Genomic DNA, 56,878 nt, shown 5'->3' with positions numbered 1-56,878 from the left:
GTACCGATCGAATGGAACGGAGGATGCCGATGAAAGCGGTAGTGATCGAGACGTTCGGAGGTCCCGAGGGGCTCGCGGTGGCCGACGTGCCCGACCTCGGCCCGGCGGCCGGAGAGCTACTGATCGACACCGAAGCGATCGGGGTCGGCGGCGTCGACACCGTGATTCGCAGCGGTTCGCTGGGGGACTACGGGTTCGCTCGCGGACATGTGCCCGGCAACGAGGTGGCCGGAACGGTGGTGGCGGTCGGCGCGGGAGTGAGCACCGAGTGGATCGGACGTCGGGTGTGGGCGTTCACCGGCGAAGGCGGTGGGTACGCCGAATTGGCTTCGGCTCAGGAGGTTTCGGTGGTGGCACTACCTGCGGGGCTGTCGCCCGCGCAGGCGGTGACCCTCGGCACGTCCGGCATGGTCGCGCAGCACGCGCTGCGCCACGCGCATTTCGCTGCGGGGGAGTCGGTGCTGGTGCGCGGCGCGGCGGGTGGCATCGGAGTGATGGCGGTGCAGCTGGCCGCGCGTGGTGGTGCCGGCGCGCTCGCGGTCACGACCTCCTCGGCGGCACGAGGTGAACGACTGCGTGAGCTCGGCGCGACCCATGTACTGGACCGAGCGGGAACCGGTGGCACCGATGCGCCGGCCGGATACGACGTGATCATCGATATCGTCGCCGGTGCCGAACTGCCGTCGTTCCTCGGCAGGCTCGAACCGAACGGCCGGATGGTCACCCTCGGTGTCATGGGCGGGTGGCCACCGGCGGACTTCGGGACGGCACTGATCGCGGCCTTCAAGAAGTCCGTGTCGTTCGCGACCTTCAGCGCCGATACCGTGCCGATGTCGCAACGGAGCGCCGCAGTCGCGCAAGTGTTCGACGCCGCTGTCCGGGGCGAAGTGAAAGCTGTTGTGCACCAGACTCTTTCGCTGGACGATGCGGTGGAGGCACATCGGATGATGCAGTCCGGCGCCGTGTTCGGCCGGATCGTACTCACTCCGTAAGGGGCCGGATCGTTCCTCGCTCGAACCGACCGCCGAGCGAAGGATACGTCGGGGCTCAGCCGTGATCTCCCGGACCACACCCATACCGAGGTGTGGCGCTCCCGGTGCGAGTTGCGGCCGTGATCGCGGAGGCGGGCGTCTACCGCCCCCGTTGCACCTGGTTGAACGGCACATCGCGGTCCGCGGCGTATTCGCGGGGCATACCCAGGACGCGTTCGCTGATGATGTTGCGGGCCATTTCGGTGCTGCCACCGGCGAGGCTCCAGGCCTGGCGGAACAGGTAGTCCTGACCGGCTCGGCCGAGGCCGGGATCGTCGCCGGGGTCGCCGGTGGCGGCTGCGGCACCGGCGATGTGCAGTGCGGCATCGGATTGGAACCAGGAGTTGCGGGCGCTGAACAGCCGCACGACCGAGCCGGCCGCCGGGGGCAGGTCGCCGGCGGCGATGCGGGCGCCGACGTGCGCGATGAGCTGGTCGTGGACCATATTCATGGCGTGGGCCGCGCCGATCTCCTCCCGGACCCGTGGGTCGTCGAGTTGTCCGGTGCGCCGGGCGATCTCGATCAGACCACGCACATCGCGGCCACTGTGCTGCTCCGCACCGCTGGCATACGGCGATCCGCCGCCGACGGCGCTGCGTTCGTGCTGCAGCAGCCGGCTCGCGACGGCCCAGCCGTCGTTCACCTCCCCGACGACGGCGTCGGCGGGGATCTCCACATCGTCGAAGAACTCCTGGCAGAACTCCGTGGAGCCGTCGACCTGGGTGATCCGGCGGATGGTGAGTCCGGGTGAGTCGATGGGAAGCAGGAACATGGTGAGCCCGGCGTGCTTGGGCACCTCCCAGTCGGTGCGGGCCAGGCACAGGGCGTAGTCGGCGGCGTAGGCACCCGAACTCCAGATCTTGGAGCCGTTGAGGATCCACCGGTCGCCGCGACGGTCGGCGCGGGTGGTGAGCCCGGCGAGGTCGGAGCCACCGCGTGGCTCGGACAGGAACTGCACCATCGCCTCCTGCCCGCGCAACACCGCGGGCAGGTGGGTACGTTTCTGTTCCTCACTGCCCATATCGAGAAGTGTTGCCGCACAGATGGTCAGCGTCGGGACGTTGAGCGCCAGTGGCATCTCGTAGCCGCGCGACTCGGCGGTGAACGCGCGCTGGTGTGCGGCACTCAGGCCCAGTCCGCCGTATTCGGTGGGGAAGCAGATCCCGGCGAAGCCACCGTCGTAGAGGATGCGCTGCAGTTCGCGGGCCCGCTTCCAGACTTCGGGCGATTTCTGTTCCCCGGAGGTGATGGGGGGCGCGGGCGGCAGTGTGTCGGCCAGCCAGCGGCGGGCGCGGTCGCGGAAGCTGTCCACCGATTCCGTTGCGGCGCTGCCTCTCGATGCCGTGGTGGCGGTGCTGGTTTCGGTGGGAGTGGTGCTCATGCGGGAATCGCCTCCAGCAGATCGGTGAGCCGGCGCCGGTGTTCGGCGGGAGTGCCGTAGAGGGCGCGCCCGAGGGTCACTCGGCGCAGGAACAGGTGCAGATCGTGTTCCCAGGTGACGCCGAGACCACCGTGGATCTGCACGCACTCCTGCAGGACCTCACCGGTGGTCGCGCCGACGAACGATTTCGCGACGGCCACGGCCTCGGTGGCGCGGTGTGGATCGTCGCCGAAACTGCGGGCGGCGGCCCAGGAGGTCGCCCGGCAGGCGTCGAGTGTGGTCGCGGCGTCGGCGGCGCGGTGTTTGAGTGCTTGATACGAGGCCAGCGGGCGGCCGAAGGTGTAGCGGTCGGTCATCCACTGCAGGGTGGCGTCGAAGGCGTGCTGGGCGGCGCCGGTCATCTCCGCGGCGCTCAGCGCCGCGGCCACCAGCAGTTGGGCCTCGGTGGAGGCGCGCGCGGCACCGGGATCACGGTGGACGACGGCGTGGGCCGGCACGGCCACGTCGTCGAGAACGACGGTGGCCGTGCGGCGCACCACATCCAGCGTCCAGGTGGGTGTGCGGGTGATACCGGGGGCATCGGCCGGCACCAGAAGCTGTACCGGGCCGTCCGGGCCCGCCGCGTCGACCAGCAGCAGCTCGGCCTGGGCGCCGAATTCCACCCGATCCTTCGTGCCGGAGAGGCGGAAGCCGTCACCGTCGGGAGTAGCGACGGTGGTGAACCGCGCGGGGCATACACCGGTGCCGGGCTCGTAGTGAGCCCAGGACGCGATTGTCGCACCGGACACGATCGCGCCGATCGTGGCGCCGAAATCGGCCGCGCTGCCCAGCAATCCGGTCAGCGTCGCGTTCACGGTGATCAGTGGCCCGGGCGCGCATGCCCGGCCGAACTCTTCCGCGATCAGTGCGAGGTCGGCCATCGGGTCGCCGGAGACCGCGCCGCCGCCGAACTGTTCGGGAACCAGCGGTGCGGTCCAGCCGAGTTCGGCGCCGCGCCGCCACCAGTCGCGCTCGAAACCGGCAGCGTCCGCGGAGAGCCGGCGTACGGTCTCGAGCGGCGCCGAGGCGGCGAGAAAATCGCGCGTCGTCGTCTGGAACAGGCGTTGATCGGCGGTCGGGTCGGCGGGCATGCGGCATCCTCCACGGGGCCTGCGTCACTGTCCCGCGGCAGACCGGTGTGCCGACGGCTGCCGCGGGAACGGGGAAGTGGTGGCCGGTCGCCACCCCGGGGTGGCGACCGGAGCTCTACATCGGCTCCCAGAAGGTGACCTGGGTGGCCTTGGGATCGAGGGCGGGGCTCAGCGTGGAGCGGCCCGACGTCGAGTTCTCGCGCATCTGCTGGAACACCGTCGCGGGATCGCCGTCGATTTCGTAGACGGCCAGGTAGCGGTGCGCGGCGCCCTGTCCGTCCATGGCCGGTGCCCGGTAGCGCGTGCACGATGTCAGCCCGTCGATCTGCAGCAGTTCGGGAATGTGCACCTCGGTGTACCAGGTGTTGTATTCGTCGTCCATGCCCTCGCGCGGGGTGGAGAAGACCAGCATCTGCATGGTGGATACCTAACGATAGTGGTGGTGCGGCAGTCGGTGCCGAGTGTCGGAGGTTGTCGGAGGTCAGGCGCGCTGGGCGTAGAGCTCGGCCCATTCCTTGCGCGGACGCACGGTGAGATCGACGTCGGTGGCCTGGCCACGCAAGGCGCCCACCGTGGCCTGCTCGCGCGGGATGTGGGCGAAGGGGTCCCAGTTCAGGAACCGGCACGCGTTCTGCCAGGTGATCTTGTCGATATCGGAATCGTCCGCGTCGACGGCTTCCAGCTCCCGGTGGACGAACTCGGGGGCGTCGGGCCACAGGGAATCCGAATGGGGGTAGTCGCATTCCCAGGCGATGATGTCGATCCCGATCTCGTGCCGCAGTTTCAGTGAGGTCGGATCGGTGACGTAGCAGGCCATCACGTGCTCGCGGAACACATCCGAGGGCATCTTGCCGCCGAAGTCGCGGCGCAGCCACTTCTGGTTCGTGTAGTGCCGGTCGGAGCGATCGAGAAAGTACGGAATCCAGCCGACGCCGCCCTCGGACAGGGCGATCTTCAACCCGGGGTATCCGCGCATCGCCGGTCCCCACAGCAGGTCCTGGATTGCGATCTGGGACACGCTGGGTGCCAGCACCATCAGATTGTCGATCGGCGCGTCCGGGGCCATGTTCAAGGCGCGGAAGCCGGGGCCGATGTGCAGATTCATCACCAGGCCGGTGTCGGCGAGCGCGGCGAAGACCGGGCCCCAGTACTCGATGTCGTGATAGGACGGGTGCCCCTCGACGTGCGGGATCTCCGACATGGTCACGCCGTGGAAACCCTTGGCGGCCACCCGGTGGATCTCTGCCACTGCCAGCTGCGGATCCCACAGCGGCAGAATGGCATTGGGAATGAACCGGCCCGGATAGGTGGCACACCACTCGTCGATATGCCAGTTGTTGTAGGCCTGGATCATCGCCACGGTGATCTCGTCGGTGAACTGGCTGAGGTGGCCGGCGCTGAATCCGGCGAAGGTCGGGAAGCACATGGACGCGAAGACGCCGTTGGCGTTCATATCGCGCACCCGGTCGTGGATGTCGTAGACGCCCGGTCGCATCTCGGCATACCGGGTGGGGTTCTTGTCCCACTCCTCCTTGGGCCAGCCCACCACGGCGTTGAGGCCTGTCACCCCGACCGGCCGGCCGCGGTAGGTCCACTGGTCGATGCCCTGATCGTTGGTGAGTAGCCGGGGCACGTACTCGGCGTACTTCTTCGGCGTGTGCCGGTCGAACATGTCGGCCGGCTCGACCACGTGGTCGTCGATGCTGACCAGGATCATGTCATCGATATTCATGAGCTACCTCGGTGCTGGTGTGAACGGCGGCGGCCGGGACGACCCGGCGGGGAGATTGGCAATCTCTATTCGAGAGAATCATACTCTCCTAATGTGTTGTGACGATACACCCAATGTGTGTTCGGTAGTGCGGACTCGCCGTCACGACGACCGGTAGACCACCTCACCGGCCACGACGGTCGCCGCCACAGCGGACGCGTCGAGTACGTTGCCGAGGTCCGCGGGCGGAATGTGCAGCAGCGTCATATCCGCGATGTGGCCGGGAGCCAGGGTGCGTGGGATGTGTGGCCGGGTGGCGGTGCCGAAGAACAGAGACAGGGCGGTCGTGGGGGACAGGGCCTCGGCGGCGGGGCGACACGGGGCGCGCTCGACCGCGGCGCGCACCGCCGCCCACGGGTCGGGATCCCCGCAGGGGGCATCCGTACCTGCGGCTACTCCCACGCCCGCGGCGAGCAGTGACCCCAGTCGCCACAGGTCCGGCCGGTCCTCGGGTGGGAGGTTCCGGGCGATGTCGGTGCCGTGCCGGAGCCGCAGATGCGGATGTGTGATCACCGGAATGTCGTTGCGGCGCAGCCAGGTCAGCGCCTCCGTCGGGATCACCGCGCCGTGTTCGATCCGGTCGCCGGTCATGGTGCCCGTCAGATCGAGGGCCGACATCACGAGTATCAGCTGCAGCCTGGTCGAGCAGTGCACGGCAACAGGGCGTCCGGCGGTGTGCAGCCGACGCAGCCGGAACACGAAATCGTCGAGTTCGGGCAATGTGGTGTCGTCCAGCTCGACTGTGGTGGGCCCCAGCCGGAATCGGTCCACCTTCGGATCCTCGATATCGGGTTCGGCCATGCAGTGCACGCGTTGCACGATCCGGCCGTCGAGGACCGCGGCGGCCAAGGTGCCGACTTCGGGTCTGGTGAGATCGGGCGTCGCATCGGTGAAGCCGGTGACGCCGCAGGCTGCGGCCGCCGCCGAGATCCGGGCGGGGTCCGGGACCAGAGCGCCGATCCGATCGCCGAGCCAGGTATCCATCCGCCACAACCGGCCGGTGCTCCGGCCCAGATGGTCGCGTTCCACGCCGGGGAGATGACAGTTGTCGACGTCGAGCAGGGCGCACGCACGGGAATCGAGGATCCACAGCGTGCCGCAGCGATGCCGGACCCGCACCGGCCTGCCCACCTCCATCCGGTCCAGCGTCCAGCGGTCGAGGGCGCCGGCGACGTCGTCGTGGTAGTCGACCGCGCACAACCAGGTGTGATCGGTATCGGGCAGGGCCGCCGCGCGGAGACGAGATGTCAGTCCGGCCGTGCCCCGAATGCGGTCCGGCCCCACCGGTATCACGTCGCTGCGCGCGGCCAGCGACCGCAGGTGCAGGTGATGATCGTGCAGGCCGGGCACCAGCCATCCGCCGTGGGCGTCGATATCGTCCTCGCCGGGAAGCGGGCGCAGACCGTCACCGCAGTCGGTGATGGTGCCTCGCTCACAGCGGATGTCGGTCCGGTCGCTGCCGAAGACGACGGCATTGCGGATCAGCATGGGGTACCACCTCCGGCGAACGATTGCGCGACGCGATCCGGCTGTCGGTCGACCTCGGCGAGAGACAGCGGCGGAAACAGTTACCGCAGCCGGTCTTTGAGCACCTTCCCGGTGGCGCCGAGTGGGAGTTCGTCGAGGAAGACGACCGACCGGGGCACCTTGTACCCCGCCATGTGCTCGCGGCTCCAATCGATGATTTCGGCTTCGGTCAGGGCGGTGCCGGCAACGATGTAGGCCTTGCCGACCTGCCCCATGCGATCGTCGGGAACCCCGACGACCGCGGCTTGGCGCACCTGCGGATGCTGCAGTAGATATCCTTCGATCTCCGCGGGATAGGCGTTGAAGCCGCCGACGATGAACATGTCCTTCTTCCGGCCGACGATCCGCAGCCGGCCGTCACCGTCGAGGGTGCCGAGATCGCCGGTGTGCAACCAGCCGTCGGGATCGATCGCCGCCGCGGTGGCGTCGGGATCGTCGAGATAGCCCTGCATCACGGTGTAGCCGCGGATCAGGACCTCCCCGTCGTCGGCGATGCGCAATTCCACGCCGTCGCAGGCGGTTCCGGCGGTGGTTGCGATCTGTTCGAAGGTGTCGCCGGGGCGGGAGGCGGTGGCGGTGCCTGCTTCGGTCAGGCCGTATCCGGTCATGATCGTCCGGAACGGCAGTTCGGTCTGTACCCGGCGGATCAGCTCCACCGGGATGTCGGCGGCCCCCGTGACCGCGGCCCGCAGCGACGACAGGTCGTGGTCGTTGCCGGCGTCCAGTAACGAGTGGTAGAGCGTGGGTGGCCCGGGCAACATCGTGATCCGCTCGCGGGCGACGAGTTCGCAGACCCGCTCCACGTCGAAGACCGCGACAGGCAGGATGGTCGCACCCCGGATGAACGACGCCAGCACGCCCGCTTTGTAACCGAAGGTGTGGAAGAACGGGTTGACCGCGAGGTAGCGATCGCCCTCGCGTAGGTCGGCCAGGTCGCACCATTCGCTGTAGAGCCGCAGATTCTGCCGATGGTTCATCATCACCCCTTTGGGGCGACCGGTGGTCCCGGAGGTGTAGATGACGTCGGAGATGTCGGTGCCTGCCACCTCGCGGTGGAAAGGCGCACCGCTGCTGAGAAAGTCCGAACCCAGATCGATCAGCGGCACGCCGTCGGGTGCGGTGTGCTCACGGCCCAGGAAGCCCTGCTGTACGAGGAGCAATTTCGCTCCGCTGCGGTGGATGACGTCGGTTGCCTCGGCCGCCTGGAACCGGGTGTTGACCGGCACCAGCACCCCACCGGCGGTGAGCAGCCCGAGCGCGGCCACGATCCAGTGCGCCGAGTTGGGCGCCCAGATCGCGACCCGGTCACCCCGGTCGATACCGGCCTGCGCGAAGGCGCCCGCCGCCCGGCGGACCCGATCGACGAGTTCGGTATAGCTCCACCGCAGTTCGCCGTCGACGACCGCTTCGGCGTCACCGAAGCGGTCGGCCGTCGAGGCGACCATCTGCGGGATGGTGTCCCAGCTCATGCAGCTATACCTTCAGCAACCTCGCGAGGTTGCCGCCCATGATCTTCTGCTGATCGGGCAGCGCCATGTCCTTGATCTCGTTGATGTAGCGCGCCGGTTCGGCCAATCCCTCCGGATGCGGGTAGTCCGAGCCGAACAGTACGTTCTCCACGCCGATCAGGTCGGCGATGGCCTGCAGGTCCTCTTCCCAGAACGGGCTGACGTGAATGCTGCGCGTGACCGCCTCGACCGGATCCTGGAAGCCGAAGCCCTCGGGCGCCTTCTTGTAGGTGTCGGCCAGGTTCTCGAGCAGTGGGCCGAGCCAGGAGGCACCGTTCTCGATGACGGCGACCTTCAGTTCGGGGTGGCGGAACAGCGCGCCGTGGCACACCCAGGAGGCGACGGCGTCCTGGATGGGCCGCCATTCGGTGGTCATCCGGAAGGTGTTGGTCTGGAACGGCAGCATCTCCAGATTGGAGCCCTCCCATTCCGCGTTGAAGCGCGAGTAGCCGCTGTCGGAGGAGTGCATGGTGACCAGGACGTCGTGTTCGACCACGCGCTTCCAGAACGGATCGAATTCCGGCAGCGCGAACGAGCGCGGGCCGCGCAGGCCGGGCACCGGAGCCGGGCGCACCAGGATCGCCTTGGCGCCGTTCTCGACGCACCAGTCCAGTTCTTCGATGGCCTTGTCCACCATCGGCAGGCTCACCACCGGGACGGTGAAGATGCGGTCCTTGTAATTGAAGCCCCACTCCTCGAGCAGCCACCGGTTCAGCGAATGCACCACGGCGTGAATGAGATCCGGATGGTGGCGCATGCGTTCCTCGATGAGGCTGGCCAGGGTGGGGAACATCAGGGTGCGGTCGAGCTGGAGTTCGTTCATCAGCTCGAGGCGGGGTCCGGGCTGGTGGAAGGCGGGGATCGAGCGCATCGCCTTGCCGAAGATCTCGCGGCGGCTCTTCCCCTCGGGGTTGCCGTTCTTGAAGTATTCCTCCATCGCGCCCGGACGTGCGACCACCTCGAAGGTGGGGTTGGGGATGTACTCGCTGATCTGGCCGAGCACCGCGATCTTGGTGCGGCCGTTCAATTCCACGTACTGGATGGCGCCCTCGAACTCCTTCGGCAGGTACCGGGTGAGGGCTTCTTTGGTCTCGTAGAGGTGGTTGTCGGCGTCGAACAGCTGATACGGCAGCTCGAGCTTCGTCATAAGAGTCTCCTTTGTTCGTTATGAGAATCATATTCTCACAGCGTGCGCGTGGCAATGTCCTACCCGGACGTGGCGGCGCCCCGTTCGGTGACCTCGGCCCGGACGCGGTACTTCTGCACCTTCCCGCTGGGGGTGCGCGGGAAGTCGTCGACGATGTGCAGTTCCTCCGGCCACTTCTGTTTCGCGAGGCCGACTTCGGTGAGATGTGCCTGAACTTCTGTGAGGGTCGGCGCGGGGGTTCCCTCGCGCAGCCGCACCACCGCGGCGGCATGTTCGATCAGCCGCGGGTCCGGCGCCGCGACCACGACGGCCTCGGCGATCGCGGGCATACGGTGCAGCATGTCCTCCACTTCGACGGCGCTGATGTTCTCGCCGCCTCGGATGATCAGATCGGTGGTGCGGTCGGTGATGGTGAGGTAACCGTCGTCGTCGAGACGGCCGACATCGCCGGTGCGGTACCAGCCCTCGTCGTCGAAGGCCGTGGCGGTGAGCGTGTGGTCGGTGTAGCCGAGGCACAGATCCGGTCCGCGGCTGAAGATCTCACCGTCGGCGGACAGTCGGATCTCCACACCCGGTAGCGGGCACCCGTCGGTGTAGAGGCGTTTGTGCTGCGCGTCGGTGCAGTCGGAGCCGGTGATGGAGGGATGCTCGGTACTGCCGTAGGCGCGATAGACGACGATGCCGAGGTCGGTGAGCCGGCCGGTGACCGCCGTCGGCACCGAACTCCCGCCCAGTCCGGCGTATTTCATCAGGCGCAGATGTTCGTCGGTGAACCGGGGATGGTCGAGCAGGCTGGTCAGGTAGTAGGGCACCCCACCGGCGACGGTGACACCGAACTCCGACATCAGCTCCAGGACTCGCTCCGGATTCCAGACATCGAGCAGATTGATCGCCGCCCCGTCGAGTACCGGAATGAGCAGGGCATTCAGCATGCCGATGAAATGACCGACCGGTGCCGCGGTGAGCTGGGCACCGAGGTCCGGCGGAAAATGGTCGCTGAGCTGGCGGGTTTCGAAACCCAAGGTGCGGTGGCTGTGGATCACGCCCTTCGGGTCGCGGGTGGTGCCGGAGGTGAACGCGATCAGGGCCGGTGCGTCCGGATCGACGGCGACGACGCCGGACATCGGTTCCGTGGCGAGCAGTTCGTCGAAGTCACGGCCCACCACGCCGACGATCGGTACTTCCGCGCACAGATCGGGCTGGAAGGTCATGGTGCCGAACCGCTCCGCGGTGACGAACGCCTTCGGCCGCACGGCCTCGAGGATGTAGCCGAGCTCTTTGCGGCCGTAGAAGTGCACGATCGGGACCATGGTCGCGCCGAGGAACGAGGCCGCCCAGAAGGTTGCCGCGGCCTCCATCCAGTTGGGCAGCTGAAAGGCCACCACATCGCCCGGGCCGACGCCACGCTCGCGCAGGCCGGCCGCGAGGCGGCGGGCCGTGTGCTCGACCTCGCGCACCGTGCCCGACCACGGTCGCACCTCCGAATGCACCTGGAACCGCACCTCCGGCGCGGCGGCGAGGCCGCGTGCCAGGACATCTCCCATGGTGTCGCGTGTCCACCAGCCCTGCTCCTCGTATTGATCGACCAAGTGCTGTGGGATCTTTCGCATGTTCGAGCTCCAATGCGCGACGGGTGGGGCGACGCCGGTGGCGCGCTCGGGCTGTGCTGCCACGGGGGTCTGCCGCAGAAAAGGTCCTTCGTGGAAATGATATTCTCAGATCTGCAGTAGCAACATATCCAGAATGGAGAATCGGATGGTCGACCTCGAGGTGGACGACGGTGTCGCGGTACTGACCATCAACCGGCCGCAGGCGCGCAACGCCATCGCGCCCGAGACGATGGAGCAGCTCGACGAGGCGATCGATGCCGCCGCCGGCGCCCGGGTACTGGTGGTGCGCGGTGCGGGGGAGAAGGCCTTCGTCTCGGGGGGTGATCTCAAACAGCTGGCCGCGATCCGCACCGAAGCGGGTGCCGCCCGGATGGCGTGGCGAATGCGAGGCATCTGCGATCGGCTGGCGGCATTTCCGGGGCCGGTGATCGCGGCACTCAACGGCCACGCACTGGGCGGGGGCGCAGAGTTCGCGGTCGCGGCCGACATCCGCATCGCGGCCGACGACATCACCATCGGTTTCAATCAGGTGAAACTGGCCATCATGCCGGCCTGGGGCGGCGCCGAACGGCTGGCGCGACTGGTCGGACGTAGCCGCGCCCTGCTACTGGCCGGCTCGGGCACCGTGCTGACCGCGGCCGAGGCAGAACGGGCCGGACTGGTCGACCGGGTGGTGCCGCGGGCCGATTTCGAGCAGCAGTGGCGGGCGGCGGCGGCCGCGCTGGCACATCCCGCGGCGGCGCCGATCAAACAGGTCGTCTCCGGGGCCACACCGGCCGAGGCGGTGGAAGCGTTTGCGCAGCTGTGGGTTTCGGATGCGCACTGGGAGGCTGCCGACAAGGTGCTCGATCGTCGCGCAGCACCGGCGGCGCCCGCCGGTGCCACCCGCGGTTAGGACACCCTGAGAGTTCGACGTTTTCCGGCCTCCCGATCGGTCAACCCCTGTCAGCGGCCCGGGTAAGTGCCGGGCCGCCGACAGGACCGAGTGCGTCACTCGGTGCAAGCACGCCGGACAGGCGTAGAGGGAGGACACGTGCGCATCATCACGACCGGAATCGCGGCCGCCGCGGTGGCCGCGGCCACCGTTGTGGGAGCGGGCGCGGCATCGGCCGCCGACGATCCGGGGCTCCAGGCGCCCGACGAGATCATCACCATCGATATCAACCTGCTGGGATGCTCATTGGGTGCGGGACTCGGTGCGGAACTCATTCCGACATTGAGTTCCGAGGGTAACGGTTCGAATATCGGACTCAACTCCGGGTTCGCGTCGCGCTTGCGCGCTGCCGGCTGCCTGCCGGGACGCTGATACCGCCGCCGAGGCGCCGTCCACGGGCGGCGCCTCGGCCCCGAGTGGTGCGGCCCCGAGTGGTGCGGCCCCGAGTGGTGCGGCCCCGAGTGGTGCGGCCCCGAGTGGTGCGGCCCCGAGTGGTGCGGCCCCGAGTGGTGCGGCCCCGAGTGGTCCCGAGTGGTGCGGCCCCGAGTGGTGGGGTCTGGCTGGGGTCGAGCAGCGGCGCGCGGATACGGTGCCGCTGTAGGAGTGAGTTACTCCGCGTCATCGGCGATTTCGCTGATCGCGTGTACCGGGCAGTCGAGCAGCGCGCGCCGAACTCCGTCGCGGTCGGCCGGCGGCACGGACCCGTCCCCTTCCAGTCCGGCATAGCCCCAGTCGTCGAGGGTGAAGTAGGTCGGCGCGTGTTTCGCGCAGGTGCCGAAGCCGTCGCACCGGGTGCGGTCGAGTCGAATTCTCATATCGCGGTCATCGCTTCCACTTCGAAGGGGCGCAAGGCGGTGAACGGTGTGGCCGCGCAGACCGCGCAGCTACCGTCGCGGTGGCGTGCCACTGCCTCCGGGAACTCGTCGAGCAGCGTGCGGGCGGTATTCGTGGCAGCGTCGAGGGTGCCACAGGCGCCACGACCGCGCAGTACCATCGACCATCGGCGCAGACGCGCCAGATCCGCCTCGTCGGCCACACCGTCGCGCAGTGCCGAAGCGACCGCGCTCATGGCCGCGGTGCCGTTGAAACAGGACCCGCACTGTCCGGCATTCTCGCGGTCGAAATACGCCAGTACCGAGGCCGCCACCGCGACGGGACACTCCTGCTCGCCGATCAGCGCGATCGCACCGCAGCCGAGCCCGGTCCCCATCGCCCGCAACCTCTCGTGATCGAGGTGGCCGTCGAGGATGCGCCGACCGGTGAGACCGTTGAAATATCCGCCGAGCAGTGCGCCCCGGATCCGCTCCGGCGCGACACCGTGCAGTGCGAGCAGCTCGCGCATCGAGAAGCCGTGCGGCAGTTCGTAGATCGCGGCACCGCGATCGGCGCCGGTGACTGTGGCCAGGAAGGTGCCGGGGGAGTCCGCAGTACCTACCGCTCGGAAGGCCTCGGCGCCGTGGCGATGGATCCACGCCAGATGGGCGAGTGTTTCCACATTGCTGATCAGGGTGGGTCTGCCGCCGACGCCGGCCGCATAGGGGCGTGGGGGCTTGTCGGTGGGTGTGGCGGGCCCGCCGTCGATGGCACGCACGGCGGCGGTTTCCTCGCCGGCCACATATCCCGCGGCGACGACGACGATCTCGACCGGCGCCGGTGCCGCCGGTGCGCCGGCCGACTCGGCCAGGGCGGTGGCGACAGCAGCGGCCGCCCGAGAATCGGAGACGTACACGATCGTGCGATCCGCATCGAGAACCGCTGCGGCCAACCGTAATCCGTCCAGAACCAGATGCGGGCGCCGGCGCAGCAGCCACCGGTCCTTCGCGGATGCCGGCTCACCCTCCTCACCGTTGGCCACCACGACAGGCCGTGTTCCGGGCCGGGTGCGGCGATGTACCGAGTGCAGCTTGGCACCCAGGGGGAAGCCGGCACCGCCGCGTCCGCGCAGTCCCGATTCGGTGACCTGCGCCAGCAGTCGCGCCGGATCGGTGAGCGGTGTGTATCCGCCGCCGGCCAGGTAGGCGGCCAGCGATTCGGTACCGCCTCCGGTGGTGAGCAGCCGGGGTGTCGTCTCGGGTGGTGCGGCGAGCACCGTATTCGCGATCGCATCCATCGAATCGTCCTTCGGAAATATCGTCCGGCCCGAAAACTGTCGGGCCGAGAAAATGGTGTGCCTACAATCGGCGGCATGCGTACCGCAGTGATCCGGGTCGATGTCGATCCCGCGGGGGAACTCTCCCGAGATGTATTCGCCGCCAAGATTTCCGACCTCACGATTCGCGCGGTGAAATCGGGAATCACACTGCCCGCCCCGGACATCGAATCCTTGCCGCCGCGGCGCCGGGAAATTCACCTGCTGATCGACGGCGACGACCCCCAGCAGCTGTCACAGACGGTGCTCGCGATGTGTGCCGAGGTGTTCGGCGCCGGTGTGCGACCGGGTCCGGTGACCTTCGTCAGTCGCGGCACCGACGACGACGCTCGCGGTGTCCTCGCCGGCTTCGGCATTACCGGCGAGATCGACCGCAGCTCCGGCGAGGCCGGTTTCGACATCCTCACGGTGCGGGTGCCGCGGATCGACCTCGAACGGGTCCCGGAGAGCCGGATTCAGACCGCGCTCGAGGCTGCCACCAACTCGGAGGTGGTGATCGTCGCCTGTTAGGTCCGGGCGAAGTCCAGGATCGCCGGTGCGGCCTGCACCCAGCAGTCGAACGGATGTCCTTCCCCGCGGGCGCGGGCCTTCTGCCCCTGCTGCCACGCGTCCTCCGGCCACGGCGGATCGATCAGGACCGAGCCTTCGATCAGGCAGTGCACCTCCATCGACGTCCGCTTCGGATGGTCGATGTCGTGCTCGCCGCCACGAATGATCAGAGTCGGAATCCGTATCTTCGAGAACTCGTGATCGGTGACGCCGGGAATGGTCTGACCCGGTTTCGGAACATAGGCGTCCAGCCAGCGCAACATCTGTTCCTGGAATGTCTCGGCCTCCAGTGCCAGCATCCGAGACTTGTTCTTCGGATTGTCCTGGATACGTTCCTGCCATTCCGGTAGTTCGATCAGTCCCTCGATTCCCTTGATCTTCGCCGCGGTGATATTGGGAATGATGTAGTGCGAACCCAGTGCCAGACATCCGTAGTTTCCGCCGACGATATTCCACAGAATCAGTTTCGTCGCGATCTCCGGATGCAGGATCGTCGTCAGGATCGAATCGCGTGCACCCCCGGAACCGCCGGCGATGATCACCGGCCCGGTGTCCAGGTGTACGAGCAGATCGTGCAGCACCTCGGCGCGCATATGCGATTCCGTGGGCCCCCAGAAGGCGACTTCGCTGCGCCCGCAGTTGGGCCGGTCCCACAGCAGGACCCGGTGTCCGCCGGCGACCAGTGCCTCGGCGAGCGGACGCAATCCGGGAATCTCGGTGCTGAACCGGCCGCCCGGGGTCAGCACTATCAGTGGTCCGGAATCGCCGAGTATCTCGTAATAGACTTCGCCGCCGCGTATTTCGGCTGTTGGCATGGACAGACCTCCTCAGGCGGTGACCAGTACGTTGTTGTCGACCACCCGGACCGGATAGGTGCGGATGCTCCACTCCGGCTTGACCGCGGTCGTGCCGGTGGCCAGTTCGAATCCCCACTGGTGCCACGGGCAGAAGATGTATTCGCCCGGGCGCACACTGACCGCATCGCCCGGAACGGATTCGTCGACCTTCGTCAGCCCGCGGGCGCGGCCCGCACACAGTGGGCCGCCCTCGTGCGGACAGTAGTTGGCGATGGCATAGAAGGTGCCACCGACGTTGTACACGCCCACGCCGTGCCGCCCGATGGGAACGAGTTTGTGTGCGCCGGGCGGAATCTCGTCGATGGTGGCGACGGCGTGTTCACGTCCTTGTGGCAGCCGCGGCGTCGCGGCGGTCTCGTCGGTCATCAGAACACCCGCACCTGACCGGGGAGCACCGGCACGGTCGCGGGCAGGGTGGCATAGGTCGCCAGGCCGTTGCCGAACATGATCGGCTCGCGAGTGTGCTCGGGTAGGTGCTTGACCAACCACCGCGGATCGTCGAAGGTCCAGTGCGGATAATCGGAGGAGAACAGCAGGATCTTCTCGGCCTCCATCCACTCCAGTGCCCGCGTCAACTCGGTCTTGTCGTCGGGATAGTCCAGCGGCTGGGTGCTGAACCGGATGTGTTCCTTGACGTACTCCGAGGGCTTGCGCTTGATTTCGACCCAGGGTCTGCGTGCCTCGTAGATGGCGTCCATCCGCCACATCAGCGGCAGAATCCAGGAGAACGCGTGTTCCACCAGGATGATGCGCAACGCCGGGAAACGGTCGAAGACACCGTCGAAGATCAGGCTCATCACCTGGTTCATCGCCAGCAGCGAGTAGGTGACCATGAAATCGTGGTTGTAGCTGGGGAATCCGACCGGAGGCATCGGCATCGTCTCGTAGTTGCCGCGCGAGAGATGGCAGGCGACCGGCAAGTTGTGCTTCACCGCCGCTGCCCATACCGGGTCGTACATGGGGTCTCCCCACGCCGGGCGTGGTTCCGCACGGATGAGGATCTGTGCCATGTAGGGGTGTCCGGCCCACTTCTCGATCTCGCGGACCGCACCGGCCGGATCCTCGGCCGCCGCGCTGATCGAGCCGCGGAACCGTTCGTGCCAGTTGTTGTGGCCGTCGAGCCAGTCCTGGTCCAGCCAGGTGTTGGTGGCGGCGGCGGCCGCCGAGGTCGCCTCCGGGAGCCGGGCCTGCCGCAGGCCGGGTTCCAGGATCGCGATATCGGACCCGGCCCCGATGATCAACTGCTCGAACAGGGTGTCGGGATCGCTCCCGGGGAAGCCGCCGTCGGGGGTGAAGGCGTCCACCCGCATCGCGTAGGCGTACGCGAAGTCGGGGGCGTCGTAGAACAGGGTGCCGCCGACGGGATGGTTGAGAAAGTACTTGCTGCGGAACGGTTCCGGATACAGCTCGGCGAGCCGGCCCGGGCGGGGTACCGGGTGCACGTCGGAGTCGACCACGCGCACCGCGACCCGATCGGCGCTCGGAATACGTTCGCGTACCTCGGTATTCGCCTGAGTCATGATGTCCCTTTCGATGTCCGATGCCGGTTACCGCGTCGTCGCCGCGGCGGGGATGTCGATGCCGTACAGCTCGGCGGCGTTGCGCCACAGCAGCTTGTCGCGCTGGGCGGGGCTCAGTGCGGACGGCAGGCGTGCCGGATCGTGTAGTTGCCAGTCCGGATAGCTGGAACCGAACATGATCATGTCGTCCTTGCCGGTGAAACCGAGCCATTCCCCGGCGAAGTCGACATCGCCGGGACCGTCGAGCAGTCCCTGCACGAAATAGATCGAGCCGGGCAGGTAGTCGCTGGGCATCCGCGGCGCCCACGGGGTCTGCTCGAGGTGCGGACGCCCGAAGGTGTCCATCCGCCACATCATCGGCGTGAGCAGGTCGGCGGCGCCGTCGGCCCACACGAAACGCAGCTCGGGCAGGCGCTCGAAGACGCCTTCGGCGATCATGTTCATCTGGTGATACAGGTAGTTCAGGGCCATGAAGCCGAGATACTGCTCGTAACCGCGCGGATGTCCGGACGGAGTCGGTGGATAGGCGACACCGGAACCGGATTCGATGTGCACCGCCACCGGTAGCTGTGCCGCGACCGCGGCCTCCCACAACGGCCAGAACTGTGGTTTGCCGTAGAGCTCACGCGACTGCATCGGGATGCCGATCTGCACGATGCCCGGATGGGAACCCCAGCGTTCGATCTCACGGATCGCGCCGGACACGTCCTCCGGGTTCACTCGCAGCGTGCCGCGGTAGCGCTCGGCGTAGGTGCCGGACTCGAGCCAGCGCGCGATCATCATCTCGTTGTGCGCACTCGCGATGGCGGTGCCGAGATGGCGATCGGGCATGATACCGCGCGTCATCGGATGCAGAATCGCGATGTCGGCTCCGCGCTCGTCGAACAGCACCGCGCCGACGGCATCGGGCTCGGAGCCGGGGTAGCCGCCCTCGGACAGCACCGTTGCGGGCGCGAACTCACCGCCCGGGGCGCCGTACCAGTCCATTTCGACATCCGGATAGCCACGCGCACTGTACGGTTCCCGCAGCCACGTGCGCAGTTCGGCGTTGCCCTGGAAGAAGATGTGCACGCTCGCATCGATCACCGGGCTGCTGGTGCCGTCGGGAAGGGTGATCATCGGCTCTCCTGGAGTGGGTGGGACGACCGCGGCGGGCGGTGCCGACGAGCGGCATTGCGCGAAGGGCCGTCGGTACTGCGGACATGGTGCGCGACAACCGGGTCCGGTCGTGGTGCGGACGGATGTCGCGCGCCGGTGCCGTGGATGACCCACGGCGTACGGCGAACCAAATATTTGTTCCGCAAATGTACGCCGAAACGGCCCAGTCACACAAGGGGTCGGGGACAGCCGGGTCAGCTCCGGATCGGCGTGCGGGTGGCGCCGCACAGCAGTGTTGCGCGCGAATGAGCGTGGGCGGCCTCGATTCCCAGCCGCGCGACGACAGGCGGCGGCATCCAGATCAGATCGCGCACACACGCCGACAACCGGCTCTTCGCCATGCCTTCGGCGCGGATCTCGCCGTCGGCGCGGCCCCGCTCGACGACGGTCGCGATCTGGCGCGCGCGCCGGCGCAGTACCTCGATCACATCGCTGGCATCGGGTGGGGTGGAACGAAACCAGGCCCGCTGGATCGCGAACTCGAGGTCGAAACGGTGCAGAGCATGAAGGTTGATCCACGTCAGCGCGTCGAGCTTCGCCACAGCAGAGCTGTCGGTGGCGACCACGGCAGCATAGGCGCGCGAGATCTCGTCGTGGAACGAGCCCATGATCGAATCCAGCAGCGCCTGTTTGGACTCCACCGCGCGGTAGACGCTGCCGGCGCCCATCCCTGCTGCGGTAGCGATATCACGCATCGTCGTGGCCTCGTAGCCGCGGCGCGCGAATTCGGCGCGCGCGACCGCCCGCAGCCGCGCGACGCGCTCGCCGTCAGCGGTATCCAACGGCTCGGTCCAGGTCGCGATGCTGTCGCGGGCGGCGCGCAGCGCGGCGGATCCGTCCAACTCGGCAGGGGAGGCGGGTTCGGCGGGCAGACCGTCGAGCAGCAGCCGGCACACCACCATCGCGACCCGGTCGGCGGAACTCTCGCGGTGCAGTACCGACAAGCCGGTGTGCAACATCGTCTGGCACAACTGCTCCGCCAGCACCGCCCGGTCCACCCGTGCGGCGAGATAGCCGCGGGCGGCCGCCGCGTCGAGCAGCATTCGCATGGCAGCGGTCGGCGCGGTGGGCGGATCCGCGGCGAGCGCGACGAGTGCGGTTCCGGCTCCGGTATGTGGCTCGTAGATCGACAATTGCAGGGCCGCGCGATGCTCGAGCGCGCAGGCCGCGATCGTGGCCGCGAATGCGTCGACGACCTCGAACGCCCGGTCCGCATCGGTGATCGCCGACGGCGGTGGCGCCGCCCGCGCGACCGCTCCCAGTGCCGCGTGGTAGCGCTCGAGCAGCTCGACCGCGATCGCTTCCTTGGACTCGAAGTGGTGGTACAAACTGCCCGGCAGGATGCCGCACGCGTCGGCGACGTCCTTCACCGCGGTTCCGGCGTACCCGGCCGAGGCGAAGACCTCCGCGGCCGCCCGCAGGATCTCGTCGCGGCGTTCGCTGTCGGCACGACCACCGGCGAGCGCCGTGGTCCGTGTTCGTGGCATAGGCACAGTGTGACCGATCCTCGCGCGCGTGCCGCCTGCCCCGGTCATGATCGAAGGATAGCCCCGGAACCGAATACCCGTTCCGGGTGGACGGCGCAGTGCTGTCTTCGGGTGGCGGATCGGTGCTGGGGACCTACCGCCACGTCCTGGCGTCGGACGGCCGCCCAGCGTTCAGTCGTTGCGGGGGAAACCGAGGTGCAGCCCGCCGTGGCTGGGATCGAGCCACCGGCTGGTGACGGCCTTGGTCCGGGTGAAGAAGTGCACGCCCTGCACGCCGTGGGCGTGGGTATCGCCGAACAGCGAGCTCTTCCAGCCACCGAAACTGTAGTAGGCCATGGGAACCGGGATGGGTACGTTGATTCCGACCATCCCGACCTCGACCTCGTACTGGAAGCGACGGGCCGCACCGCCGTCGCGAGTGAATATCGCGGTGCCGTTGCCGTAGGGATTACTGTTGATCAGCTCGAGTGCCTGCTCGTAACCCGCCACTCGGACCACGGCGAGGACCGGACCGAAGATTTCCTCCCGATAGGCCGCCATTGCGGGGGTGACGTGATCGAGTAGCGTCGGTCCGAGCCAGAACCCCTGGGAGACATCGATGTCGGCGTCGGAGGTGCCGGTGGCGGCGCGGCCGTCGACGACCACCCGGGCGCCCTCGCCTTCGGCGATGTCGATGGCGCCCGCCACCTTGTCGCGATGGCCGCGAGTGACCAGCGGACCCATATCGGCCTCCCCGTGACCGTCGCCGATCCGCAGGCCACGGGTCCGTTGTGCCACCCTGGCCACCAGGTCGTCGGCGATATCGCCGACCGCGACTGCCACCGAGATCGCCATACAGCGTTCGCCCGCCGAGCCGTACCCGGCGCTGACCAGTGCATCGGCAGCGAGGTCCAGGTCTGCATCCGGCAGGATCACCGCGTGGTTCTTGGCGCCACCGAGAGCCTGTACCCGCTTGCCGGTGGCCGTACCGGAGGCGTAGACGTATTCGGCGATCGGCGTGGAGCCCACGAACGAGATCGCCGTGATCTCGGGGTCGGTCAGCAGCGCGTCGACCGACTCCTTGTCACCCTGCACCACGTTGAACACGCCCGCCGGCAGTCCTGCCTCCGTCCAGAGCCGCGCCATCCACAGCGCCGCGGACGGATCCTTCTCGCTGGGTTTGAGCACTACCGTGTTGCCGGTGGCGATCGCGATCGGGAAGAACCACATCGGCACCATGGCCGGGAAATTGAACGGGGAGATTATGGCCACCGGCCCCAGTGGGGCGTGCACCGAATACGCGTCCACCCCGGTGGAGACGTTCTGAGTGAAGCCGCCCTCGAGCAGATGCGGAATGCCACAGGCGAACTCGACTACTTCCTGGCCGCGGGACACCTCGCCCAGTGCATCGGAGAACACCTTGCCGTGTTCAGCGGTGATCAACTGTGCGAGTTCACCTTTGCGGGCGTTGAGCAGTTCGCGAAAACGGAACACGATGGCCGTGCGGCGCGACAGCGAGGTGTCGCGCCAGGCAGGAAATGCGGCGGACGCGGCGGCGACGGCGGTGCGTACCTCCTCGGGCCCGGCCATGGCGACCGCACCGGTGACCCGGCCGGTGGCCGGATCGGTCACCGGCGCTGTGCGGCCGGAGTTGCCGGGGCGGTCGGTGCCCGCGATCCAGTGACCGATGTGGGTGGGTTCGGCGGTGGTGCCTGTGGCCGTCGATTCCGCCGTGCCGGTCACGACAGGCCGCCCGCATGCGCGCCGGTCATGGTGGTGAGCGGGGCCGCGCCGTACCACCCGCAGGGCAGTCCGCAGGTCGCGGTGATCTCGGTTTCGCGGTGACGATCGGCGAAGGTGCGCACCGTGCGCACTGCCTCCGCCGCATATCCGCACCGCGGGCAGGTGCCGAAGTAGTCCAGTATTTCGCGGACCGCGATGTCGACGGGCGGCAGCATGATGACCTCCGGGTCTATTTCTGTTGTGTACCAGCGCATCGGGTTGCCTCAGTCGAGGAACAGGTCCGGTATCGGGCGGGTACCGCCGCCGTACTCCGACAGGTCGCGGACGCCGGATTCGATGAGTACCTGCGCGTCGATATAGCAGTTGCCGGTGGTGTGTGCGGCCGGGCGGGACAGGATCTCCGCGGCGGCGTCGCCCATGATGCGCGGATCACGCGCGGAATTCAGTAGCTCGGATCCGTCGGGCATATTCGCCACCGCCGAGGTCGCGATATAGGTCTGCGGCCACAGGCAGTTCACGCCGATCGCCCAGTCGGCGAACTCGGTAGCCCAGCCCAGCGCCATCAGTGTCATCGCGTACTTGGACTGGGTATAGGCCGGATGGGCGCCCAGCCAGCGGGGGCTGAGGTTCAACGGGGGCGAAATCGTCAGTACGTGGCTCTCGCCGGATTCGCGTAGGTGCGGCAGGCATGCCTGGGTGAGCAGGAAGGTACCGCGGACATTGATTTCCTGCATCAGGTCGAAGCGTTTCACCGGCAGTTGCCCGGTCGGCTCCGTCGCGATGGCACTGGCGTTGTTGACGCAGATGTCGATGCCACCGAAGTGTTCCACGGCGGTCTGCGCGGCCCGCTGGGTGTCGGCTTCGTTGCGCACGTCGCCGACGACGGCGACGGCCTTGCCGCCCGCGGCCTCGATCTCTGCCACGGCGGTATGCACCGTACCGGGCAACTTCGGGTGGGGTTGTGCGGTCTTGGCCAGCAGCACGATATTCGCGCCGCGCGCGGCGGCGGACAGGGCTATGGCCAGGCCGATCCCGCGGCTCGCGCCGGAGATCACCATGGTGCGGCCGGCCAACGGATATGCGGGCATGACGCTCCTCGAAGTCAGTCGTTCCCCTCTGATGGTATTGGCATTCTCTTTTTTGGCAAGTAACGTATTCAAAGATGAACGACGACGTCGAGACCTCTTCCGGCATCCCGCTGGCCCCGGTCTACGGGCCCGAGGTGCGTGCCGAGCAACCACCCGCACCGGGTGAGTTCCCCTTCACTCGCGGCAATTTCGCCACCGGCTACCGCGGGCGGCTGTGGACCTTCCGGCAGTACTCCGGTTTCGGTACCGCCGAGGAGTCCAATCGCCGGTACCGGTATCTACTCGAGCAGGGCGGCACCGGTCTGTCGGTGGCGCTGGATCTGCCCACCCAATGCGGTTACGACTCCGACGATCCCGAGGTGAGCGAGGAGGTCGGCCGGGTGGGCGTGGCGGTCGACACCCTCGCCGACGCCGAGATCCTGTTCGACTCGATACCGTTGGACACGATCAGCACCAGTTTCACCATCAACGGCACCGCCGCGATTGTGCTGGCGTTCTACGTGGCCGCGGCCGAACGCAAGGGCGTGCCCCGCGCGAAGCTCACCGGCACCATTCAGAACGACATACTCAAGGAGTACGCATCACGCGGGACCTGGATATGGCCCCCGGAACCGTCGCTGCGACTGATCGCCGACACCATCGAATTCTGTGCTGCGGAGGTGCCCCGGTTCAACGCGATCTCGGTGGCGGGGGCACACTTTCGCGATGCCGGCGCCACCGCGGTGCAGGAGATGGCGTTCACCCTCGCCGACGGTGTCACCTACTGCGACACCGTCGTCGAGCGCGGGCGGATGAGTATCGACCAGTTCGCTCCACAGATCTCGTTCTTCTTCTACACCCACGGGGACTTCTTCGAAGAGATCGCCAAATATCGTGCCGGACGGCGGCGCTGGGCCACCGTGGTTCGCGAACGCTACGGTGCGAGCACCGATCGGGCCTCGATGTTCCGGTTCGGCTGTGTCTCCGGCGGTGCGTCGCTGTATGCACCGCAAGCGCGGAACAATCTGGTGCGCGTGGCCTACGAGGCGATGGCGTCGGTACTGGGCGGGGTGCAGTCGATGTTCACCGCGGCCTGGGACGAGCCGTTCGCACTGCCCAGTGAGGAATCGGCCACGATGGCGCTGCGGACCCAGCAGATCCTCGCCTACGAAACCGGCGTCACCCGGGTCGCCGACCCCCTGGGCGGCTCCTATTTCGTTGAGGCGCTCACCGACGCCACCGAGGAACGCATCGTCGAGATCATGTCCGATCTCGACGAACACGGCGGCATGGTGCGCTGCATCGAGGACGGCTATCTGCAGGGCCTGATCGCCGACGAGGCCTACCGTGTCCACCGGGACATCGAATCGGGACGCCGTCCGGTCGTCGGCGTCAACCGGTTCACCTCCGAGGAACCCGCACCCGAGATCGGCACCTACGAACTGGACGCCGCGGGACGGGATCTGCAGTTGAAGCGGCTTGCCAAGGTCAAGGCAGACCGTGACCCGGTCGCGGTCCGTGCCACGCTGACGGCGCTCTCGCGCGCCGCCGAGGGAGACGAGAATCTGATGCACCGGCTCATCGATTGTGCGAATGCGTACTGCACGGTGGGGGAGATGACCACCGCGCTCAAAGCCGTGTGGGGCGAATTCCAGCAGCCGGTGGTGTTCTGATGCCGGCGCGCGTACTCGTTGCCAAGCCGGGGCTCGACGGTCACGATCGCGGCGCCAAGATCGTCGCACGCACCCTGCGTGACGCCGGGTTCGAAGTGGTCTACACCGGTATCCGCCGCCGCGTGGAGGAGATCGTCTCGATCGCCGTGGCCGAGGACGTCGCCGTGGTGGGACTGAGCATCCTGTCCGGCGCTCATCTGGGCCTGACGGACAAGGTCGTGCAGGGGCTGCGCGACGCCGACGCCGCCGATATCGCGGTGATCGTCGGCGGTACCATTCCGCAGGCGGATGTGCCGCGCCTGCTGGAGATCGGCGCCGCCGCGGTGTTCCCGACCGGAACCCCGCTCGAGCAACTGGTGCGCGATGTTCACGCACTCACCGGCACCGCGCAGCCCGCCACCGGGCCGGTGAACACGGCCGAAGCCTGACGGTTCGGTGCCTTAGGCGGACCCGGCAGGCCACCCCACAGCGCCCGCACGGCGGACCCGGGTCTCCGCGGTCGGGGGCCTGTGGCGGGGCCGAGCGGCGAGGTCACGGTGTGGCATCGGCCCGAGATCGAGGTCCGGCAGCCGCAGAGAACCCGGCTCGAACAGGTCCGCACCGGGCAACGGAGCCGCGGCGCGATCCGGGCCGACCCGGCAGTTCGGACATGCGAGTCCGGCATTTCAAACAAAATGGTGTGGACCTGCTGTCCGGCCGCGACGTCCCGTAATGAACTCGTGCCCATTTTCACAGGTAGAGCACGGTCCGTGCTGACATAGTCTGAGCAGGCAGTTCTATTCGGCGAGTGCGGCGCGGGTCGCCGGGGCGAATCGGACCGTAGTCGGCGGGGGCAGTCGAGGAGGTCGGTCGTGCACACAGCGGTGACTACGGCAATCACCCGCCGTGAGCTGATGCGGCTCACCGGCATCACCGCCCATGCGGTCAGCCGGCGTGGCGGACGGTCCCTCAATGCCGACGCGGTGTCGAGTTACATCGATTCCGCGGCCGGTCGCAGCGCATTCGCCGTGGCGGACGGTATCGGTGATCATCTGCTCGCCGCACGGGCGGCACGCACCGTGGCGCAGGTGGCGTCGCGGGTGGCGGTCGGCGGCAGCGCGGCGGCGGGAATTCTTGCCGCACAGCGTGAATTGCTCCGCGAATTTCCCGAGCCGTCGGCCGACAGCGTCGCGGTGGTCACGGTCTGCCCGTCGCCGGATCGGCTCGACGGTCCCTGTGAGGTCGCCTGGGTAGGCGACTGCCGGGCCTATCACTGGAACGGACGGGTGCTACACCAGATCACCAGCGATCACACCGTCGCCGAACTGATGAACGCCCGGGGCATCAGCGTCGCGCCCCGGATGCACCACATGGTGACCACCTCGACACGGACGGTGCGGGCCGCGGACATCGGGCGGGGCACGACCGGGACCGGCGTCGGACGCTGGCTGCTCAGCACCGACGGCGTCCACAAAACCCTGCCCATGACCGAAGTGAAGCGGATACTCGCGTGCGCCGACTCCGCGTCGAGCGCGGCAGATACCCTGGTGGCCGCTGCAATCGCGGCCGGAGCCACGGACAACACCACGGCACTCGTCTTCGATCATCAATGACCGGAGGGCAGTCCCATGGCTGCCCGGGCGAGGATCCGGCGCGCAGGCGGCGGCGCTTCGCGGAACAGGGTCGTCATCGCCGTCGCGGTGGCACGCAGGTCGGTGCGGCCGGACAGGTAGGCGCGCTGCAGTGGCGCCGGTAGCTCGAAGAACGTATCGAAGAACTGCGGGATCTGTTGCGGCGGCAGCGCGAGTAGTGCCCGCAGTCCCGCCGTCCGCAGTGTGTGCACCAGCCGGGCGGACATCGGCCACACCGTGCGCCCGGATGCCACCGGATCGGCGCAGGCGAGTGCGGTCGCGACGCTGTAGCCGGTAGCCGGGTGACCCAGCGCTCCCGCCGCGCCGAACACGCCGTCGCGCGGGCGGCCGCCCTCGAGCGGGAATCGCACCCGCTCCACCGTCTCGGTGCCCTGAACTGTCATACCGCGCTGTCGCAATCGGAACTCGAGGCGCTGCCGGAGCCGGGCCGCAGGGATCGCCGGGCGTCCGGCCAGACAGGTCTCCTCGTAGAGCATCCGGCCGCCCCCGAGGCCGACCGTGTAGAGGAACGACGGTGGCTCGTCGGCTGCGGCACCGTTGTCGGATCGCCAGTCCATGAATACCGTCTGCTCCCGATCGCGGTGCAGCACAACCCCGTACGCGGTCTGCTCCGCCCGTCGCGCGGACCGGGCCAGCCCGCGCGCATCGACGACGCGGTCGGCGGTCAGTACCCGGCCGGAGTGCAGCCGGACGTGCTGCCGGTCGATCTCGGTCACCCGGTCGGTGAGCACCTCGACCTCGGGGAGGGTGAGCGAGTTCTGCAGGGCGCCGGTGTCGAATACCTGGTAACTGCGCGATATCGCGAAGGGGCGGGTCCCCCAGGCCAGCGGTTGTGTGGTCGCGGCGATCACGGTGGGCGCGAGCCAGTCCGGTAGTTCGTCGGCCCAGGCGGCGTAGGTGGCCGACCAGCGGCGAGTAGGGGCAGGGTCGACTGCGGTGACGGTGAGCCCGCGTACTGCCGCCCGGTGGGCCAGCGCACGCCCGGCCGGGCCCAGCCCACAGACGATCAGATCCGCACTCACCCGGTCATTGCACCAGACGGCGGGACCGATATCGCATCGAACCGCACCGCCGTCGTGAGACCGAGCGCACAACCGGTCGGGTAGGGTCGCGGTTGATGATGCCCGGGGGGACGATACTGCGGAGGGCACTGCCCCGGGCCGCGGAAGGTGGCAGCAGATGACGTATCCCCCCGGCTCCGGGCCGTACGGCTACGGTCCTCAGGGGCCTCAGGGGCCTCAGGGGCCTCAGGGACCCCAAGGCTCGCCGGGGCCGTACGATCCCGGCCGGGCCTACGATTCGGGCTGGGGCCGCGACCCGAACCAGCCCGAGTCCGGGTGGGATGTGCAGCCGGGCTACGCCGGTGGCTACCCGACTCCGCCGCCCCCGAAGAGCAATACCGGCCTGATACTCGGCATCGTCTTCGGTGTCGTCGCCCTGCTGGTCATCTCGGCCGGCATCGTCGTGGTGGCCACCCGTGACTCCGGCAGCGAAACCACCGCCGCCGCAACGACCACGCCGGGCCTGGTGCCCGCGACCACCGCCCGCACCACCGCGCAGGCCCCGACTACCAGCGCGAGTCCCGGTGTTCCCGGCACCTCCGGGAAGCTGAGCTACAACGACTACGGCGGGCCGTGGAATTTCCGATTCGGCGAGGTGGAACTGCACGCCGACTGGGTCGACGGACGTGATCACGCCGACTGTTCCGATATCGAGGTCGGCGGCAAACTGACCTCGCTGGGTTGCTCGTATGCGGCGGAGATGGTGTACAAGGCCGAAGGTGGCGCGCTGATGCTCACCCAGTTCATTCTCGGCATGTCGAGCACGCAGCAGGCCACGGCCGCGCCGGACAGCTACACCGACGAGGACCTGAAGCTGCGCCCCGGCACCTACATCGAGGACTTCTCCGTCGGTAAGTGGAAGGACGACGCCGAGAAGGAATTCGTGGTGATCACCCTCGCCACCGCGACCGATGCGGTGGACGAGGCGACCGCCGAGAAGTACCTCAAATATCGCCACAACGACATTCTCGGCGCCCTCGCCTTCCGCTGAGTCGGGAGTAGCTCAGAGATCGCCGGTCGCCAGCAGGCCGCCGTCGACCCGCACCACTTCGCCGGTGATCCAGGCGGCCTGGTCCGAGACGAGGAAACCGACCAGTGCGGCCACATCCTCGGGTGTACCCAGCCGCTTCATCGGATACTTCTTCGCGGCCGCGTCCTCGTTGTCGGAGTACAGCGCATCGGCGAACTTGGTCTTGACCACGCCGGGGGCGACCGCATTGACCCGGATCGCGGGGCCGAGCTGCCAGGCGAGCTCCTCGGTGAGCCGGATCAGGGCGGCCTTGGACGCACCGTAGGCGGCGATGACACCGGTCGATCGGATGCCGGCCACGCTGGCCAGGTTGACCACCGCGCCGCCGTGCTCACCCATCCAGGCGCGGTAGGCCTGCTGCACGTAGCCCAGCGCGGCGACGACGTTGACGTCGAAGATCTTGCGCACCGCGTCGAGATCGGCATCCATGAGCGCGCCGAACACCGGATTGATGCCGGTGTTGTTGATCAGGATGTCGAGCGATCCGAATTCCGCGACCGCGGTATCGACCTGCTCGGCCCGTGCCGCCTCGTCACCGGAATTACCCGCGACCGCCAGCACCTTGCCGGGATGCCCGAGCGCGCGCAGTTCCTCGGCCGCGGCCGCCAGCGGTTCCGGTTTGCGGGCGGTGATCAGCACGCTCGCCCCGCGCCGCAACAGTTCGGCCGCCACCGCGTGACCGATACCACGACTGGCGCCGCTGACCAGCGCGCCCTTACCCAACAGATCCTCAGTCATGTGACGGCACAATACGTCAGATCCGAGCCGGGGGCCGGTGTCGGGTGGGTGGTGCGACGAGGTTATCGGCGCAGCAGATCGGCGATCACCGCGACGACGTCCCGGGGCGCCTCCTCGGCCATGAAATGGCCCAGCGCGAGCGTGCGATGGTCGAGATCGTTCGCCCACGTCCGCCAGATCCCGGCCGCGTCGTAGCCGAGCTGAGCACCCCAGTCCTGCTGGACCACGGTCACCGGCATGGTGAGCCGGTGACCGGCGGCGCGATCGGCGCGGTCGTGTTCCAGGTCGACGGTGGCCGAGGCGCGATAGTCGGCGACGATCGAGTCGACCGCCGCCCCGCAGGCGCGCAGATACTCGGCGCGGATATCGGCGGGGATCGCTTCCGGACACAGACACCAGGCGTCGAGGAAGTGGCCGAAGAAGTCGTCGGCCGCGGCGCGGATCATCCGCTCGGGCAGACCGGGCGGCTGCGCCATCAGATACAGGTGGAAGGCGACCGCGGCGGTGTGCCCGTGCAGAACCTCCCACATGTCCGGCGTCGGCAGGACGTCGAGTACGCCCAGGTGACTGATCCGGTCGGGATGATCGAGTCCGGCGCGGATCGCGACCAGGGCGCCGCGGTCGTGGCCGACGACCGCGAAACGCTCGAAGCCGAAATGCTCCGCCAGCGCGACGACGTCCGCGGCCATCGACCGCTTCGCGTAGGTGTCGGCGCGGGTGGCCTCGGGTTTGGTACTGGCGCCGTAGCCGCGCAGGTCCGGGCACAGCACGGTGTGTTCGCGAGCCAGCTCCGGGGCGACGTGGCGCCACATCAGGTGGGTTTGCGGGAACCCGTGCAGCAGGACGACGGGCGAACCGGTCCCGGCGGACGCGACATTCAGATCGACGCCGTCGGCGACGGTGACAGTGCGGTACTCGAAGCCCGGGACGACGGGTGCTGCCATGGAGGTGGCTCCTTCTCTAGTCTGGTTCGGTGTGTGCTGCCAGATTCGGCGACGGGAATGAGTAACCGATGAGTGGCCGGCTCAGCGGGCACTCCCGGCCGTGGATCGGGGTGCTGGGTCCCGTGCTGGCACGCTCGGCAGCGGATACGCCGCAGCCGCTCGGTGGGCCTCGGCACGCCGAGGTGCTGGCCCGGCTGGTAGCTGCCGGGGGAGCAGCGGTGCCGGTCCGGACACTGGTCGAGGAGCTGTGGGACGACCCGCCCGCCGGGGCCGTTGCGGCGGTCCGCACCTTCGTCGCTGCCCTGCGCCGCGCCCTGGAGCCCGGCCGCGCGGCGCGGTCGCCGGCGCAGGTGATCGTCACCGCGGGCAGTGGATACCGGCTTAGCCTGCCCCGGGATCACGTCGACGCCTGGCACTTCGAGGATCTCGTCCGGACTGCCGCCGGATCGGAGCGGGCCGGCAGGCTGCGCACCGCGCTGGACCTGTGGCGCGGCCCCGCCTATGCCGACTACGCCGATCGCGGCTGGGCCACGGGAGCGATCGCGAAACTCACCGAATTGCGGTGCGTTGCAGTGGAAACGCTGGCCGAGACCGAGATCCGCAACGGACGACCGGAACTTGCGATCGCCGAACTCGAGGAGTATCTGCCCGAACATCCGGGCCGCGAACGGGCTTGGCTGCTGCAGGCGCGGGCCCTGAACCTGGTGGGGCGGCGGGAAGAGGCACTGGCCCTGTTACGCCGGGCACGGGTGCGGCTGGTCTCGAACGCGGGCCTGGACTCCTCCGCCGAGCTGATCGCATTGGAGAGTGAAATCCTTGGTGCCGAGCGCGATTTCGTCGCGGCGGAGGATCGCCTGTGGAGCGCGACGGTCACCGCGTACGGGACCGCGGGGCGTCGCAGCCGGATCACCTCCGCGGCCGATCTGCTGCGCGGGCTCGCACTCACCGATGCCGCTGGACTGATCACCGCCCAGGACCGGCGCTCGGGTGCGATCGGCGAACTGGAATCCTTCGACGACCCGGAGCTGACCGCGACCGCACTGACCCGGATGGAGGTTCCGGGAGTCTGGTCGCGCCTCGACGATCCGGCGCGTTCGGCGCGGGTGGTCGCCGCCGCGCGGGCCACACTCGACACCCTCGAACCCGACACCTCCCCGGCGTTGCGGGCCCGGCTGCTCGCCCTCGTCGCGATCGAATCCCGCGGCCGCCGTGGCGCATCCGCTGCCGAGGCCGCCCGTGCGGCCGAGGTGATCGCCCGCGAACTCGGTGATCCGGGGGTGCTCGTCCTGGCGCTGGACGCCCGCTTCCTGCAGTCGTTCCACTCCGTCGGCGGGTGGCCGGAGCGGGCCACCCTCGGCGCGGAACTGATCGAGGTGTCGCGTCGCCACGACCTGTCCACGTATCTGATCCTGGGCCATCTGATCGCTCTGCAGGCCGCGGCGGCGAGGGGAGACGTTCGTGCCGCCGACACCCACGCCGACACCGCGGATCGGCTCGCCCAGCGATACGAACGCGATCTGGTGAGTGTGTTCACCACCTGGTACCGAGCCCTGCGGACCGTTCTCGCCGCCGCCTCCGACCGCGCCGTCGCCGCCGCCTACGAGCGCGCATTCGCCACCCTGCCCGGCTGCGGAATGCCCGGTGTCGCCGACGGCCTGGCGCCGCTGACCCGGGTGTGCCTGGCCCTGCGCGGCGCCGGTGACCTCAGCGAATTCGCTGCCACCGACTTCGGCCCGAACGCCCCGTACATCGCACCGCTGCTGGCGGCCGATCCGGCCCAGGCCGCCGTGTTGTTGCATGCGGCCCCGGCGCCGCCGCCGGACCATCTCGCCGAATTGTGCTGGGCGCTGCTGGGAATCGCCGCCCACCGGATCGGCGATCGTGATGCCGCTGGGCAGGCGTATCGGGCCCTCGCCCCGGCACGCGCCGAACTGCTGGGAGCAGGAACGGGCATGGTGACCCTCGGCCCGGCCGCGGCGCTGCTGGATCGACTGCGCGAGACCGCATTCCGCGAGTAGATGGGCAGGCTGCGAGTTGCTGCGTATCGCGCACCCGCTGTCACGCCCGTCCGATCGGTCACCGATTCGGCCGGCCGGGGATCGCACGCAGCGCAGACCCATGGGCAACCCGGGCACCGCATAGACTCGTTCCGGAGAATGCGTTCTCGGATTCGATGAATCGCGTTTCTGCACCCGTCGAGGAGGAATTGATGGACAAGAGTGTCGTGGTGGTTATCGGTGTCGGCGGGATGGGGCAGGCGATCGCCCGTCGGGTCGGCGCGGGTCACACCATTCTGCTGGCGGATTTCGATGAACCGACGCTGTCCACGGCGGCCGATCGGTTGCGCGCGGAGGGACACGCCGTCCAGGTCCGCGGCGTCGATGTCTCCGACGTCGCCTCGGTAGCCGGACTCGCCACCGCCGCAGCGGAACTCGGACGGGTCACCCATGTGGTACACACCGCGGGACTGTCGCCGGTACAGGCCTCGGCGGAGGCGATCGTCGCGGTCGATCTGATCGGTGTGGCGCTGGTTCTCGAGGAGTTCGCCCGGGTGGTTGCGCCCGGTGGCGCGGGCGTCGTGATCGCCAGTATGGCAGGGCATCTAGCGCCGGCACTACCCGCCGAGCAGGAGCAGGAGCTCGCCCTGACCCCGGCCGGTGACCTGGGTGAGCTGCCGTTCGTACGGGAGATCGAGGTTCCGGCGCAGGCGTATGTCGTCGCCAAGCGTGCCAATGCGATTCGGGTCCAGGCTGCCGCCGGCGCATGGGGTGCGCGGGGTGCGCGGGTGAACTCGATCAGTCCGGGCGTGATCTCCACCGCGATGGGGCAGCAGGAACTGGCGGGTGAATCGGGTGCGGGAATGCGTGCGATGGTCGAGATGTCGGGAACCGGGCGCCTCGGTACGCCCGCCGATATCGCCGAGGCCGCAGCTTTCCTCCTGGAGGCGGGCGCCTTCGTCACCGGCACCGATCTGCTGGTGGACGGCGGTGTGGTGGCTGCGGCACGCAGTCAGGCCTGGGCCGGCTGATCCTGCCCGCCGGTGTTGCGTGGCGTCCTCGCCCGCCGGGCGCGCAGTTCCAGGCGTCGTTCCAGTCCCTGGACGACCAGACCGATATCGAATGCGAACTGCAGTCGGACCGGGTCGGCGGTGTCACTGTCGGCGGCGATCGTCCGCAGCAACGGGAATTCGGCGTTTCCGGCCAAGGTACGACGCACCTCGACGGCTTGTGGGTCGATCGGGTCGTCGTCGGCGGTGAGTATCGCGCGGGCCGCGGTGTGTGCAACGGATGCGATCAGCTGGAGGGTGCGCCCGGCCTCACCCGGGCGCAGGCCCGCACCCACCAGCACCTCGACGATCCGTTCCACCACTGCCAGCGCGGACAGCCCGGCGGTACCGTCGAACCGCACATAGGGAATGAGGGCGCCCACCCGGACGAGGGTGTCGAGCACGGATTCGGCGAACCGTCGTACCAGTTCGCGCCAATCTTCGAGTTCCGGCACGTCCACCTTCCGGAATCCGGCGTCGAAGGCATCGAAGGCGACCAGTTCGAGTAGGCCCTGCCGATCGCTGACGTGATAGTTCAGCGATTTTCGATGGACGCCGAGGGCGTCGGCGACCGCCTGCATGGTGAGCTGGTCCGGTTCCAGGGTGCGGGCCGCGGCGACGATGCGCGCGCGGTTGAGCTGGGGTGGACGCCCTCTGCCCCGGCCCGGCTCGGCCACGCCGTCGAGTTGCGCCATGGTCGGTCCTCGTTGCTCAGCACCGGCGATCACAGCCGGAAATCCGGTGCCGGCCCGCATGATCCGGGCGGCAACGGCGGGTCGCACACCGTTGGACGACCGCGCCGCGCCTGTCAGCGTAACCCTTTTCCCCGGTCGGGGAAAAAGATTCGCCGAACTCGTGTGGGCTCAGATGACCGCGCCGATATCGGTGGCGACGATGCGGTCCAGTGCGCGTTCGGCGACGGCGGCGATGGTCATCGACGGATTACACGCCGCGGTGCTGCCGGGAATGAGGGCACCGTCGAGGACGTAGAGACCGCGTTTGTCGTGTACTCGGCCCTCGAGATCGCAGACCGTACCCATCGGTGCGCCGCCGAGCGGGTGCCAGGTGCTGGGGACGGCCGCGTTGGTGTCGAGCACGGTGCTGCCGGGGCCGGCGATGGCATGCACGCGGGCGGCGATGCGTTCCTGTAGCCGTGCGTCACCGGCGGTGGGCCAGAACAGTTTCGCGTCGTCGGTGGCCGCGTCGTAACTCAGGTGGCCGCGCCCGTCGGTGATGCCGAAGCCGACCAGCATCGTCGAGTGCATATCCGCGCCCGCGGGTGGTATCGACGCCTGGATGACGGTGTTGGCGATGGACGGATCGTCCCATTCCTTACTGCCGAAGATCACCGGACCGCCCTGTTGCGCACCGAAGTCGTCGCCGACGCTGGTCCAGGTGAAGATCCGGTCGCCGTTGTTGCCCCACTGGCCGCCCAGGCCGTCCGGGAGGTCCGGAATATGCCCCTTGGCGCCGGCCCGCAACAACAGTTTCGTGGTGTTGATACTGCCGGCGGCCAGTACCAGCGCATTGGCGGTGAGGATCGATTGCTCCACCACCACGCCCGAGGTGTCGATGCGGTCGACGCTGATCTCCCAGCGTCCGTCGCGCGTCATCGCCACATCGGTGACCTCGTGCTGGGTACGCACCGTGGCTCGGCCGGTCGCCTCCGCGCGGGCCAGATAGGTGACGTCGACCGAATGCTTGCCGCCGTTGTTGACACCGAGGGCGCAGTCGCCGTTGATGTAGGACGGCTTCATCTCTCCGCGCAGCTCCCGCAGGGCGAAGCTCCAGTCGATCGGCATGGGGATCTTCGACAGGTCGTAGCCCGCCGCGCGCACATTGCGAGCGAATGCTCGCGAGGCGGCGTAGGTGGGGCTGTCGATCAAGGCGTCGGGGGCGAGTTCGGCGCCCAGCATCTGTGCCACCCGCGGATAGTGGTCCCGCGCCATCATCGGATAGTCCAGTTCGGCGGGCAGGACGGTGGTGAACGCCGCTTCGGTGGGCTGCAGTGTCATGCCCTGATACACCAGCGATCCGCCGCCCACACCGGCAGCGCAGATCGCGGTCATATTCTCGCCCACGACGGTTTCGAGCAGGCCGGTGTACGGGTCGAGCGCAACGGGTTTGCCGAGTACCTGCGGCGCGGAGCGGTACCAGAGCATGCGCTTGTCGGGTTGCGTGGGGTGGGGGAAGGTTTCCGCGTTCGGGCCGGTGGGCCAGCGCATGCCCCGCTCCAGGACCAGGACGTCGACTCCCGCCTCGGCGAGGCGCAGCGCGGTCACACCGCCACCGAAGCCGGACCCGACGATCACTACCCGGTGGTCTTCTCTGTGCAGCGGTACCGATGCCTTCCGGGGGCCGGTGGTCATCCAGGGCTGGGCGCTCGCCGTGGCCGCGGTGGCCAGGGTCACTCCGGCGGTGGTGGCGCCGAGCAGGAACGAGCGTCGCTTCATCGGGGGCATGCACTCTCCATAAAGACCTACAGGTACGTAACATCGATCGATCGGTTCGTCCCGGGCTCGGATTCGGAGTGCGGGGGATCGTCGCGGCCGATGGTTAACCGGACAGTAGGATCCGGTTGCACCAGGGAGTGTGTACGACGCCGCCCGTCCCGTCAACTGCAACAGGTTCTACGTCGCGGCTTGGTTCGGGAAACCGTGAAATCCGCTCGCGCCGAACCACACCGGTGGCTCCCGCTGCCGGGCACGGCGCCGCCGGCAGTGGTACGGCGGTGCGGTAACGTCAATGCGATGACCGCCTCACCCCGGGCCAATCGTGGGCCGAAAGCCGCCGCGGCGAACCGCAAGGCCCTGGTTCGCGCGGCGCGAGAGGTCTTCGCCGAAAGCGGTTTCGACGCGCCGCTCAACGCGATCGCCCGGGCCGCCGAGGTAGGCCCCGGGGTGTTGTACCGGCATTTCCCCAATCGCGAATCGCTCATCCTGGCGGTCTTCGACGACAACATCGTCGAGATCGAGGAGGTGGCGGGCCGGTCCGGAACCACCGCCGAGGACCTGCTCGATTTCATCGTCGATCAGATCGCGTACTCCGCGGGCTTCATCGCGACCATCGACCCGACCGGCTTCGACGATCCGCGGCTGTTCGCGGTCTCGCGCAGGCTGGTCGATCTGATCGGTGAGAAGCTCGACGATCCACGCACTCGCGGCGCGTTTCGTGACGACGTCGGCTCCGACGACGTCGTCATGGCGCTGGCGATGCTGGCCGCGATCCTGATCAAGGTCGGACTGTCCGAGCGCCGGGCCGTCGCACGACGCGGCTGGAACATGTTCCTCAACGGCCTGCGGACGCCGGGCGGCAGCTAGCTGTACCGCGAGTCAGCGCACACTCAGTGGCATCCGCTTGATCCCGTGCACGAAATCGCTGTGTACGTATTCCGGCTCCCCGACGGTGAATTCGGGTAGCCGGGTGAGTAGTTCGCGGAACAGGTGCCGCAATTCCATCTTGGCCAGCTGGCGACCCAGGCAGAAATGCGGGCCGGGTCCGCCGAACCCCAGATGCGGGTTGGGGGAGCGGGTGATGTCGAACTCGTTCGGACGGTCGAAAACCCTGCCGTCCCGATTGGCCGAACAGTAGAACAGGACCACCTTCTCACCCGCGGCGACCGGCGTGCCGGCAAGTTCGGTATCGACGGTGGCGTGCCGCGCGAAGTGGACGACCGGGGTGGACCAGCGGACGAATTCCTCCACCGCCGAGTCGATGCGGTCGTCGAAGTCGGCGAGCAGCCATGCCCGTTGGGCCGGGTCGGCCGCCAGCGCCGCCAGCGCATGTGAACTCGCCTGCTTGGTGGTGTCGTTGCCGGCGGACCCGAGCAGCACCGTGAAGGCGCCGAGTTCGTCGTCGGTGAGGCGATGACCGTCGACCTCGGCAGCGACGATGCCGCTCATCAGGTCCTCGCGGGGCTCTTCGCGGCGCAGGCGGGCCAGGTCGGTTCCGGCGCCGGTCAGTACCGCCAGCTGAGCCATCATATGTTCGGCACGTCCGGCCAGGTCGGTGTATTCCTCGTCGCTCGTGCTGAACAAGCTTTCGGCCGCGTAGGCCACCGCGTCGCGGTCGGCGGGATCGATGCCGATCATGTCGGAGATCGTGCGCATCGGGAGCTTCTTGGCGTACGTCGCGGCGAAATCGACCGTGCCGTGGGCATGCAGATCCGCGAGCAGTTCGTCCACGATCTCGGCCGCGTTCGTGCGGATCTGTGATTCGATCCGGCGCACCTGCTTCGGGGTGAACGCCATGCTGATCAACTTGCGGTAGCGGGTGTGCTCCGGGGGATCCATGGTGAGGAAGAACGAGATAGCGCGCTGGATCTCGGCCGGCATCGGATCCATGCTGATCCCCATGCCGGAGCAGAAGAGCTCGTGGTGGCGGCTGACGTACTGGATGTCGGTGTGCCGGGTGACTGCCCAGTATCCGGGTTCCTCGTGCGGGAACATGGATTCGACCGGTGGGTGCCAGCTCAGTCCCGGTTCCGCGCGCAGTGCGGCGAAGGTGTCCTCGCGGGTGCGGAAATCCTTGTCCCAGAACGCGCTGTCGGAGATGTTCAGGTCGTGGTACGGGTGCCGGGAAGTATCGGCGGACATGTGTGTACCTCCGTGCTCACGCGACCAGGCCGGTGGATTTGAACGGTGCGAAGAATGCACCCATTCCGCCGGTAGCCAGCATGTCGCCGAGTGCGATGAAATCACGACGGTCTCCGGAACGACCGGTGACCGTGCGGATCTCGGCCGTGACGTCGGCGTCCGAGGCGTCGAGCAGACGTGCGCGCAGCCGGGCAGCTTCATGATCGTGAGTGCGCGACTGCGCATGGGAGCACATCAGGTGCAGGCACAGTTGCCGGGCCGGGGTGTCGGTCCCGGCCCGCCGGTTCGCGGCCAGCTCGGCGCCGAGCTGATCGAAGGTTTGTGCCAGGTAGAACAGGAAGACCGGGCGCGGGCTGTGCAGCAGTACCGCGCGCACCTCGTCGCCGAGCTCGCGCGCGGCGGTGCACAGGGATGCGGTGATCCGGGGGCTCGGGCGTAGGATGTCGAACTCGCTCATGTGTTTCTCCAACCGGTGATCAATACTGCGAACCGCCCCGGGGCCACCGCAACAGGGGCCGCGGTCGGGTAGCGGGATTCGTCGGAGACCGGCCGGCGCACCGACGACCGGGGGAGCGGCGGCCCCGGTCGTGCGCGGCGCCGGCAACGTCACTGTCGGTGCGTCGGCCGGTCATATGCCCTCCTGTGCTGGAATCCGCCACGGTGCGAAGACTCTCGGATCAGTGAGCGGTACCCCCCGTACTCGGCCGGTTGTAGAAGCGCAGCAGCGCCAGCGCCAGGACGAGGGCGACCACCGAGGCGATTGCGAACAGGTAGAAGATGTTCGTATAGGCCGCGCCGTCGGGGAGCTGAGCCATCGGGCCGGTATTCAGCTTACGTTCCTCGACGTGTCCGGGGGCGTTGATATGAAGAATCAGCGGATTGGCGGACATCACCGCGGCGACGGCGGCGGTGGCGGCCGCGGTGCCGAAACTGTTGAAGGCACCGTACATTCCGGCGCTGATACCTTGCTGTTCCTGGGGTACGGCCTCCACCACCATATTCGGCAGCGTGCCCAGGTACGCGCCGGCACCGACGCCGATGATCACGGCGATCAACGCCATCTGCCAGACGCTGTTGTGGAAGCGGGCGAACAGCAGACATCCGACCACGAACGCGAGACAGGAGACGAGATACGGCTTGAGCAGGCCGAACCGGGTCGAGACCCAGCCACACAGCGGAGCCACGAGCACATATACCAGGGCCAGGCCGAGCATCACCTGCACGGTGAACTGCAACAGGGTCAGTCCGAAGCCGGGCAGGGTGCCCTCCACCGAGAAGTATTGTGTGACCGCCGATGTGGGGACCTGGATGTGCATCTGCTCGGAGGCCTGTTTCGCCGCTTCGGCCGCCGCGCCGTCGACGATCTGCTGTTTGATCGCCTCACCCTCGGCGCCGCCCGGCGTCTCCGAGAGATAACCCATCGCATACGACAGCCCCTGCATCACGCCGACCGACAGGAATGCCGCGGCGAGGATGCCGGCGAAGCGCGGAGCACGCAACAATTTCGGATCCATGATCGGCTCCGGAGTGACCAACTCCCACGCGTAGAACGCCACCAGCAGGACCACACCACCGATCAGCCAGGTCAGTGCCGAGAGCTCGCCCCAGCCCCAGGTGCCGCCGTTGCTGAGGTAGATGAGCACACCGGCGATACCGGCGCCGAGCAGCAGGGCACCGAGGAAGTCGATCTTGACCTTGGCGCGCAGCCTGGTCTCGGGGACGAGGAACGCCAGCGGCAGGATCGTCACGACGGTCCAGATCACGCAGAACCAGAACAGCGAGCGCCAGCTGTAGTGATCGGTCAGGACGCCGCCGATCACCGGGCCGAGGATCGCGCCCACACCCGTACCGCCGCCGGCCAGCGCGATCGCCATGTTCAGGTAGCGGCGCGGCGCGAGATCGCGGATCAGGCCGTAGGAGACGAAGATCGCCGGGAAGGCCAGCCCTTGCAGCCCGCGACCGATCAACATCAGGGTCCACGACGAGGTCAGCGCGTCGATGAGGCAGCCGAGGATCGACAGCACCAAGCAGAACAGAATGATCTTCTTCTTGCCGATCAGATCCGACAGCTTGCCGAAGACCGGCACCGCCACACCACCGATGAGTGAATACAGCGTGGTCAACCACGTGAGCTGGCCGGCGCTCTGCTCCGGGAACGATTCGCCGATGAAGCGGGCGCTGAGGCTGATGAACGTGAAGTGGAACGGGACGATCTCGGTACTCGCGACGATCGCCACGATGATGAGCACGACCCGGAGCTTGGAGGCATTCTCCAGCCGTCCGGTGTCGTTCTCGTCCGGGCTGTCGACGCTGTTGGTCGCGGTGGCCATGGGCAGTTCTTCTCCTTCACCGCCACTCGTGCGTGGGCTCACTACGGCCTGAGTGCGGTGAATCACATAATAGACAGAGGAGAATCAAGTTTCCATAGAACGAGAAGCATATTTCTCAACCGCGTGACAGCGAAACCGGACACCGGCCGCAATGGCCGATGCCCGGTCGGGTGGAAGCGATCGGTGGCCGACCGTCAATCGCCGGACGCGCCTCCGGGGAGAAACTCCTGCGCCTTGGTCTTGGCGCCCTGCACCATCAGGTGCCAGGCGTTCGGGTCCCCGCGCAACACGGACTCGGCGGTGGCCTTCATCTGATCCCAGGTGGCGTGCGGGGGAATCGGCGGCACCTCCGGATCGCAGCGCACGTCCAGCACGGTCGGGCGATTCGACGCCAGTGCCCGCTCCCAGGCTCCGGACAATTCGGCGGGATCGTCGACCGCGATGCCGTCGAGACCGAAGCTGCGTGCCACCTCGGCATAGGAGATGTCCGGGATCGATTGCGACACCTCGAACTTCGGTGCACCACCCATCGCGCGCAGCTCCCAGGTGACCTGATTGAGGTCGTTGTTGTGGAAGACACAGACGATCAGCCGCTTGTCGCTCCACTGGTCGGCGTAGCGCGCGATCGTGAGCAGTTCGGCGAGGCCGTTCATCTGCATCGCGCCGTCGCCCTCGAGGGCGATCACCGGACGGTCCGGGTGGGCGAACTTGGCGCCGATCGCATACGGCACACCGGGACCCATGGTCGCCAGGTTGCCCGACAGCGATCCGCGCATCCGGCCGCGGAACTTCAGGCAGCGCGCGTACCAGTTGGTGGACGATCCCGAGTCGGCCGTGACGATCGCGTCGTCCGGAATCTGCTGCGACAATTCCCACACGATCCGCATCGGATTGACCGGCTTCGCCTCCAGCATCGCCTGCCGTTCCAGGGTTTCCCACCACCGCGTCACATTCGCTTCGACGGTGTCGCGCCAGCTGCGATCGGACACCGGTTTCAGCAGCGGAATGATCTCGGCCAGTGTCGCCTTCGCATCGCCGACGAGATTGACCTCGGTGGGGTATCGCATGCCGATCAAGGTTCCGTCGATGTCGATCTGCACGGCCCGGGCCTGATCCAGTGGCGGCATGAACTGGGTATAAGGGAAATTGGAGCCGACGATGACCAGCGTGTCGCAGTCGCGCATCAGTTCGTAGCTCGGCCGCGTACCCAACAGCCCGATCGGCCCGGTCACATACGGCAGATCATCGGGCAGCACGTCCTTGCCCAGAAGGGCCTTGGCGATCCCGGCACCGGTGATCTCGGCCAGCTCCTTCACCTCGGCGACGGCCGCACGCGCGCCCTGACCGACCAGAATCGCCACCTTGGACCCGGCCCGGATCACCTCCGCGGCCCGCTCGATCTCCGAACGGGCCGGTATCACCACCGACTGCAACTCCGCGGGCGGACTCGAGGGCACCTGCTTGAATGCGTGCTGCGGCGGCTCGTAGGGCTCCTCCTGCAGATCCGCGGGGATGATCACCGCGGTCGGCGTCTTACGTGTCCACGCGGTGCGGAATGCGCGGTCGAGCGCGTTGGGCAGCTGCTCGGATACGTTCACCTCGACCAGATACTCCGAGGCCACGTCCTTGTAGAGGCTCTGCAGGTCCACCTCCTGCTGGTAGTGCCCGCCCATCGCACTGCGTGCGGTCTGCCCGATGATCGCGACCACCGGGACATGGTCGAGTTTCGCGTCGTAGAGGCCGTTGAGCAGGTGAATGGCACCCGGGCCGGACGTCGCCATGCACACACCGATTTTGCCGCTGAACTTCGCGAAGCCGGTCGCCGAGAATGCGGCCATCTCCTCGTGCCGAGCCTGGACGAACGCCGGCCTGGTTTCGGCACGTCCGAAGGCGGCGACCAAGCCGTTGATGCCGTCGCCGGGGTAGGAGAACACCTGCTCGACGCCCCACTCGTTGAGCCGTTGTACGACATAGTCGCCGACCTGCTGTGCCATGTCCGCTCCTGTCTGGTCTGAATTGTCGAATTCGGGTTTCCCGTCGGCGCTCGGTGGTACCGGTCAGCGCTTCGTGCGGTGGACCGCCCCGGCGACCGATTCCGCGCAGCGTGCCAGCCATGCCTGGGGACTGTGCCGGTGCGCGCGAGCGTCGAAATCACCGTGCGCGCCGAAGTCGTGGCCGTCCGGGCCGTCCAACGGCTGCCACAGGTTGTCGGGCCGGTCGATCTCGTCGGCATCGGTCTGCTGCGAGGCGAAGCCGGTGCGTGCGAGATAGCGGTCCAGCACCGCGGGAGCAATACGCTGCCCGAGAATGGTGCCGACCGTGCTCGCCCCGACCCAGTACTGCTTCCGTTGCGGATGTGCCGCCGCGAACGCGACGGTTTCGGCTACCACCTTGGGCTGGTAGATCGGCGGCACCGGCTGCGGGCGCTTCGGCAGACGTGAACGCACCCAGGAGAATTGCGGGGTATTGACCGCCGGCGACTGCACGATCGTGACATGCACATCGCTGCCCTCGTGCATCAACTCCACCCGGACCGCCTCCAAGAAGCCGTTGACCGCGTGCTTGGCACCGCAATAGGCCGATTGCAACGGAATCGCGCGGGCACCCAGTGCCGAACCCACCTGGACGATGGTTCCCCGTCCGCGGGGCCGCATCCGCGCCAGCGCCACCATCACCCCGTGCACCGACCCGAGATAGGTGACCTCGGTGACCCGGCGATACTCCTCCGCCGTGATCTCGGTGAACGGCGCGAACACCGAGGTGAACGCCGAGTTGACCCACACGTCGATCGGCCCCCACTCGGCCTCGACACGGTCGGCCGCCGCCGCCACGGCCGCGTAGTCGGCGACATCGGTGGGCAGGGGCAGCGCGCGGCCGCCGGCAGCCTCGACATCGCGCGCTGCCGCGTCCAATCCGGAACTGCCACGCGCCAGCAGCGCCACTCGGGCACCTTCGGCGGCGAAGCGCCCGGCCGTGGCGCGCCCGATTCCGGCGCTGGCTCCGGTGACCACGACGACGGGTGCGTTCACACGGACTCCTCTCCTCGTTCTCGGGACCGGCTGCGTTCGAACGGTGGTCCCGGTACCGGTAGTCGCCGCGTACCCGGGTCGGGTGGAGCTATGCGCACGTCTGCCGATCGTTCGGATCACCCCGCTCGCTGCGGCTGCGAACGTGTGACCCGGCCCCGCGGGGGTATCCGCGCCCTGTCTGCCGCCCTGTCCCGCGCAGGTGGGTGCCGGCTTCACCATCGTCGATCGCAGAAAGGTGCGCCGATGACAATCGCGGATCGCTCTCCCCGTCCGCGTCGGGAATCGACCAGGCGGCAATGGCCGCTGCAGGCGCTGGAGGCGGCGCTCACCGATGCGGTCGGTGGGGAGGTGCGCTTCGATTCCGGGACCCGCGCCACGTATTCGACCGATGCCTCCAACTATCGCGCGTTACCGCTGGGAGTCGTCGTGCCCCGCACACCGGAGGACGCTGCCCGCGCCGTCGAGATCTGCCGCGATCACGATGTCCCCCTGCTCTCCCGGGGCGGGGGAACCAGTCTCGCGGGCCAGAGCTGCAATACCGCGGTGGTCATCGACTGGACCAAATACTGCCACCGGATACTGTCGGTCGACACTGCGGCCGCGACCGCGACAGTGGAGCCGGGGATCGCACTCGATCCGCTGAACGAGGCGTTGCGCCCGGACGGGCTGATGGTGGGTCCGAAGCCGTCCACGCACGTCAGCTGTGCGATCGGTGGCATGATCGGCAACAATTCCTGCGGCGCCTCCGCACAGGCCTACGGAAAAATGGTCGATTCGGTGCGCCGTCTGGAGATCATCACCTACGACGGGCTGCGGGCCTGGGTCGGGGCCGGTGATCCGGTGCCGGGCGTGAATCCCGAAGCCGACGAACTGATTCGCCGCCTGCGCGAGATCCGCGACCGGTATGCCGACGACATCCGTGCCGCCTATCCGGAGATCCCGCGGCGCGTGTCGGGTTACAACCTCGATGCGCTGCTGCCCGAACGCGGCTTCGATATCGCGAAATTCCTGGTGGGAAGCGAAAGCACGCTGGTGACGGTGCTGCGGGCCGAATTGGCGCTGGTGCGCCGGCCGCCCGCGCAGGCGATGGCGGTGCTCGGCTTCCCGGATGTGTTTCGTGCGGCTGATGCGGTCACCCGCATTCTGCCGCACGAACCGTCGGCGCTCGAGGGGATCGATCATCGGCTGGTCTCACTCGAGCACAGCGAACAACTTGCCAAGCAGGCGATCGCCCAGTTGCCCGACGGCACAGCATGGTTGATGGCCCAGTTCGACGGCGACGACCAGAACGCGGCGGATACCCGCACCCGGGACATGATCGCCGACCTGGAGCGCACGACCGGGTGCTCCTCGGCGGTGCTCGACGACCCCGAGCGAGAAGCCGAGGTCTGGGCGGCGCGCGAGGCGGGACTGGGTGCGACTGCCTATCCGTCGGACAGTCCCGAAACCCACGAGGGCTGGGAGGACGCTGCGGTTCCGCCCGACCGGCTCGGTGACTATCTGCGTGATTTCGAAGCGTTGCTGGACCGGTTCGGCTACGAGTCCAGTTCGCTCTACGGGCATTTCGGCCAGGGCTGTGTCCATACCCGAATCCCGTTCCAGCTGCGCACCGCCGACGGGATCGCCCGCTACCGCCGCTTCGCCGAAAGCGCGGCGCATCTGGTGAGCGATTACGGGGGCTCACTGTCGGGTGAACACGGGGACGGACAGTCGCGTGCCGAACTGCTACCGATCATGTTCGGAGACACCGTCGTTCGCGCCTTCGGAGAGGTCAAGGCGCTTTTCGACCCACGCGATCGGATGAACCCCGGCAAGGTGGTGCATCCGCGCCGGCTCGACGAAGATCTCCGTCAGGGCAGCGACTACCGGCCGTGGGAACCGGCCACACACTTCTCCTTCCCCGACGACGACCACCGATTCAGTGAGGCAGCCGGACGCTGCGTGGGGGTGGGCAAATGCCGCGGCGAGACCGGCGGGGTGATGTGCCCCAGCTACCGGGCCACCCGGGAGGAGGAGCATTCCACGCGCGGCCGAGCCCGGCTGCTGTTCGAAATGCTGCAGGGTGATTCGATCACCGACGGGTGGCGTTCGACGGAAGTGCGCGATGCGCTCGATCTGTGCCTGGCATGCAAGGGCTGCCGCAGCGACTGTCCCGTCGATGTCGACATGGCCACCTACAAAGCTGAATTCCTGTCCCACCACTATGCACACCGGGTTCGGCCGATCGCGCACTATTCGATGGGCTGGATTCCGCTGTGGGCCCGGCTCGGTACGTCGGTGGCGCCGCTGGCCAATGCCCTCACCCACACGCCGGGGGTGCGGCGGATCGTGTCGGCGGCCGGCGGGATCGCGGCCGAACGGGAGATGCCCCGCTTCGCCCGCACCCGATTCACCGAGACGTTCCGCGCGCACACCGATTCCACGACCGGAGAGCGCGGCACGGTGCTGCTGTGGCCGGACACCTTCACCAACAATTTCGAGCCGGCGATCGCCGCGGCCGCGGTGGCGGTGCTCGAAGCTGCGGGCTTCGCGGTGGTCCTCCCTCCTCGGGCGGTCTGCTGCGGGCTCACCTGGATCTCCACCGGGCAGTTGCCCACCGCGAAACGCGTGCTGCGCCGGACCCTGCGCACGCTGGCACCACAACTGCGCGACAGCACGCCGGTCGTGGTACTCGAACCCAGTTGTGCCGCGGTGTTCCGGGCGGACATGCCGGAACTGCTGTACGGCGACGAGGACGCCGACCGGCTGGCGGGACAGACCTACACGCTCGCGGAACTGCTGGCCGCCCGTGCTCCCGACTGGTCCCCGCCGGATCTGGACATCACGGCCATGGTGCAGCCGCATTGCCACCAGCATGCCGTCATGGGCTACGACCCCGACCGTGACCTGCTGCGGTCGACCGGAGCCGAGGTCGATGTGCTGGACGCCGGGTGCTGTGGCCTGGCAGGCAATTTCGGATTCGAGCGGGGACACTACGGCGTCTCGGTGGCGTGCGCGGAGGACCAGTTGCTGCCCGCGGTACGGGCGCGTGCGGCGGGGACGACGGTGCTCGCCGACGGGTTCAGCTGCCGTACCCAGATTCGTCAGCTGCAACCCGACGCCGACCCCCGGCACAGCGTCGAAGTGCTGGCGCAGGCATTGCGGCGGCCGGGGGCTTCGTGAACACCGGGCCGGGTACCCGCCGCGTGTGGTCGCCGCGGCCGGGCGCCTACACGTCGGCGCACCGATGCGAGCGCTGAGCGGCGACGAGGAAGGAGGTTCGATCGACATGGATCAGACCCGGGCGCCGGTGCTGGAAGCGCTGGCCGAATACAGCACGCTCGGGCGCTACGGCTTCACGCCGCCGGGACATCGGCAGGGCGCAGGCGCCGACCCGCGCGTGCGTGAACTTCTCGGCGGTGCATTGGCCGCCGACGTCCTGGCCACTCCCGGACTCGACGACCGGCTCTCACGCGGGGGATATCTGCACGAGGCCGAAGAACTGATGGCCGACGCGGTAGGCGCGGACGTGGCCTTCTTCTCCACGTGCGGAAGCTCGCTGTCGGTGAAGGCGGCGATGCTGGCGGTCGCCGGCGGTGTCGAGGGCGGGCTGATCCTGGGGCGGGACAGCCACAAGTCGATCGTCGCCGGGCTGGTGTTCTCCGGGGTGCTGCCACGCTGGGTTGCGCCCCGATGGGATACGCAACGGCACCTGTCGCATCCGCCGTCGCCGGAACAGGTCGACCGGGCCTGGGACGAACATCCGGATGCGGCGGGCGCGCTGATCGTGAGCCCGAGTCCGTACGGAACCTGCGCCGATATCGCCGCGATCGCCCGGGTGTGCCATCGCCGGGGTAAGCCGTTGATCGTCGACGAGGCATGGGGTGCGCATCTGCCCTTCCACCCGGACCTGCCCACCTGGGCGATGGACGCCGGCGCCGATATCTGTGTGGTCAGCGTCCACAAGATGGGTTCCGGATTCGAGCAGGGGTCGGTTTTCCACGTCCAAGGGGATCTGGTCGATACCGATCGGCTGAAGTTGTGTGCCGAACTTCTCACCACCACCAGCCCGAACGTGTTGCTCTACGCGGCGATCGACGGCTGGCGCCGCCAGATGGTCGAGCAGGGCGGCGCATTGCTCACCGAGGCGTTGCGTACCGCGCAGCGGGCCCGTACCGCACTCGGCCGCATCCCCGGGATCGTGGTGATGGAGGACGAACTGCTGGGGGTGCAGGCCTCGCACGACCTCGACCGGATGCAGGTGCTCATGGACGTATCGGCCACGGGGGCAACCGGTTACGACGTCGCGGACTGGCTCCGCGAACATCGCCGTATCGATGTGGGCCACAGCGACCACCGCCGGATTCTGGCCACCCTGTCGACGGCCGACACCGCCGAGACCGTCGGCCGGCTGGTCGACGCGCTCGTCGCGTGGCGTGCACAGTACGACGGCAGCGGATCCCGGCCCGGGGATATTCGTGTCCCGGTGCCCCGGGACCTGCAACTGGAATCGGTGATGAATCCCCGTGACGCGTTCTTCGCGCCCGCGGAGGCGGTGCCGTTCGAGAAATGCGTCGGGCGGATCGCTGCCGAGCAGGTCACGCCGTATCCGCCCGGAATCCCGGTGATCGTGCCCGGTGAACTGGTCGATGCCGCGGTGGTCGACTATCTGCGCTCCGGGGTGGATCACGGGATGAACGTACCGGATCCGGCCGATCCGGATCTGCGCACGCTGCGTGTGGTCGCTCGCTGAGGCGAGCGGGGATTGCCGGCGGTGTGCGCGATTCGTCGGCACGGGGTGACGACCGGTAAAATGAGTGGATCTGGTGCGTCCGAGAGATGCACAATCGAGCCGTTTACCACCATTACCGTGCTAGGAGACTGTTGTGATCACCGCGACCGACCTGGAGGTCCGGGCCGGAATCCGCACCCTGCTCACCGCGCCGGGGTCGGCGCTGCGGGTCCAGGCCGGTGATCGGATCGGCCTGGTCGGCCGCAACGGCGCGGGCAAGACCACCACGCTGCGCATCCTGGCCGGTGAGGGGGAGCCCTATGCCGGCACGGTGATCCGCTCGGGTGAGACGGGCTACCTGCCCCAGGATCCGCGGGAGGGCGATCTGGACGTGCTCGCCCGCGACCGTGTGCTCTCGGCCCGCGGCCTGGACAAGTTGATCCGGGACATGGAGAAGCAGCAGGTCGTGATGGCCGAGGTGGCCGACGACGCCGAGCGCGAGAAGGCAGTACGCAAGTACGGTCGGCTCGAGGATCGTTTCTCCGCACTCGGCGGGTACGTCGCCGAAAGTGAGGCGGCCCGTATCTGCAGCAGTCTCGGCCTGCCGGATCGGGTGCTGGGTCAGTCGTTGCGCACGTTGTCGGGTGGGCAGCGCCGGCGCATCGAACTGGCGCGCATCCTGTTCAGCGCGTCGGACGGGTCCGGCGGTAAATCCGACACCACCCTGTTGCTCGACGAACCCACCAACCACCTCGACGCCGACTCCATCACCTGGCTGCGTGGTTTCCTGCAGAGCCACGACGGCGGCCTGATCGTGATCTCCCACGATGTCGATCTGCTCGCCGACGTGGTGAACAAGGTCTGGTTCCTCGACGCGGTGCGCGGTGAGGCCGATATCTACAACATGGGCTGGAAGAAGTATCTCGACGCCCGCGCCACCGACGAGCAGCGCCGCCGCCGGGAGCGCGCGAACGCCGAGAAGAAGGCCTCCGCACTCAAGACGCAGGCCGCTAAACTCGGTGCCAAGGCGACGAAAGCCGTTGCGGCACAGAACATGATCAAACGTGCCGACCGTATGCTGGCCGAGGTCGACGAGGTGCGCGTGGCCGACAAGGTGGCGCGGATCAAGTTCCCGGAGCCCGCGCCGTGTGGCAAGACACCGCTGATGGTGGAGAACCTCACCAAGCTCTACGGATCGCTGGAGATCTTCACCGGCGTGAATCTCGCCATCGATCGCGGTTCGCGGGTTGTTGTGCTCGGCCTCAACGGTGCGGGTAAGACGACGATGCTGCGACTGCTGGCCGGCGTGGAGACCCCGACCTCGGGTGGGCTCGTTCCCGGGCACGGTCTGAAGATCGGATACTTCGCCCAGGAACACGACACACTCGACGACAGCGCCTCGGTGTGGGAGAACATCCGGCATGCCGCTCCCGACGCCGGAGAGCAGGATCTGCGCGGTCTGCTGGGCGCCTTCATGTTCACCGGACCGCAGCTCGAGCAGCCGGCGGGCACCTTGTCCGGTGGTGAGAAGACCCGGCTCGCGCTGGCCGGTCTGGTGTCCTCTGCGGCGAATGTGCTGCTGCTCGACGAGCCCACCAACAACCTGGATCCGGTCTCGCGTGAGCAGGTTCTGGACGCTCTGCGGAGTTATTCGGGCGCGGTCGTCCTGGTTACTCACGACCCCGGCGCGGCCGAGGCGTTGAATCCGGAAAAGGTGATCATGCTGCCCGACGGCACCGAAGATCACTGGTCGCAGGACTATCTGGATCTCATTCAGCTCGCCTGATCGCGGGGGAATGGTTCCGGCGAAGCGCCCCGGTCACCGAAATATCCTCGCAATCGGTGAGTTTCATCACACTGAGGCGTTGATCACTGCGGCTCGAGTGTCTAGCCTGGAGTGAGGCTGCACGGCGACCGGAGGAAGCCATGAGTGACAGGCCCGCACAGGGGAAGTCGATATTGGGTAAAGGCACGCGCGTGACGGGCACGTCGCGCGACAGGCTGCAGACCCAGCTGAAGAAGCGGTACGAGGCGGGGGCCAGCATTCGTTCGCTGGCCCGCGAGACCGGGCGCTCGTACGGTTTCATACACAACGTGCTCGTGGAGTCGCATGTGCAGCTCCGCAGCCGCGGCGGCGCGAACCGGCGCAAGGCGGCCGGTAAGGCCTGACCCGCCGGATCGTTTCACTCCCGGTGGGCGTTGCGCTCGGCCCACCAGTTCGGCGCGTCCACGAAGTGGTTGTCGTATTCGTCCTGGCTCGCGGCCAGTTCGGCGAGCGTCGCCTCGCCGGCGGCTACTCGTTCGAGGAGTCGGAAGTAGCCGAAGCGTTCCACTCCCGGTGTCAGCGCGATCAGGATGGTGGCCGGCTGTCCCGGCGCGGCGCCGAATGCATGGGGCATGAAACGGGGCACGGTGACGGCGCCACCGGCGCCGACCGTCACGATGTCCTCGCCGGCCAGCAACTGCAGCTCACCGTCGGCGACGTAGAACAGTTCGTCGGAGAGGGTGTGATAGTGCGGCGTTGCGCCGTCGGCCCCGGGAGTCATCGTCACTTCCAGCGTGCTGACGCTGCCGCCTGTGCTGCCGGCATCCAGCAGTAAGCGCATGGTCACGGCGTCGGTGGAGTGGACCTCCGCATCGGCGGGCTGGACGACGGCGGCCGGGAAAGGTGGGGTGGACATCGAGAACCTCCGAAGGTGGCCAACTGATTCGCTGACATATAGTTCGGTACCGAACTATATGTCAGCGAATAGTATGGTGTCCATGACTGGACAGCGAACCGACGCGGTGGATGTCATCGTGCGGCAATGGGAGCGGGAACGACCGGATCTGGATCTGACGGCAATGGCCGTGATCGGGCGCCTCGGACGGATGCATATGCTCGCCACGCGTGCGATCGAAGCGGTCTTCACCGCTCACGGCCTGCAGCGAGGTGAATTCGATGTCCTTGCCGCACTCCGACGTTCGGGCGAGCCGTTCGAACTGACCCCTTCCGTCCTGGCCGACACACTGATGTTGTCGCGTGCCGGGATGACCGGGCGGCTCGACCGGCTGGAATCGGCCGGCCTGGTGCGGCGGATCGCCGATCCGGCCGACCGGCGGGCGATCCGGGTCGGCCTCACCGCGGCGGGGCGCACCCGAGTCGACGAGGTGGTGACGGCGCACGCCGAGAACGAGGCGCGGTTGTTGTCGGCGCTGTCGGACCGCGACCGTGGCGAATTGGACCGGATCGCGCGCATTCTGCTCGCCGATCTCGAACAGTGACAGCGGGCACGTGCTCGACGCCGTGCTGTCGAGAGCCGGTTCTGCGTCGAGGAGGCCGCGGCACCGGTGCAGCCGAGCCCGATACGGTCGCCGACGCCCCGGAATTCCCGATCCCGCGATGGAACTGCTTGGGCCGGTATCAGTTTCGGTGGATCGGACTACCGCAGGCCCAGCACGTCCGGGGACTCGGCGAGTTGCAGAAGACGCTGTCCGGGATCCGCGACGAGTTTGCGCGCCTTCAGATCCATCAGTCCGAGTACGACGGAGAATTCGGCGGAGACCGTGCCGTCGAGTTTGAGGATCTGCTGGTCCATCCAGAAGGCCTTCCCGGCACCCCAGCGGCACGCACACGTCACGGCGATTTCGTCGCCGAGGTGCAGCTCGCGCAGATACTTGACGTTCGATTCCAGAACCACCGGGCCGAGTCCGGACAGTTGCAATTTGTCCGGCACCAGCCCGGCGGCCACCAGGACCTCCCAGCGGGCGTGCTCGGCGTACTGGTGGTACACGGCCTGGTTGAGGTGGCCGTTGACATCGAGTTCGTAACCGCGGACGGTGACGGGTACGGAAAAGGTCATAACCGAACCAACCGCGGCGGGTATGCCCGCTATTTCCGAGTGCGGCGTGGTGTCGCTCACGTGTCCTTGCGGCGAACCGAGGCCTCCACCAGATCCAGGACGGCAGTGAGGTTTTCGTTCACATGGCCGGAGGCGATACGAGCGATGAGCCCGTCGAGCACCAGATCCAGATAGCCGAGCAGGACATCGGTGGGCACGTCGGTGCGGAGTCTGCCGGCGGCCTTACGGCGTTCCAATCGCGCCAGCGTGGCCGCGGTCAGTTCCGCCGAACGCTGCGTCCAGCCGGCCGCGAATTCGGGATCGGTGCGCAGCCGGCGCGCGATCTCGAGCCGGGTTCCCAGCCAGTTGTACTGCTCGGGGTCGGCCAGCATCTCCCGCATGACCTGCACGATGCCGTCGTTGGCCGCGATCTCGGCCATCCGCTCGGTGTCCTCCTGCGCCAAGGCCAGAAACAGCGCGTCCTTGTCGCGGAAGTGGTGGAAGATGGCTCCGCGCGAGAGTTCGATCGCTTCCTCGAGGCGTCGGACGGTGGCGCCTTCGTACCCGAACTCGGCGAAACACCGCCGTGCCCCGTCCAGGATCTGGCTGCGCCGGGCGGCGAGGTGATCGTCACTGACCTTGGGCATGAGCTCCTCCAGCGGGGAAAGCACGGACCCCCGCGCCGGGACGATCCGGCGCGGGGGCTCTCACGGTACGGGCGATCTCAGCCGCGGATCATATTGCGCAGCACGAACTGCAGGATGCCGCCGTTGCGGTAGTAGTCCGCCTCGCCGGGGGTGTCGATGCGCACCACCGCGTCGAAGGTCACCTTCTCACCGCCGTCCTTGGTGGCGGTGACCTTCACGGTCTTCGGCGTGGTGCCTTCGTTGAGCTTGGTGATGCCCTCGATGTCGAACACCTCGGTACCGTCCAGGCCCAGCGACGCGGCGCTCTCACCGGCCGGGAACTGCAGCGGGATGACACCCATACCGATGAGGTTGGAGCGGTGGATCCGCTCGAACGACTCGGTGATGACCGCCTTGACACCCAGCAGGCTGGTGCCCTTGGCAGCCCAGTCACGCGAGGAGCCCGAACCGTACTCCTTACCGCCCAGCACCACCAGCGGGATGCCGGCCTGCTGGTAGTTCTGCGAGGCGTCGTAGATGAACGCCTGCGGAGCGCCGTCCTGGGTGAAGTCGCGGGTGTAACCACCCGAGACGTCGTCGAGGAGCTGATTGCGCAGCCGGATGTTGGCGAAGGTGCCGCGGATCATCACCTCGTGGTTGCCGCGACGCGAACCGAGCGAGTTGTAGTCCTTGCGCGCCACACCGTGTGAATCCAGGTACTGCGCGGCCGGGGTGCCCGGCTTGATCGGACCGGCGGGGGAGATGTGGTCGGTGGTCACCGAGTCACCGAGCAGTGCCAGCACCCGCGCGCCGCTGATGTCGGAGACCGGGGCCGGCTCCATCTCCATACCGTCGAAGTACGGCGCCTTGCGGACGTAGGTCGAGTTCTGGTCCCACGCGAAGGTGTCGCCCTCCGGGGTGTTCAGGTTCTGCCAGCGCTCATCGCCCTTGAAGACGTCGGCGTAGGACTTGCGGAACATGTCCTGGCTGATCGCCGACTTGATGGTGTCGTCGATCTCCTGGGCCGAGGGCCAGATGTCGCGCAGGAACACCTCGTTGCCGTCGGTGTCCTTACCGAGGGCGTCGGTCTCGAAGTCGAAGTCCATCGTGCCCGCGAGGGCGTAGGCGATGACCAGCGGCGGCGAGGCCAGGTAGTTCATCTTCACATCGGGGGAGATGCGGCCCTCGAAGTTGCGGTTGCCCGACAGCACCGCGGTGACCGAGAGGTCGTTGTCGTTGACGGCCTTGGAGATCTCCTCCGGCAGCGGGCCGGTGTTACCGATGCAGGTGGTGCAGCCGTAACCGCCCAGGTAGAAGCCCAGCTTCTCCAGGTACGGCCACAGGCCGGCCTTCTCGTAGTAGTCGGAGACGACCTGTGAACCGGGGGCCATGTTGGTCTTGACCCACGGCTTGGACGCCAGGCCCTTCTCCACGGCGTTGCGCGCCAGCAGCGCGGCACCGATCATGACCGACGGGTTGGAGGTGTTGGTGCAGGACGTGATGCCCGCGACCACGACCGCGCCGTGATCGAGGACGAAGTCACCGCGCTCCGGATCGGAGACCTTGATCGGCTTGGACGGGCGCCCGGTGTTGCCGTTGGACGCGTTCGGGACCACTGCGCCGTCGTCGGCGAAGGACAGCTCGGCCGGATCGCTGGCCGGGAACGACTCCTCGAGGGCCTCGTCGAGCTGGGAGTGCGGAGCGGCCGCCGACTCGGCCCCTTCAGGATCGTCGGTGTAATTGTGGATGTCCTTGCGGAACGCGGTTTTGGAGTCCGACAGCAGGATTCGGTCCTGCGGGCGCTTCGGGCCGGCGATCGAAGGCACCACGGTGCTCAGGTCGAGCTCGAGGTACTCGGAATATTGCGGGTCGTGTGCTGTGTCATCCCCCGCATCGTGCCACATGCCCTGTTCCTTGGCGTAGGCCTCGACCAGCGCCAGCTGCTCGTCGCTACGACCGGTCAGGCGCAGGTAGTTGATGGTCTCGCCGTCGATCGGGAAAATCGCGGCGGTGGAGCCGAATTCGGGGCTCATATTGCCCAGGGTGGCGCGGTTGGCCAGCGGCACCTCGGCCACACCGGCGCCGTAGAACTCGACGAACTTGCCGACCACACCGTGGCGGCGCAGCATGTCGGTCACGGTGAGCACGACGTCGGTGGCGGTGACGCCCGGCTGGATCTCACCGGTCAGCTTGAAGCCGACCACGCGCGGGATCAGCATGGAGACCGGCTGGCCCAGCATCGCGGCCTCGGCCTCGATACCGCCGACGCCCCAGCCCAGCACGCCCAGCCCGTTGACCATGGTGGTGTGCGAGTCGGTGCCGACGCAGGTGTCCGGGTAGGCCTGGCCGTTGCGGGTCATGACGGTGGGCGCCAGGTACTCGATGTTGACCTGGTGCACGATGCCCATGCCCGGGGGGACGACCTTGAAGTCGTCGAAGGCGCCCTGGCCCCAGCGCAGGAACTGGTAGCGCTCGCCGTTGCGCTGGTACTCGAGGTCGACGTTGCGCTCGAGCGCATCGGCGCGACCGAAGACATCGAGGATGACCGAGTGGTCGATGACCATGTCGGCAGGGGAGAGCGGGTTGACCTTGTTGGGGTCGCCGCCGAGTGCGGTGACGGCTTCACGCATGGTGGCGAGGTCGACGATACAGGGCACGCCGGTGAAGTCCTGCATGATCACGCGCGCGGGGGTGAACTGGATCTCGATACTCGGATCGGCCGCAGGATCCCAGCCGGCGATGGCGCGGATGTGGTCGGCGGTGATGTTGGCGCCGTCCTCGGTGCGGAGCAGGTTCTCCGCGAGGACCTTGAGGGCATAGGGCAGCTTCTCGGTGCCGGGCACGGCCGAGAGGCGGAAGATCTCGTAGGAGTTGCTTCCGACCTCGAGGGTGCCCTTGGCACCGAATGTATCGATGCTTGTCATACGTTCAGCTCCACTCGTCGGTGTTTCCGATCGGGGCGCGTGCGGGCCCCGCGGGGTGGCCACCGGCGGGGCTGCGCCGGTGGCTGATGTCGAGGGCGCGGTTTCGGGCTGCGCGCCTCGTACCTTCGAACTCTAACAGTACGCTTGTCCTATGAAACGTGCGGGGCGTGTACGGCGTGCCGCGCTGCGGTTCATTGTGCTCCCGTCGCGTACTGTGCTCGATGGCCGGTCGCAGTCGCTGCCCCGAATGCGCCGGCCGGCTGTGTAGTGAGAATTGTGTTGTATCGAATTGTTGTTGGACGCCCGTCGCTGGTCGGCGGCTCGACAGGACCGGATGGAAGATGACCGTCTCGCACGCCTCGGTTTTCACCCCCATGGCAGCGGAGCTGCCGCCGGATACCGACGTCGACGCCATCCTGTTGGACCTGGGCGACAATCACGTCGCGGCGCCGGAGGGTAAAGAGCAGGACGAACTGGCCGAGCTCGCCACCCAGGCGCGGGGGCAGGGGATCGACCTGAACATCGTGGTCGTGCAGGGGAACCGCGGGCGCGACTCCGATCTGCGCGACCTCGCGACGACCGTGGGGGGCACCGAGCACGGCACCGTCGTCGTCTTCAGCGACGACTGGATCGGGACGTACAGCGATTCGATCAACCGGGCGCGCCTGGAGTGGGCCGAGGACAAGGCGAAATTCCAGGGGGGACACACCACTACGGCCGCGCAGATCTTCATCGATCGGCTCGAGGCGCCGCAGAAGGTGTCGTGGACCGCGGTCACCATGGTGTTGCTGGCGGGGCTCGTCGTGGTCATCGGCGGGCTGTATGCCGTGAAATCCCGACGTGCGACGCGTGCACAGGCAGCCGACGCGGTCGAGGACGCGCCGACCGCGCCCGCCCGGTAGCGACAACTCCTTCGAAGCGCCCGCGACGGCGCGTTCACTCCGCGATGCTGAAATGTCGCCGGAGTGCCCGGACATGACTCCGCTGCCGTGATTTCCGCCGCGACGACGCGATTTCTTCATTGAAACTGAGCGCTCGGTTTGTTTTGCGAGACAGCGATGCACCGCGAGTAGCTAACTGTCGGCAATCGCAAAAATTACTCCGATGTGATTTGGCTTCCGATGTTTCCTATGTGAAACAAGTGCCGTACGGTTTCGAATGACGCTTTTGGGGAAGAAGTGTCACATGGGTTTCCAGTGTTTCGCAGAGTCTCTTGTGGGCGGACGGACCGCTGGGGCTCGTGCGGCGACGCCTCGACCGGTCGCCCAGCGCAATTCCGGCGAATATCGCCTCGCCGGGAATCGCAGCGGGATCAGGGAGGTGTGATGCGGATATCGGCGAGGCGGCCGGGGCGTGCCGCACGGATCGCTGTGGGATTGCTCTTCTGTGGAACGGTGCTGGCGGTGACGGCTCCGCTGGTTGCCGCGGTGCCACCGCCACCGCCCAATCCCAGCGACGGTGACATCGCGGCGGCGGGCGGCCAGGTCGACGCCGGGGTGGACCGGGTGGGCGAATTGATCAACCAGGTGGCGACCGCCGATCAGGAGTTGGCCCGCCTCGATACGGAGGTGGCCGGCAAGCGGGAGGCGGTCAACAAGGCCCTGGTCGATCTCCAGAACGCCCGCACCGCCGCCGACACCGCGGCCGCCACCGCGGCGGCTGCGCGCACCGATCTCGAGAGCGCGGGTACCGAGGTGAGTGCGGCGCAGGGCAAGTTCGACCGGTTCGCGGTGGACGCCTACACCCATCCGGGAGCCTCGTCGATGGTGAACTACCTCGCCGAGTCGGATCCGCGCGCGACGCTGGACCGTGCCGAACTACTCGCGGTGACGTCGAGGAATCAGCAGGCCGCCATCGATGGACTCCGTCGTGCCCAGGTCGAACGCGCCAACGCCGACTCGGCGGCACGCGAGGCGAAGCAGCGTGCGGACGCGGCCGCGGCGCAGGCGGCAGATCGCAAGGATCAGGCCCAGGCAGCGGTGGCCGCGGCAAAGGCCGCTCTCGACGAACAGGCTCAACGTCGTGACACCCTGACCGCGCAGCGTGAATCGGCCCAGCAGCAACTGGATCGGGCCCGGTCGACCGTCGCCGGACTGCAAGGACAGCGCGATGCCTACCTGGCGTGGGATCGCCGGCGGCAGGCCGAACTTGCCGCGGCCCGCACCGCGGCG

General features: G+C 67.8%; 50 protein-coding genes. 18 read left to right on the top strand and 32 right to left on the bottom strand.

Annotated features, from left to right (window positions below):
- Positions 1-29: 29 nt before the first annotated feature.
- Positions 30-992: a zinc-binding dehydrogenase gene (locus NV2_RS26830; RefSeq protein WP_067880411.1), complete on the top strand. Its 963-nt coding sequence runs from the start codon at positions 30-32 to the stop codon at positions 990-992.
- 139 nt (positions 993-1,131) lie between these two features.
- Here the strand turns inward: NV2_RS26830 and NV2_RS26825 are convergent, their stop codons facing one another.
- From NV2_RS26825 to NV2_RS26790, 8 genes are all read right to left on the bottom strand, one after another.
- The gene (locus NV2_RS26825) at positions 1,132-2,412 is read right to left on the bottom strand and encodes an acyl-CoA dehydrogenase family protein (RefSeq protein WP_067880367.1); all 1,281 of its coding nucleotides are present in this window, start codon (positions 2,410-2,412) and stop codon (positions 1,132-1,134) included.
- A complete protein-coding gene (locus NV2_RS26820) occupies positions 2,409-3,542 on the bottom strand; it encodes an acyl-CoA dehydrogenase family protein (protein WP_067880366.1) in 1,134 nt (377 codons plus the stop codon). Before NV2_RS26820 ends, NV2_RS26825 begins: the two co-directional genes overlap by 4 nt.
- A gap of 115 nt (positions 3,543-3,657) precedes the next feature.
- Entirely contained in the window at positions 3,658-3,960 is a 303-nt protein-coding gene (locus tag NV2_RS26815) for a DUF4286 family protein (RefSeq protein ID WP_067880363.1), read from the bottom strand.
- Between the two features lie 63 nt (positions 3,961-4,023).
- A complete protein-coding gene (locus NV2_RS26810) occupies positions 4,024-5,274 on the bottom strand; it encodes an amidohydrolase family protein (protein WP_067880360.1) in 1,251 nt (416 codons plus the stop codon).
- Positions 5,275-5,415: 141 nt separating this feature from the next.
- The gene (locus NV2_RS26805) at positions 5,416-6,801 is read right to left on the bottom strand and encodes an amidohydrolase family protein (protein WP_067880357.1); all 1,386 of its coding nucleotides are present in this window, start codon (positions 6,799-6,801) and stop codon (positions 5,416-5,418) included.
- Positions 6,802-6,881: 80 nt separating this feature from the next.
- Positions 6,882-8,309 carry a FadD3 family acyl-CoA ligase gene (locus NV2_RS26800; RefSeq protein ID WP_067880354.1) on the bottom strand — a complete coding sequence of 476 codons (1,428 nt, stop codon included), beginning with the start codon at positions 8,307-8,309 and terminating at the stop codon, positions 6,882-6,884.
- Positions 8,310-8,313: 4 nt separating this feature from the next.
- Positions 8,314-9,495: an amidohydrolase family protein gene (locus NV2_RS26795; protein ID WP_067880351.1), complete on the bottom strand. Its 1,182-nt coding sequence runs from the start codon at positions 9,493-9,495 to the stop codon at positions 8,314-8,316.
- Positions 9,496-9,554: 59 nt separating this feature from the next.
- The gene (locus tag NV2_RS26790) at positions 9,555-11,105 is read right to left on the bottom strand and encodes an AMP-binding protein (RefSeq protein ID WP_067880348.1); all 1,551 of its coding nucleotides are present in this window, start codon (positions 11,103-11,105) and stop codon (positions 9,555-9,557) included.
- A 145-nt stretch (positions 11,106-11,250) separates the two neighbouring features.
- Here NV2_RS26790 and NV2_RS26785 point away from each other — a divergent pair, with 145 nt between their 5' ends.
- Positions 11,251-12,000 carry an enoyl-CoA hydratase/isomerase family protein gene (locus NV2_RS26785; RefSeq protein ID WP_067880407.1) on the top strand — a complete coding sequence of 250 codons (750 nt, stop codon included), beginning with the start codon at positions 11,251-11,253 and terminating at the stop codon, positions 11,998-12,000.
- Between the two features lie 138 nt (positions 12,001-12,138).
- Entirely contained in the window at positions 12,139-12,411 is a 273-nt protein-coding gene (locus tag NV2_RS31585; RefSeq protein ID WP_067880345.1) for a hypothetical protein, read from the top strand.
- Between the two features lie 236 nt (positions 12,412-12,647).
- Here the strand turns inward: NV2_RS31585 and NV2_RS26775 are convergent, their stop codons facing one another.
- On the bottom strand, positions 12,648-12,854 hold the full coding sequence (locus NV2_RS26775) for a ferredoxin (protein WP_067880342.1): 207 nt from the start codon (positions 12,852-12,854) through the stop codon (positions 12,648-12,650).
- Positions 12,851-14,149, bottom strand: coding sequence for an NADH-ubiquinone oxidoreductase-F iron-sulfur binding region domain-containing protein (locus NV2_RS26770; protein ID WP_067880339.1), 1,299 nt, complete (start codon positions 14,147-14,149; stop codon positions 12,851-12,853). Before NV2_RS26770 ends, NV2_RS26775 begins: the two co-directional genes overlap by 4 nt.
- A gap of 75 nt (positions 14,150-14,224) precedes the next feature.
- Between NV2_RS26770 and NV2_RS26765 the strand changes: the two genes are divergently transcribed.
- On the top strand, positions 14,225-14,698 hold the full coding sequence (locus NV2_RS26765; protein ID WP_067880336.1) for a hypothetical protein: 474 nt from the start codon (positions 14,225-14,227) through the stop codon (positions 14,696-14,698).
- Here NV2_RS26765 and NV2_RS26760 read toward each other — a convergent pair.
- The 8 genes from NV2_RS26760 to NV2_RS26725 all read right to left on the bottom strand — a co-directional run bounded on the left by NV2_RS26760 (position 14,695) and on the right by NV2_RS26725 (position 22,569).
- A complete protein-coding gene (locus tag NV2_RS26760) occupies positions 14,695-15,552 on the bottom strand; it encodes an alpha/beta fold hydrolase (RefSeq protein WP_067880333.1) in 858 nt (285 codons plus the stop codon). The two genes, NV2_RS26765 and NV2_RS26760, sit on opposite strands and share 4 nt — an antisense overlap.
- A gap of 12 nt (positions 15,553-15,564) precedes the next feature.
- Positions 15,565-15,960 carry a Rieske (2Fe-2S) protein gene (locus tag NV2_RS26755; protein ID WP_067880330.1) on the bottom strand — a complete coding sequence of 132 codons (396 nt, stop codon included), beginning with the start codon at positions 15,958-15,960 and terminating at the stop codon, positions 15,565-15,567.
- Positions 15,960-17,114: an amidohydrolase family protein gene (locus tag NV2_RS26750; protein ID WP_067880326.1), complete on the bottom strand. Its 1,155-nt coding sequence runs from the start codon at positions 17,112-17,114 to the stop codon at positions 15,960-15,962. The genes NV2_RS26755 and NV2_RS26750 overlap by 1 nt, the downstream gene beginning before the upstream one ends.
- 27 nt (positions 17,115-17,141) lie before the next feature.
- Positions 17,142-18,233, bottom strand: coding sequence for an amidohydrolase family protein (locus NV2_RS26745; RefSeq protein ID WP_067880324.1), 1,092 nt, complete (start codon positions 18,231-18,233; stop codon positions 17,142-17,144).
- Between the two features lie 233 nt (positions 18,234-18,466).
- A complete protein-coding gene (locus NV2_RS26740; protein ID WP_067880321.1) occupies positions 18,467-19,759 on the bottom strand; it encodes a TetR/AcrR family transcriptional regulator in 1,293 nt (430 codons plus the stop codon).
- Positions 19,760-19,930: 171 nt separating this feature from the next.
- A complete protein-coding gene (locus tag NV2_RS26735; protein WP_067880404.1) occupies positions 19,931-21,427 on the bottom strand; it encodes a CoA-acylating methylmalonate-semialdehyde dehydrogenase in 1,497 nt (498 codons plus the stop codon).
- A gap of 50 nt (positions 21,428-21,477) precedes the next feature.
- Positions 21,478-21,735, bottom strand: a complete 258-nt coding sequence (locus NV2_RS26730) for a hypothetical protein (RefSeq protein ID WP_067880318.1) — start codon at positions 21,733-21,735, stop codon at positions 21,478-21,480.
- Positions 21,736-21,744: 9 nt separating this feature from the next.
- Positions 21,745-22,569 (bottom strand): SDR family oxidoreductase, encoded by an 825-nt coding sequence (locus tag NV2_RS26725; RefSeq protein ID WP_067880315.1) that lies wholly within the window; start codon positions 22,567-22,569, stop codon positions 21,745-21,747.
- A gap of 74 nt (positions 22,570-22,643) precedes the next feature.
- On the opposite strand from NV2_RS26725, the gene NV2_RS26720 reads away from it, so the two are divergent.
- From NV2_RS26720 to NV2_RS26710, 3 genes are all read left to right on the top strand, one after another.
- Positions 22,644-24,221, top strand: a complete 1,578-nt coding sequence (locus NV2_RS26720; protein WP_067880313.1) for a methylmalonyl-CoA mutase family protein — start codon at positions 22,644-22,646, stop codon at positions 24,219-24,221.
- The gene (locus NV2_RS26715; protein WP_067880310.1) at positions 24,221-24,649 is read left to right on the top strand and encodes a cobalamin B12-binding domain-containing protein; all 429 of its coding nucleotides are present in this window, start codon (positions 24,221-24,223) and stop codon (positions 24,647-24,649) included. Before NV2_RS26720 ends, NV2_RS26715 begins: the two co-directional genes overlap by 1 nt.
- 423 nt (positions 24,650-25,072) lie before the next feature.
- Positions 25,073-25,813: a PP2C family protein-serine/threonine phosphatase gene (locus NV2_RS26710; protein ID WP_084475525.1), complete on the top strand. Its 741-nt coding sequence runs from the start codon at positions 25,073-25,075 to the stop codon at positions 25,811-25,813.
- On the opposite strand, the gene NV2_RS26705 is transcribed toward NV2_RS26710, so the two are convergent.
- Positions 25,807-26,874, bottom strand: a complete 1,068-nt coding sequence (locus tag NV2_RS26705) for a lycopene cyclase family protein (RefSeq protein ID WP_067880307.1) — start codon at positions 26,872-26,874, stop codon at positions 25,807-25,809. The two genes, NV2_RS26710 and NV2_RS26705, sit on opposite strands and share 7 nt — an antisense overlap.
- Before the next feature lie 157 nt (positions 26,875-27,031).
- Between NV2_RS26705 and NV2_RS26700 the strand changes: the two genes are divergently transcribed.
- The gene (locus NV2_RS26700; RefSeq protein ID WP_157103111.1) at positions 27,032-27,904 is read left to right on the top strand and encodes a hypothetical protein; all 873 of its coding nucleotides are present in this window, start codon (positions 27,032-27,034) and stop codon (positions 27,902-27,904) included.
- A 12-nt stretch (positions 27,905-27,916) separates the two neighbouring features.
- On the opposite strand, the gene NV2_RS26695 is transcribed toward NV2_RS26700, so the two are convergent.
- Positions 27,917-28,681: an SDR family oxidoreductase gene (locus NV2_RS26695; RefSeq protein ID WP_067880300.1), complete on the bottom strand. Its 765-nt coding sequence runs from the start codon at positions 28,679-28,681 to the stop codon at positions 27,917-27,919.
- A 62-nt stretch (positions 28,682-28,743) separates the two neighbouring features.
- Positions 28,744-29,625 (bottom strand): alpha/beta fold hydrolase, encoded by an 882-nt coding sequence (locus tag NV2_RS26690; RefSeq protein ID WP_067880297.1) that lies wholly within the window; start codon positions 29,623-29,625, stop codon positions 28,744-28,746.
- Between the two features lie 68 nt (positions 29,626-29,693).
- On the opposite strand from NV2_RS26690, the gene NV2_RS26685 reads away from it, so the two are divergent.
- Both NV2_RS26685 and NV2_RS26680 read left to right on the top strand, forming a co-directional pair.
- Positions 29,694-31,643, top strand: a complete 1,950-nt coding sequence (locus NV2_RS26685) for an AfsR/SARP family transcriptional regulator (RefSeq protein ID WP_067880294.1) — start codon at positions 29,694-29,696, stop codon at positions 31,641-31,643.
- A 191-nt stretch (positions 31,644-31,834) separates the two neighbouring features.
- Entirely contained in the window at positions 31,835-32,653 is an 819-nt protein-coding gene (locus NV2_RS26680; RefSeq protein WP_067880290.1) for an SDR family oxidoreductase, read from the top strand.
- Here the strand turns inward: NV2_RS26680 and NV2_RS26675 are convergent.
- Entirely contained in the window at positions 32,635-33,366 is a 732-nt protein-coding gene (locus NV2_RS26675) for a TetR/AcrR family transcriptional regulator (protein WP_168436110.1), read from the bottom strand. The two genes, NV2_RS26680 and NV2_RS26675, sit on opposite strands and share 19 nt — an antisense overlap.
- A gap of 168 nt (positions 33,367-33,534) precedes the next feature.
- Positions 33,535-35,133: a GMC oxidoreductase gene (locus NV2_RS26670; protein WP_067880284.1), complete on the bottom strand. Its 1,599-nt coding sequence runs from the start codon at positions 35,131-35,133 to the stop codon at positions 33,535-33,537.
- Positions 35,134-35,421: 288 nt separating this feature from the next.
- Between NV2_RS26670 and NV2_RS26665 the strand changes: the two genes are divergently transcribed.
- On the top strand, positions 35,422-35,991 hold the full coding sequence (locus tag NV2_RS26665; RefSeq protein ID WP_067880399.1) for a TetR/AcrR family transcriptional regulator: 570 nt from the start codon (positions 35,422-35,424) through the stop codon (positions 35,989-35,991).
- Between the two features lie 12 nt (positions 35,992-36,003).
- On the opposite strand, the gene NV2_RS26660 is transcribed toward NV2_RS26665, so the two are convergent.
- The 5 genes from NV2_RS26660 to NV2_RS26640 form a co-directional block, all read right to left on the bottom strand.
- The gene (locus NV2_RS26660; protein WP_067880281.1) at positions 36,004-37,266 is read right to left on the bottom strand and encodes a cytochrome P450; all 1,263 of its coding nucleotides are present in this window, start codon (positions 37,264-37,266) and stop codon (positions 36,004-36,006) included.
- Between the two features lie 16 nt (positions 37,267-37,282).
- Positions 37,283-37,723 (bottom strand): hypothetical protein, encoded by a 441-nt coding sequence (locus tag NV2_RS26655; RefSeq protein WP_067880278.1) that lies wholly within the window; start codon positions 37,721-37,723, stop codon positions 37,283-37,285.
- Between the two features lie 220 nt (positions 37,724-37,943).
- On the bottom strand, positions 37,944-39,596 hold the full coding sequence (locus NV2_RS26650) for an MFS transporter (protein ID WP_067880275.1): 1,653 nt from the start codon (positions 39,594-39,596) through the stop codon (positions 37,944-37,946).
- Positions 39,597-39,790: 194 nt separating this feature from the next.
- Positions 39,791-41,590, bottom strand: a complete 1,800-nt coding sequence (locus NV2_RS26645; RefSeq protein WP_067880272.1) for a thiamine pyrophosphate-requiring protein — start codon at positions 41,588-41,590, stop codon at positions 39,791-39,793.
- Positions 41,591-41,653: 63 nt separating this feature from the next.
- Positions 41,654-42,625, bottom strand: coding sequence for an SDR family oxidoreductase (locus NV2_RS26640; RefSeq protein ID WP_067880269.1), 972 nt, complete (start codon positions 42,623-42,625; stop codon positions 41,654-41,656).
- Between the two features lie 243 nt (positions 42,626-42,868).
- On the opposite strand from NV2_RS26640, the gene NV2_RS26635 reads away from it, so the two are divergent.
- From NV2_RS26635 to NV2_RS26620, 4 genes are all read left to right on the top strand, one after another.
- A complete protein-coding gene (locus NV2_RS26635) occupies positions 42,869-45,787 on the top strand; it encodes an FAD-binding and (Fe-S)-binding domain-containing protein (protein WP_084475521.1) in 2,919 nt (972 codons plus the stop codon).
- Positions 45,788-45,893: 106 nt separating this feature from the next.
- Positions 45,894-47,357, top strand: a complete 1,464-nt coding sequence (locus NV2_RS26630) for an aminotransferase class I/II-fold pyridoxal phosphate-dependent enzyme (protein WP_067880393.1) — start codon at positions 45,894-45,896, stop codon at positions 47,355-47,357.
- 133 nt (positions 47,358-47,490) lie between these two features.
- Positions 47,491-49,122 carry an ABC-F family ATP-binding cassette domain-containing protein gene (locus NV2_RS26625; protein ID WP_067880266.1) on the top strand — a complete coding sequence of 544 codons (1,632 nt, stop codon included), beginning with the start codon at positions 47,491-47,493 and terminating at the stop codon, positions 49,120-49,122.
- 140 nt (positions 49,123-49,262) lie between these two features.
- On the top strand, positions 49,263-49,505 hold the full coding sequence (locus tag NV2_RS26620; protein ID WP_067880263.1) for a helix-turn-helix domain-containing protein: 243 nt from the start codon (positions 49,263-49,265) through the stop codon (positions 49,503-49,505).
- A 14-nt stretch (positions 49,506-49,519) separates the two neighbouring features.
- Here NV2_RS26620 and NV2_RS26615 read toward each other — a convergent pair whose 3' ends face one another.
- The gene (locus tag NV2_RS26615; protein ID WP_067880260.1) at positions 49,520-50,017 is read right to left on the bottom strand and encodes a cupin domain-containing protein; all 498 of its coding nucleotides are present in this window, start codon (positions 50,015-50,017) and stop codon (positions 49,520-49,522) included.
- An 82-nt stretch (positions 50,018-50,099) separates the two neighbouring features.
- Between NV2_RS26615 and NV2_RS26610 the strand changes: the two genes are divergently transcribed.
- Positions 50,100-50,600, top strand: a complete 501-nt coding sequence (locus tag NV2_RS26610; RefSeq protein WP_157103109.1) for a MarR family winged helix-turn-helix transcriptional regulator — start codon at positions 50,100-50,102, stop codon at positions 50,598-50,600.
- A 158-nt stretch (positions 50,601-50,758) separates the two neighbouring features.
- Here the strand turns inward: NV2_RS26610 and NV2_RS26605 are convergent, their stop codons facing one another.
- The 3 genes from NV2_RS26605 to NV2_RS26595 form a co-directional block, all read right to left on the bottom strand.
- Positions 50,759-51,178 (bottom strand): acyl-CoA thioesterase, encoded by a 420-nt coding sequence (locus NV2_RS26605; RefSeq protein ID WP_067880257.1) that lies wholly within the window; start codon positions 51,176-51,178, stop codon positions 50,759-50,761.
- Between the two features lie 56 nt (positions 51,179-51,234).
- Entirely contained in the window at positions 51,235-51,804 is a 570-nt protein-coding gene (locus NV2_RS26600; protein ID WP_067880387.1) for a TetR/AcrR family transcriptional regulator, read from the bottom strand.
- Positions 51,805-51,881: 77 nt separating this feature from the next.
- Positions 51,882-54,707 carry an aconitate hydratase gene (locus NV2_RS26595; RefSeq protein ID WP_067880254.1) on the bottom strand — a complete coding sequence of 942 codons (2,826 nt, stop codon included), beginning with the start codon at positions 54,705-54,707 and terminating at the stop codon, positions 51,882-51,884.
- A 341-nt stretch (positions 54,708-55,048) separates the two neighbouring features.
- Between NV2_RS26595 and NV2_RS26590 the strand changes: the two genes are divergently transcribed.
- Entirely contained in the window at positions 55,049-55,609 is a 561-nt protein-coding gene (locus NV2_RS26590) for an Rv1476 family membrane protein (RefSeq protein WP_067880251.1), read from the top strand.
- A gap of 468 nt (positions 55,610-56,077) precedes the next feature.
- Positions 56,078-56,878 (top strand): coiled-coil domain-containing protein (locus NV2_RS26585; RefSeq protein ID WP_507763253.1); only part of this gene is annotated, 801 nt, incomplete at its 3' end.

It is taken from the genome of Nocardia vermiculata NBRC 100427 (assembly GCF_001613265.1).
In the GTDB taxonomy this organism is placed as follows: domain Bacteria; phylum Actinomycetota; class Actinomycetes; order Mycobacteriales; family Mycobacteriaceae; genus Nocardia; species Nocardia vermiculata.
The sequence above is the reverse complement of the archived record's forward strand: the minus strand, read 5'-3'. Positions and strand labels throughout refer to the sequence as shown.

What these genes read in the sequence shown, in the direction of transcription:
- NV2_RS26830 (WP_067880411.1), top strand. Translation starts at nt 30, where the DNA reads ATGAAAGCGGTAGTGATCGAGACGTTCGGAGGTCCCGAGGGGCTCGCG.
- NV2_RS26825 (WP_067880367.1), bottom strand. Translation starts at nt 2,412, where the DNA reads ATGAGCACCACTCCCACCGAAACCAGCACCGCCACCACGGCATCGAGA.
- NV2_RS26820 (WP_067880366.1), bottom strand. Translation starts at nt 3,542, where the DNA reads ATGCCCGCCGACCCGACCGCCGATCAACGCCTGTTCCAGACGACGACG.
- NV2_RS26815 (WP_067880363.1), bottom strand. Translation starts at nt 3,960, where the DNA reads ATGCAGATGCTGGTCTTCTCCACCCCGCGCGAGGGCATGGACGACGAA.
- NV2_RS26810 (WP_067880360.1), bottom strand. Translation starts at nt 5,274, where the DNA reads ATGAATATCGATGACATGATCCTGGTCAGCATCGACGACCACGTGGTC.
- NV2_RS26805 (WP_067880357.1), bottom strand. Translation starts at nt 6,801, where the DNA reads ATGCTGATCCGCAATGCCGTCGTCTTCGGCAGCGACCGGACCGACATC.
- NV2_RS26800 (WP_067880354.1), bottom strand. Translation starts at nt 8,309, where the DNA reads ATGAGCTGGGACACCATCCCGCAGATGGTCGCCTCGACGGCCGACCGC.
- NV2_RS26795 (WP_067880351.1), bottom strand. Translation starts at nt 9,495, where the DNA reads ATGACGAAGCTCGAGCTGCCGTATCAGCTGTTCGACGCCGACAACCAC.
- NV2_RS26790 (WP_067880348.1), bottom strand. Translation starts at nt 11,105, where the DNA reads ATGCGAAAGATCCCACAGCACTTGGTCGATCAATACGAGGAGCAGGGC.
- NV2_RS26785 (WP_067880407.1), top strand. Translation starts at nt 11,251, where the DNA reads ATGGTCGACCTCGAGGTGGACGACGGTGTCGCGGTACTGACCATCAAC.
- NV2_RS26775 (WP_067880342.1), bottom strand. Translation starts at nt 12,854, where the DNA reads ATGAGAATTCGACTCGACCGCACCCGGTGCGACGGCTTCGGCACCTGC.
- NV2_RS26770 (WP_067880339.1), bottom strand. Translation starts at nt 14,149, where the DNA reads ATGGATGCGATCGCGAATACGGTGCTCGCCGCACCACCCGAGACGACA.
- NV2_RS26765 (WP_067880336.1), top strand. Translation starts at nt 14,225, where the DNA reads ATGCGTACCGCAGTGATCCGGGTCGATGTCGATCCCGCGGGGGAACTC.
- NV2_RS26760 (WP_067880333.1), bottom strand. Translation starts at nt 15,552, where the DNA reads ATGCCAACAGCCGAAATACGCGGCGGCGAAGTCTATTACGAGATACTC.
- NV2_RS26755 (WP_067880330.1), bottom strand. Translation starts at nt 15,960, where the DNA reads ATGACCGACGAGACCGCCGCGACGCCGCGGCTGCCACAAGGACGTGAA.
- NV2_RS26750 (WP_067880326.1), bottom strand. Translation starts at nt 17,114, where the DNA reads ATGACTCAGGCGAATACCGAGGTACGCGAACGTATTCCGAGCGCCGAT.
- NV2_RS26745 (WP_067880324.1), bottom strand. Translation starts at nt 18,233, where the DNA reads ATGATCACCCTTCCCGACGGCACCAGCAGCCCGGTGATCGATGCGAGC.
- NV2_RS26740 (WP_067880321.1), bottom strand. Translation starts at nt 19,759, where the DNA reads ATGCCACGAACACGGACCACGGCGCTCGCCGGTGGTCGTGCCGACAGC.
- NV2_RS26730 (WP_067880318.1), bottom strand. Translation starts at nt 21,735, where the DNA reads ATGCGCTGGTACACAACAGAAATAGACCCGGAGGTCATCATGCTGCCG.
- NV2_RS26725 (WP_067880315.1), bottom strand. Translation starts at nt 22,569, where the DNA reads ATGCCCGCATATCCGTTGGCCGGCCGCACCATGGTGATCTCCGGCGCG.
- NV2_RS26720 (WP_067880313.1), top strand. Translation starts at nt 22,644, where the DNA reads ATGAACGACGACGTCGAGACCTCTTCCGGCATCCCGCTGGCCCCGGTC.
- NV2_RS26715 (WP_067880310.1), top strand. Translation starts at nt 24,221, where the DNA reads ATGCCGGCGCGCGTACTCGTTGCCAAGCCGGGGCTCGACGGTCACGAT.
- NV2_RS26700 (WP_157103111.1), top strand. Translation starts at nt 27,032, where the DNA reads ATGACGTATCCCCCCGGCTCCGGGCCGTACGGCTACGGTCCTCAGGGG.
- NV2_RS26695 (WP_067880300.1), bottom strand. Translation starts at nt 28,681, where the DNA reads ATGACTGAGGATCTGTTGGGTAAGGGCGCGCTGGTCAGCGGCGCCAGT.
- NV2_RS26690 (WP_067880297.1), bottom strand. Translation starts at nt 29,625, where the DNA reads ATGGCAGCACCCGTCGTCCCGGGCTTCGAGTACCGCACTGTCACCGTC.
- NV2_RS26685 (WP_067880294.1), top strand. Translation starts at nt 29,694, where the DNA reads ATGAGTGGCCGGCTCAGCGGGCACTCCCGGCCGTGGATCGGGGTGCTG.
- NV2_RS26680 (WP_067880290.1), top strand. Translation starts at nt 31,835, where the DNA reads ATGGACAAGAGTGTCGTGGTGGTTATCGGTGTCGGCGGGATGGGGCAG.
- NV2_RS26675 (WP_168436110.1), bottom strand. Translation starts at nt 33,366, where the DNA reads ATGGCGCAACTCGACGGCGTGGCCGAGCCGGGCCGGGGCAGAGGGCGT.
- NV2_RS26670 (WP_067880284.1), bottom strand. Translation starts at nt 35,133, where the DNA reads ATGCCCCCGATGAAGCGACGCTCGTTCCTGCTCGGCGCCACCACCGCC.
- NV2_RS26665 (WP_067880399.1), top strand. Translation starts at nt 35,422, where the DNA reads ATGACCGCCTCACCCCGGGCCAATCGTGGGCCGAAAGCCGCCGCGGCG.
- NV2_RS26660 (WP_067880281.1), bottom strand. Translation starts at nt 37,266, where the DNA reads ATGTCCGCCGATACTTCCCGGCACCCGTACCACGACCTGAACATCTCC.
- NV2_RS26655 (WP_067880278.1), bottom strand. Translation starts at nt 37,723, where the DNA reads ATGAGCGAGTTCGACATCCTACGCCCGAGCCCCCGGATCACCGCATCC.
- NV2_RS26650 (WP_067880275.1), bottom strand. Translation starts at nt 39,596, where the DNA reads ATGGCCACCGCGACCAACAGCGTCGACAGCCCGGACGAGAACGACACC.
- NV2_RS26645 (WP_067880272.1), bottom strand. Translation starts at nt 41,590, where the DNA reads ATGGCACAGCAGGTCGGCGACTATGTCGTACAACGGCTCAACGAGTGG.
- NV2_RS26635 (WP_084475521.1), top strand. Translation starts at nt 42,869, where the DNA reads ATGACAATCGCGGATCGCTCTCCCCGTCCGCGTCGGGAATCGACCAGG.
- NV2_RS26630 (WP_067880393.1), top strand. Translation starts at nt 45,894, where the DNA reads ATGGATCAGACCCGGGCGCCGGTGCTGGAAGCGCTGGCCGAATACAGC.
- NV2_RS26620 (WP_067880263.1), top strand. Translation starts at nt 49,263, where the DNA reads ATGAGTGACAGGCCCGCACAGGGGAAGTCGATATTGGGTAAAGGCACG.
- NV2_RS26615 (WP_067880260.1), bottom strand. Translation starts at nt 50,017, where the DNA reads ATGTCCACCCCACCTTTCCCGGCCGCCGTCGTCCAGCCCGCCGATGCG.
- NV2_RS26610 (WP_157103109.1), top strand. Translation starts at nt 50,100, where the DNA reads ATGACTGGACAGCGAACCGACGCGGTGGATGTCATCGTGCGGCAATGG.
- NV2_RS26605 (WP_067880257.1), bottom strand. Translation starts at nt 51,178, where the DNA reads ATGACCTTTTCCGTACCCGTCACCGTCCGCGGTTACGAACTCGATGTC.
- NV2_RS26600 (WP_067880387.1), bottom strand. Translation starts at nt 51,804, where the DNA reads ATGCCCAAGGTCAGTGACGATCACCTCGCCGCCCGGCGCAGCCAGATC.
- NV2_RS26595 (WP_067880254.1), bottom strand. Translation starts at nt 54,707, where the DNA reads ATGACAAGCATCGATACATTCGGTGCCAAGGGCACCCTCGAGGTCGGA.
- NV2_RS26590 (WP_067880251.1), top strand. Translation starts at nt 55,049, where the DNA reads ATGACCGTCTCGCACGCCTCGGTTTTCACCCCCATGGCAGCGGAGCTG.